38 protein-coding genes (1 of these 38 cut by a window edge) are annotated in these 57,671 nt (G+C 62.1%); 25 read left to right on the top strand and 13 right to left on the bottom strand.

The genetic code is table 11. From position 1 onward, the window contains the following. From ACFRFQ_RS09080 to ACFRFQ_RS09070, 3 genes are all read left to right on the top strand, one after another. On the top strand, positions 1 to 13,081 hold the 3' portion of the coding sequence (locus ACFRFQ_RS09080) for a non-ribosomal peptide synthase/polyketide synthase (protein WP_378655875.1). The gene continues 13,505 nt to the left of window position 1, outside the view; only the last 13,081 of its 26,586 coding nucleotides appear in the window; its start codon lies off the left edge, out of view; its stop codon occupies positions 13,079 to 13,081. Positions 13,082 to 13,198: 117 nt separating this feature from the next. Beyond that, positions 13,199 to 14,389 (top strand): lipase family protein, encoded by a 1,191-nt coding sequence (locus tag ACFRFQ_RS09075; protein ID WP_378655873.1) that lies wholly within the window; start codon positions 13,199 to 13,201, stop codon positions 14,387 to 14,389. Between the two features lie 48 nt (positions 14,390 to 14,437). Next, the gene (locus ACFRFQ_RS09070; RefSeq protein ID WP_378655870.1) at positions 14,438 to 14,881 is read left to right on the top strand and encodes a DUF5709 domain-containing protein; all 444 of its coding nucleotides are present in this window, start codon (positions 14,438 to 14,440) and stop codon (positions 14,879 to 14,881) included. Here ACFRFQ_RS09070 and ACFRFQ_RS09065 read toward each other — a convergent pair. The 3 genes from ACFRFQ_RS09065 to ACFRFQ_RS09055 form a co-directional block, all read right to left on the bottom strand. Continuing rightward, entirely contained in the window at positions 14,878 to 15,849 is a 972-nt protein-coding gene (locus ACFRFQ_RS09065) for a GGDEF domain-containing protein (RefSeq protein WP_378655867.1), read from the bottom strand. The two genes, ACFRFQ_RS09070 and ACFRFQ_RS09065, sit on opposite strands and share 4 nt — an antisense overlap. 607 nt (positions 15,850 to 16,456) lie before the next feature. Further along, on the bottom strand, positions 16,457 to 17,122 hold the full coding sequence (locus tag ACFRFQ_RS09060) for an RES family NAD+ phosphorylase (RefSeq protein ID WP_378655864.1): 666 nt from the start codon (positions 17,120 to 17,122) through the stop codon (positions 16,457 to 16,459). A 26-nt stretch (positions 17,123 to 17,148) separates the two neighbouring features. Then, the gene (locus ACFRFQ_RS09055) at positions 17,149 to 17,892 is read right to left on the bottom strand and encodes a helix-turn-helix domain-containing protein (RefSeq protein ID WP_378655861.1); all 744 of its coding nucleotides are present in this window, start codon (positions 17,890 to 17,892) and stop codon (positions 17,149 to 17,151) included. Positions 17,893 to 17,997: 105 nt separating this feature from the next. Between ACFRFQ_RS09055 and ACFRFQ_RS09050 the strand changes: the two genes are divergently transcribed. Next, a complete protein-coding gene (locus ACFRFQ_RS09050) occupies positions 17,998 to 19,020 on the top strand; it encodes a hypothetical protein (RefSeq protein WP_378655859.1) in 1,023 nt (340 codons plus the stop codon). On the opposite strand, the gene ACFRFQ_RS09045 is transcribed toward ACFRFQ_RS09050, so the two are convergent. Next, entirely contained in the window at positions 19,017 to 19,502 is a 486-nt protein-coding gene (locus ACFRFQ_RS09045) for a MarR family winged helix-turn-helix transcriptional regulator (protein WP_378655856.1), read from the bottom strand. The two genes, ACFRFQ_RS09050 and ACFRFQ_RS09045, sit on opposite strands and share 4 nt — an antisense overlap. 79 nt (positions 19,503 to 19,581) lie before the next feature. Between ACFRFQ_RS09045 and ACFRFQ_RS09040 the strand changes: the two genes are divergently transcribed. Beyond that, positions 19,582 to 20,460, top strand: coding sequence for an alpha/beta fold hydrolase (locus ACFRFQ_RS09040; RefSeq protein WP_378655854.1), 879 nt, complete (start codon positions 19,582 to 19,584; stop codon positions 20,458 to 20,460). Positions 20,461 to 20,511: 51 nt separating this feature from the next. On the opposite strand, the gene ACFRFQ_RS09035 is transcribed toward ACFRFQ_RS09040, so the two are convergent. Then, complete coding sequence (locus tag ACFRFQ_RS09035) at positions 20,512 to 21,006, bottom strand: DUF664 domain-containing protein (protein ID WP_378655851.1); 495 nt, start codon at positions 21,004 to 21,006, stop codon at positions 20,512 to 20,514. 459 nt (positions 21,007 to 21,465) lie between these two features. Continuing rightward, complete coding sequence (locus ACFRFQ_RS09030; protein WP_378656319.1) at positions 21,466 to 22,224, bottom strand: ArsR/SmtB family transcription factor; 759 nt, start codon at positions 22,222 to 22,224, stop codon at positions 21,466 to 21,468. A 167-nt stretch (positions 22,225 to 22,391) separates the two neighbouring features. Here ACFRFQ_RS09030 and ACFRFQ_RS09025 point away from each other — a divergent pair, with 167 nt between their 5' ends. Further along, on the top strand, positions 22,392 to 25,733 hold the full coding sequence (locus ACFRFQ_RS09025; protein WP_378655848.1) for a DUF4132 domain-containing protein: 3,342 nt from the start codon (positions 22,392 to 22,394) through the stop codon (positions 25,731 to 25,733). A gap of 25 nt (positions 25,734 to 25,758) precedes the next feature. Here the strand turns inward: ACFRFQ_RS09025 and ACFRFQ_RS09020 are convergent, their stop codons facing one another. From ACFRFQ_RS09020 to ACFRFQ_RS09005, 4 genes are read right to left on the bottom strand one after another with little or no spacing between them, the layout of a single operon-like run. Beyond that, positions 25,759 to 26,883 carry a nucleotidyltransferase family protein gene (locus ACFRFQ_RS09020; protein ID WP_378655846.1) on the bottom strand — a complete coding sequence of 375 codons (1,125 nt, stop codon included), beginning with the start codon at positions 26,881 to 26,883 and terminating at the stop codon, positions 25,759 to 25,761. After that, positions 26,862 to 27,737 carry a hypothetical protein gene (locus tag ACFRFQ_RS09015; RefSeq protein ID WP_378655844.1) on the bottom strand — a complete coding sequence of 292 codons (876 nt, stop codon included), beginning with the start codon at positions 27,735 to 27,737 and terminating at the stop codon, positions 26,862 to 26,864. Before ACFRFQ_RS09015 ends, ACFRFQ_RS09020 begins: the two co-directional genes overlap by 22 nt. Before the next feature lie 7 nt (positions 27,738 to 27,744). Beyond that, entirely contained in the window at positions 27,745 to 28,017 is a 273-nt protein-coding gene (locus tag ACFRFQ_RS09010) for a PqqD family protein (protein WP_378655841.1), read from the bottom strand. A gap of 27 nt (positions 28,018 to 28,044) precedes the next feature. Then, positions 28,045 to 30,114 carry a glycosyltransferase gene (locus ACFRFQ_RS09005; RefSeq protein WP_378655838.1) on the bottom strand — a complete coding sequence of 690 codons (2,070 nt, stop codon included), beginning with the start codon at positions 30,112 to 30,114 and terminating at the stop codon, positions 28,045 to 28,047. 266 nt (positions 30,115 to 30,380) lie between these two features. Here ACFRFQ_RS09005 and ACFRFQ_RS09000 point away from each other — a divergent pair, with 266 nt between their 5' ends. Next, complete coding sequence (locus ACFRFQ_RS09000) at positions 30,381 to 30,611, top strand: hypothetical protein (protein ID WP_378655835.1); 231 nt, start codon at positions 30,381 to 30,383, stop codon at positions 30,609 to 30,611. Positions 30,612 to 31,377: 766 nt separating this feature from the next. After that, on the top strand, positions 31,378 to 32,769 hold the full coding sequence (locus ACFRFQ_RS08995) for an NAD(P)/FAD-dependent oxidoreductase (protein ID WP_378655833.1): 1,392 nt from the start codon (positions 31,378 to 31,380) through the stop codon (positions 32,767 to 32,769). A 74-nt stretch (positions 32,770 to 32,843) separates the two neighbouring features. Here ACFRFQ_RS08995 and ACFRFQ_RS08990 read toward each other — a convergent pair whose 3' ends face one another. Both ACFRFQ_RS08990 and ACFRFQ_RS08985 read right to left on the bottom strand, forming a co-directional pair. Continuing rightward, on the bottom strand, positions 32,844 to 33,272 hold the full coding sequence (locus ACFRFQ_RS08990; RefSeq protein WP_378655831.1) for a PaaI family thioesterase: 429 nt from the start codon (positions 33,270 to 33,272) through the stop codon (positions 32,844 to 32,846). A 259-nt stretch (positions 33,273 to 33,531) separates the two neighbouring features. Next, the gene (locus ACFRFQ_RS08985) at positions 33,532 to 34,287 is read right to left on the bottom strand and encodes a hypothetical protein (protein ID WP_378656317.1); all 756 of its coding nucleotides are present in this window, start codon (positions 34,285 to 34,287) and stop codon (positions 33,532 to 33,534) included. A gap of 208 nt (positions 34,288 to 34,495) precedes the next feature. Between ACFRFQ_RS08985 and ACFRFQ_RS08980 the strand changes: the two genes are divergently transcribed. From ACFRFQ_RS08980 to ACFRFQ_RS08970, 3 genes are read left to right on the top strand one after another with little or no spacing between them, the layout of a single operon-like run. Then, the gene (locus tag ACFRFQ_RS08980; protein WP_378656315.1) at positions 34,496 to 35,956 is read left to right on the top strand and encodes a FecCD family ABC transporter permease; all 1,461 of its coding nucleotides are present in this window, start codon (positions 34,496 to 34,498) and stop codon (positions 35,954 to 35,956) included. Between the two features lie 2 nt (positions 35,957 to 35,958). Continuing rightward, positions 35,959 to 37,062, top strand: coding sequence for a FecCD family ABC transporter permease (locus ACFRFQ_RS08975; RefSeq protein ID WP_378656312.1), 1,104 nt, complete (start codon positions 35,959 to 35,961; stop codon positions 37,060 to 37,062). After that, positions 37,059 to 37,913 carry an ABC transporter ATP-binding protein gene (locus ACFRFQ_RS08970; protein WP_378655829.1) on the top strand — a complete coding sequence of 285 codons (855 nt, stop codon included), beginning with the start codon at positions 37,059 to 37,061 and terminating at the stop codon, positions 37,911 to 37,913. The genes ACFRFQ_RS08975 and ACFRFQ_RS08970 overlap by 4 nt, the downstream gene beginning before the upstream one ends. A gap of 10 nt (positions 37,914 to 37,923) precedes the next feature. Here the strand turns inward: ACFRFQ_RS08970 and ACFRFQ_RS08965 are convergent, their stop codons facing one another. Then, positions 37,924 to 40,497, bottom strand: a complete 2,574-nt coding sequence (locus ACFRFQ_RS08965; protein WP_378655826.1) for a rhomboid family intramembrane serine protease — start codon at positions 40,495 to 40,497, stop codon at positions 37,924 to 37,926. A gap of 165 nt (positions 40,498 to 40,662) precedes the next feature. Here ACFRFQ_RS08965 and ACFRFQ_RS08960 point away from each other — a divergent pair, with 165 nt between their 5' ends. The 14 genes from ACFRFQ_RS08960 to ACFRFQ_RS08895 all read left to right on the top strand — a co-directional run bounded on the left by ACFRFQ_RS08960 (position 40,663) and on the right by ACFRFQ_RS08895 (position 57,608). After that, positions 40,663 to 41,058 carry a BlaI/MecI/CopY family transcriptional regulator gene (locus tag ACFRFQ_RS08960; protein ID WP_138868580.1) on the top strand — a complete coding sequence of 132 codons (396 nt, stop codon included), beginning with the start codon at positions 40,663 to 40,665 and terminating at the stop codon, positions 41,056 to 41,058. Between the two features lie 44 nt (positions 41,059 to 41,102). After that, entirely contained in the window at positions 41,103 to 42,056 is a 954-nt protein-coding gene (locus tag ACFRFQ_RS08955) for a M56 family metallopeptidase (RefSeq protein ID WP_033232051.1), read from the top strand. Positions 42,057 to 42,318: 262 nt separating this feature from the next. Continuing rightward, the gene (locus tag ACFRFQ_RS08950; protein WP_378655822.1) at positions 42,319 to 44,340 is read left to right on the top strand and encodes a DEAD/DEAH box helicase; all 2,022 of its coding nucleotides are present in this window, start codon (positions 42,319 to 42,321) and stop codon (positions 44,338 to 44,340) included. Between the two features lie 218 nt (positions 44,341 to 44,558). After that, positions 44,559 to 46,016, top strand: a complete 1,458-nt coding sequence (gene gndA, locus ACFRFQ_RS08945; protein ID WP_138868578.1) for an NADP-dependent phosphogluconate dehydrogenase — start codon at positions 44,559 to 44,561, stop codon at positions 46,014 to 46,016. Positions 46,017 to 46,078: 62 nt separating this feature from the next. Further along, positions 46,079 to 47,587 (top strand): DEAD/DEAH box helicase, encoded by a 1,509-nt coding sequence (locus ACFRFQ_RS08940; protein ID WP_378655819.1) that lies wholly within the window; start codon positions 46,079 to 46,081, stop codon positions 47,585 to 47,587. 5 nt (positions 47,588 to 47,592) lie between these two features. Beyond that, positions 47,593 to 48,474, top strand: a complete 882-nt coding sequence (locus tag ACFRFQ_RS08935; RefSeq protein ID WP_138868576.1) for a DMT family transporter — start codon at positions 47,593 to 47,595, stop codon at positions 48,472 to 48,474. Positions 48,475 to 48,477: 3 nt separating this feature from the next. Further along, the gene (locus ACFRFQ_RS08930; protein ID WP_378655816.1) at positions 48,478 to 49,914 is read left to right on the top strand and encodes a GuaB1 family IMP dehydrogenase-related protein; all 1,437 of its coding nucleotides are present in this window, start codon (positions 48,478 to 48,480) and stop codon (positions 49,912 to 49,914) included. A 311-nt stretch (positions 49,915 to 50,225) separates the two neighbouring features. Beyond that, positions 50,226 to 51,605 carry a hemolysin family protein gene (locus ACFRFQ_RS08925; RefSeq protein WP_378655814.1) on the top strand — a complete coding sequence of 460 codons (1,380 nt, stop codon included), beginning with the start codon at positions 50,226 to 50,228 and terminating at the stop codon, positions 51,603 to 51,605. Further along, positions 51,598 to 52,686, top strand: coding sequence for a hemolysin family protein (locus ACFRFQ_RS08920; RefSeq protein ID WP_378655811.1), 1,089 nt, complete (start codon positions 51,598 to 51,600; stop codon positions 52,684 to 52,686). Before ACFRFQ_RS08925 ends, ACFRFQ_RS08920 begins: the two co-directional genes overlap by 8 nt. A gap of 3 nt (positions 52,687 to 52,689) precedes the next feature. Next, a complete protein-coding gene (locus tag ACFRFQ_RS08915; protein WP_378655808.1) occupies positions 52,690 to 53,568 on the top strand; it encodes a 3-methyladenine DNA glycosylase in 879 nt (292 codons plus the stop codon). An 18-nt stretch (positions 53,569 to 53,586) separates the two neighbouring features. Further along, on the top strand, positions 53,587 to 54,891 hold the full coding sequence (locus ACFRFQ_RS08910) for a CoA transferase (protein ID WP_378655805.1): 1,305 nt from the start codon (positions 53,587 to 53,589) through the stop codon (positions 54,889 to 54,891). Between the two features lie 31 nt (positions 54,892 to 54,922). Further along, a complete protein-coding gene (locus tag ACFRFQ_RS08905; RefSeq protein ID WP_378655802.1) occupies positions 54,923 to 55,399 on the top strand; it encodes an OsmC family protein in 477 nt (158 codons plus the stop codon). Next, on the top strand, positions 55,392 to 56,426 hold the full coding sequence (locus ACFRFQ_RS08900; RefSeq protein WP_378655799.1) for a nucleoside hydrolase: 1,035 nt from the start codon (positions 55,392 to 55,394) through the stop codon (positions 56,424 to 56,426). Before ACFRFQ_RS08905 ends, ACFRFQ_RS08900 begins: the two co-directional genes overlap by 8 nt. Positions 56,427 to 56,657: 231 nt before the next feature. Beyond that, positions 56,658 to 57,608 carry a sulfite exporter TauE/SafE family protein gene (locus ACFRFQ_RS08895; protein ID WP_378655796.1) on the top strand — a complete coding sequence of 317 codons (951 nt, stop codon included), beginning with the start codon at positions 56,658 to 56,660 and terminating at the stop codon, positions 57,606 to 57,608. Positions 57,609 to 57,671 lie beyond the last annotated feature (63 nt).

The following is a 57,671-nucleotide window of genomic DNA, read 5'->3' as shown; positions in this document are numbered from 1 at the left end:
GAACTTCGCCGACGAAGAACGTCAGCGCTTCGGGATAGACGAGCAGTCCCGCACCTTGGCATTCTCCTCGCCAAGCTTCGACGCCTCCGTTCTCGAATACCTCCTCGCGTTCCCCAACGGCGCCGCCCTGGTGATGGTGCCGACCACCGTGTACGGCGGCGAGGAACTGACTGCCGTCCTGCGCGATCAGACGGTCACACACGGCTTCTTCACCCCGGCAGTGCTCACCTCCGTCGACCCGAGCGGCATCGACGCGTTGACGTCCGTGATTGTCGGCGGTGAAGCCTGCCCACCGGAATTACTGCACACCTGGGCGCCCGGACGGTCCTTCCACAACCTGTACGGGCCCACCGAAACCACGATCGGCGCCAACATCAGCGACCCGATACCTGCCGACGGCACCGTCGTCCTGGGTGGGCCGATCCGGGGCGTGCGCGAACTGGTCCTCGACCGACGCCTCCAACCCGTGTCCGTGGGAGTACCGGGGGAGTTGTACATCGCCGGGGCCGGACTGGCCCGCGGATATCACCAGCGCACCGGGCTGACCAGCGAACGCTTCGTAGCCGACCCCTATGGGGCGCCGGGCGAGCGGATGTACCGCACCGGCGACGTCGTGCGCTGGCGCGCGGACCGTACCGTCGAATACCTCGGGCGCAGCGACTTCCAGGTCAAGATCCGCGGCTTCCGCATCGAACTCGGCGAGATCGACGCTGCCCTTGCCGCACTGCCCGGCGTCGAATTTGCCGTGACCCTCGCCGTCCACGGACCTGCCGATCAACAGGCACTCGCGTCGTACGTCCTCATCGACCATGACGCTGCCGTGACCGTCGCCGGCGTCCTCACACACGCGCGTGAGCACCTGCCGGCGCACATGGTTCCAGCGAGTGTAGTGATCCTGCACGATATTCCACTGACCGGAACCGGAAAGGTCGACCGGGCTGCACTCCCGGAACCACAGTTCGACACCGCCGGCGGAGAATTCACGGCCCCGAACACCGAGTTCGAAAGACTTGTCGCCGCAGCCTTCGACGAAGTCCTGGAATCGGGACCCATCGGCCTCGACACACACTTCTTCGATGCCGGCGGAAACTCGCTCACCGCGACCCGCGTCGTCGCACGAGTCAACGCCGCGCTGGGCTGCGACATCGGCGTCCGGACCCTCTTCGACGCCCCGACGGTACGGGCCCTGGCACAAGCCACACAGAACGCCGGTCGTGATTTCGCCGTGCGAGTGCCACTGACCCCGGCCACGCGCCCCGACCCCATCCCGGTATCCGTCGCGCAGAAGCGGATGTGGTTCCTCAATCAATTCGACACCAGCTCACCGGCATACAACATTCCGCTTGCCGTCACCTTGACCGGAGAACTCGACCGCGACGCGTTGACCCGCGCATTCGGCGACGTCCTCGATCGCCACGAAAGCCTGCGGACGATGTTCCCCGCCGCCTCCGGCACTCCGACACAGCGCATCGTCCCCACGGGTGACGTTCCGCTGAACCTGGAACCGGAACTCGTCGCCGAACGGGCTCTGATCAATCGCATCCTCGAATTCGGGTCAGAGGGATTCGACGTCTCGCGCGCGGTCCCGATCCGCAGCACACTGCTCGAGATCGCTCCGGATCGCCACGTCCTCGTGGTCGTCGCTCACCACATCATCGCCGACGGCTTCTCCATGAACCCGCTCGCACTCGATGTTGCCGCCGCCTACGCGGCGCGCAGCACCGGCAGCGCGCCGACCTGGGCGGAACTGCCGGTCCAGTACGCCGATTACACGTTGTGGCAGCACGCGAACCTCGGCTCGGAGGAAGAATCGGACTCAGAGATCTCCCGCCAACTCACCTACTGGACACACCAATTGGTGGACCTGCCCGAACCCATCAACCTGCCCACCTCGTACACCCGTCCGGCAAAGCAGTCGATGCACGGCGCCACCGCGGCGTTCGAGATTCCGGCGACCACCCACCGCCTCCTTGCCGACGTAGCCCGCCAGCGCGGCGTCACCATGTTCATGGTCCTGCACAGCGCCCTCGCCGCTCTGGCCGCGCGCCTGTCCGGCCAGAGCGACATCGTGATCGGAACACCTGTCGCCGGCCGCGGCGAAGCGGAACTCGATCACATGATCGGCATGTTCGTGAACACCCTGGTCCTGCGGACCCCGCTTTCACTCGACTCCACGTTCGCGGAACTACTCGATCAGGTGCGCGACATCGATCTCGGCGCGTTCCAGCACGGTGATCTACCGTTCGAGCGACTGGTCGACGCACTGGATCCGGAGCGCTCCACATCGCACACCCCGCTGTTCCAGATCCTCCTCGAATTCCGCAACAACGTGGTGCCGACTCTCGACCTTCCCGGCCTGAGCGTGTCCGGGGTGGACATCGACCTACCCGTCGCCAAATTCGATCTACAACTCTCTGTCACGGAACGATACGGGGAACACGGCACTCCCGACGGAATCGACGCCGAGTTCATCTATGCCACAGATCTTTTCGACTCCGATCTCATGGCGACCTATGCCCGCCGGTTTGCCGAACTGCTCACCGGCGCGGCGCACGAACCGGCAACCAAGCTCGGCGACCTCGACGTACTCGACGACAACGAGAGTCGTACCCTGCTGACCGAATGGAACAACGCCGGCCATGCGTCGCTCACGGTGGATGACACCATCGCGGACCGCTTCTACGCGAGCGTCGCAGCGCATCCCGGCGCAACAGCCGTCGGCGACGGCACCACGTCGCTCACCTACGCCGAACTCGACGGGCGCGCGAATCGCCTGGCCAGGCTACTGATCGCGCAGGGGATCGGACCGGAATCCGTCGTCGCCGTCGCACTGCCCCGCACCACCGAACTGGTGATCGCGCTCCTTGCCGTGATCAAGGCCGGTGGCGCCTACCTGCCGATCGACGTCACCTACCCGGGCGAGCGCATACGATTCCTCGTCGCCGACGCGCAACCAGGCGCCCTGATCACGTCCGACGAGTTCCTGCGGATGCTGCCGGAGGGTCTCACCGAGGGTTCCAGCCTGCCGGTAGTCGAGCTCGGCTCGCCGGAAACCGACCTGCGCCTCGAGCGCCTCGCGCCGTCCCGGATCACCGACGCCGATCGGCTGGTCCCACTGCGCGGCGACTCGACCGCCTACATCATCTACACCTCCGGATCGACCGGTCAGCCCAAGGGCGTGCTCGTCTCGCACCACAACGTCCTCACACTCATGGACAACGCGTCGCCGACATTCGGCTTCGACGACACCGACGTGTGGACGATGTTCCACTCCTACGCCTTCGACTTCTCCGTCTGGGAACTGTGGGGCCCGCTCCTGCACGGTGGGCGACTGGTTGTCGTCGACTACTACACAACCCGCTCGCCGGACATGTTCGACGAACTGCTGCGCCGCGAAGGCGTCACGGTCCTCAACCAAACGCCGACCGCGTTCTACCAACTCGCCGAAGCCGACCGTGGTCATCACCCGGCGCCCGGTGAACCCGACCTGGCCTTGCGCTACGTCATTTTCGGTGGGGAAGCGCTCGATCTCGGTCAACTGCGCAAGTGGTTCGACCGCAGGCCCACCACCCCGGCACTGATCAACATGTACGGCATCACCGAGACCACCGTCCATGTCAGTCGCATCGCATTGAGCCGCGACGACGCAGATCGAGCGTCCGCCAGCATCATCGGCCGCGGACTCCCAGGAATGAACGTCTACGTCCTGGACCAGCGACTACGCCTGGTTCCACCCGGCGTCGTCGGAGAAATGTATGTATCCGGTGACCAGATCACCCGCGGGTATCTCGGAAAGCCCGCCTTGACCTCTACGCGGTTCCTACCCGACCCTTTCGGTGGCTCGGGGGATCGAATGTATCGAAGTGGGGACCTTGCGAAGTGGAACGACGCGGGGCAGCTGGAGTACGTGGGACGCAGCGATTTCCAGGTGAAGGTGCGCGGATTCCGCATCGAACTCGGTGAGATCGAAGCCGCCATGCTCCGCTGCCCCGGCGTCGCGCAATCAGTTGCGATCGTGCGCAGCGACGGTGGCAGCTCGAGAATCGTCGGATACGTTGTGCCCGAAGCAGGAGCGAGCATCGATTCCGGCGCAGTGACCGTATCCGTGTCGGCTGAATTGGCGTCGTACATGGTGCCGACCGTAATCGTCGTCCTGGACGAGCTTCCGCTGACCGTCAACGGAAAACTTGATCGCGGCAAGCTCCCTGCCCCCGACTTCACGTTGCTGACCCTGGGACCGAAGTCGAACCGAAGCCCCTCTACCGCAACAGAATCCGTGCTCGCCGATCTCTTTGCCGACGTACTCGGCCTGCCCGCCGTCGGCATCGACGATTCCTTCTTCGGGCTCGGCGGCGATTCGATCATGTCGATCCAGCTGGTCTCCCGAGCCAAGGACGCCGGGCTCACCTTCACCCCGCGCGACGTGTTCGAAGCAAAAACCGTCGCCGGACTCGCCCAGGTGGTCCGCAGTGAACCACTCGAAACAACCCCCGCTTTGGAAGAACTCCCTGGCGGCGCAGTCGGAAGCATGCCACTCACTCCGATCATGGAATGGCTACTCGAGCGAAGCGGCGGCGATCTCGAACTGATCCGCAGCTACAGTCAAAGCGCGCTGCTCTCCCTGCCTCGTCACACTGTCGACCGCGCGCTGGACGAAGCTCTGCAAACCCTGCTCGACCACCACGACGCATTGCGGAGTCGCCTCGAACCCGCCACTCGCAGCCTGATCGTCGCAGAACCCGGAACGGTCCGCGCATCGGACGTCCTGCACCGCCTGGAGATCACCACAGACCACGGGCCGGAATTCATGCGTGCCGCCGAAGAAGCCATAGCCCAGGCGTCGCGGCGTCTCGATCCCGAAAACGGCCGGATGATCGCGGCGGTGTGGCTCGATCCGGTCGGAGCCAGCGCGCGTGGACGGTTGCTCCTGGTGATCCACCACCTCGCCGTCGACGGTGTGTCGTGGCGACTACTCGTCCCCGATCTTGCGGCCGCATATGCCGCTGCCGAAGCCGGCACCACGGCCACGCTGCCCGCCGGCGGGACGTCGATGCGCCGGTGGGCAACCGGCCTCGCCGAACAGGCACCAGCGCGCCGCTCAGAACTGGCGCGGTGGGAAGCCACCGCCGGCCGTGACGCCTTGCTCGGCAACAGAGCACTCGACCCGGCCGTCGACCTCGGTTCGACCGTGGACAAGATCACCGTCGACGTCGATTCCGCAGTGACCGACAACCTCCTCACCGCAGTGCCACAGCAGTTCGGCGGATCGGTGAACGACGGCCTACTCGCCGCACTGGCGCTGGCCGTGACCGGGTGGCGTCACTCGCACGGCAAGCGCGGCACCGACGTCTTGATCAATCTCGAAGGCCACGGACGCGAGGAAGCCGCAGTACCGGGAGCCGACCTGTCTCGTACCGTCGGCTGGTTCACCACCATCTTCCCGGTTCGACTCGACCTCGCCGGCGTCTCCGTCATCGACGCTCTGTCCGGCGGCGACGCCATCGCGTCGGCAGTGAAATCGGTGAAGGAAACCCTACTCGCGGTGCCGGACAACGGCATCGGGTTCGGAATGGCCAAGTACATCGCCGACGCCCGATCGCTGCAGGCACTTCCGGTGCCGCAGATCTCGTTCAACTACCTCGGACGGCTCGGCAGCGCCGACACCGGCGCCGAGGAAGTCCCGTGGTTGCCGGTTCCTGGGGTGGCCCTCGACGAACCACACAACGGACAACTCCCCGCGGCGTCGGTGCTCGACATCAACACCGTGACCACGGACAGTGGCAACGGCCCGGTTCTGCGCAGCACATGGGCTTTCCCGCGCGGCATCCTCACCGCTGCCGACGCGACGGAACTAGCCGAACTGTGGATCCGTGCCCTAACCGCACTCAGTAACTACGTCCAGGCGAGGGACACCAGGCAACTCACCCCGTCGGACCTCGAACTCGTCACGCTCGATCAACCTGCGATCGAACACCTGACCACACGATTCCCCGATCTGACGGACGTCTGGTCCCTCTCACCACTGCAATCCGGACTCTTGTTCCACGCACAATTCGACGACACCGGTATCGACCCGTACATGGTGCAGTTGACGCTCGAACTCGGTGGACGCATCGATCCGGACCGCATGCGCCTCGCCGCAGCGGCACTGCTCGATCGCCATCCCAGCCTGCGAGCCGGATTCATCGCAGCACCAGGTGGCCGCGCATTGCAGATCATCCGATCCGGCGTGACGAGCACCTGGACCGAGGTGGATCTGTCCCATCTCCGGCCGTCGGAGATCGAATCGGAGTGGACACGCCTCCTCGCGGCCGACCGCTCACAACGTTTCGATATGGAAACAGCACCGTTGATCAGGTTCATGCTCGTCCACATCAGTGACGCCTCGGCTCGACTCGTCATCACCAACCACCACATCCTGCTCGACGGTTGGTCGACGCCTTTGGTGCTGCGCGACCTGCTCACGCTGTACGCCACCAACGGTGACCCCGAAATCCTCCCTCGCGCACCGCACTATCGTGACTACCTCGCCTGGCTGACCACCCGCAACAGCGAAACATCTCTCGAAGCCTGGCGAGACGCGCTGCGGGGGATCGACACACCAACCCTGTTGGCTGCGTCCACCGAGAGCACTGAGCAGACGAGCGAGGTGTGCTCGGTCAGTCTGTCGCCCGAACGGACCGACGTTCTCCGTGCCTTTGCCCGCTCGCACGGACTGACCATGGCAACGGTCGTTCAGGCCGCGTGGGGAATTGTGCTGGGGGAGTTGCTCGGCCGCGACGACATCGTATTCGGTGGAACAGTCTCCGGGCGTCCACCCGAAGTGCCCGGGGTTGAATCGATGGTGGGTCTCTTCATCAACACGGTTCCCATACGTGTCCAGCTGAACGCGCGAGAATCATTGTCCGAGTTGTGCGTCCGAATCCAGGGCGAGCAAGCCGGCATGCTCGACCACCACTACGTCGGGCTCACCGACATCTCCGCAGCAGTCGGCCCCGCGGCTTCCTTCGACACTTTGACGGTCTTCGAGTCCTACCCGGTCGATCGCGCCGGACTGTCCGCCGGTACCGATATCGCCGGCATGCACGTCCTGGGAATCGACGGCCGCGACTCCGCGCACTACCCCCTGGCGGTAGTTGCGTCCGAAGACCGCGCCCTCCACATCAAGATGGAATACCAGCCCGCGCAGTTCACCGAGCGTGACACCGAAATCATCGCCGAACGCCTGCTCATCGTGATCGAGCGCATCGCCGCGGCGCCCGACCAGCCGCTCGCGAAGACGCACATCCTTACCGAATTCGAAAGCCGCGACCTTGTCCCCGTCTTCGGCGCCCCCGGACGATCCACTCGGACGCTCCCCGAAATATTTGCCGACGCCGCCGCGACGTTCCCCAACAACGTCGCACTGTCGGCAGGCGAACGCACACTCACCTACCTGGAACTGGACCGCAAATCCAACCAACTGGCCCGCGAACTCATCAAGCGCGGAGCCGGACCGGAAACCGCCGTCGCAATCGGCATCGCCCGCTCGATCGAATCTGTACTCGCAGTGTGGGCCGTCACCAAAACCGGGGCCGTCTTCGTTCCCGTCGACCCCAACTATCCAGCCGATCGTATCGAACACATGCTCACCGATTCGAACGTACTGTTCGGCCTCACCACCAGCGAATCCGTCGATTCACTCCCACCAGCCGCACCGTGGCTCGTTCTCGACGAGGAACCCTTTGCCCGAGACGTCTCACTGGCGTGCACACTCCCCATCAGTCAGGAGGAACGGCTCGGCGCCTTCAACCTGAACAATGCCGCCTACATCGTCTACACCTCGGGATCCACCGGAAAGCCGAAGGGCGTAGTCGTCACCCATTCGGGTCTCGACAGCTTTGCACTCGATCAACAACGACGCTTCCACGCCGACCACACTTCGCGCACACTGCATTTCGCGACCCCCAGCTTCGACGGCGCAATCTTCGAATACCTGCAGGCCTTCGGTGTGGGAGCCACGATGGTACTGGTACCCACCGATGTCTACGGTGGCAACGAACTCGCCGACCTCATCAGAACCCAACACGTCACACACGCCTTCATCACCACCGCCGCCCTCGCCACCGTCAACGCCGAAGGACTCGACGAATTCCGCCACGTCGCGGTCGGGGGAGAAGCCTGCCCACCACACCTCGTCACACAATGGGCTCCCGGACGCGAACTCACCAACGCCTACGGACCCACCGAAACCACCGTCATGGCCGATATCAGCGCACCCATGACCGTCGGCGCACCGATCACCATCGGCGGCCCCATCCGAGGTGTCAGCGAAATCATCCTCGACAGCAGACTCCAACCGGTACCCGTCGGAGCGCAAGGAGAGCTGTACATCGCCGGCGTCGGACTGGCCCGCGGATACCACCAGCGCACCGCGCTGACCAGCGAACGTTTTGTCGCCAACCCTTACGGCAAGCCAGGCGAGCGGATGTACCGCACCGGCGACCTCGTTCGCTGGCGCTCCGACCACACCATCGAATACGTCGGTCGCAGCGACTTCCAGATCAAGGTGCGCGGGTTCCGCATCGAGCTCGGCGAAATCGACACCCAGATCACCTCCATCGACGGTGTCACCAACTCCGTCACCCTCGGAGTCGAAGGACCCGGCGGCGCCACCGCCCTCGCGTCGTATCTCACCGTTTCGAAGGGATCCGACCTCAGCCCCGCCGCAGTTGTCTCACACCTGTCCGGGCGTCTGCCAACCCACATGGTGCCCACCAGCATCACCATCGTCGACGAACTACCACGCAACGCCGTCGGAAAGATCGACCGAAGCGCACTGCCCGCACCGGACTTCAGCGCGCCGGCCACAGAATTCCAGGCGGCACGGACGCCACTCGAACGGCAGATCGCAGCAGTGTTCGCCGACATCCTCGATCTCGACAAAGTTGGCGTCAACGACAACTTCTTCGATCTCGGCGGCAATTCGTTGATCGCCACCCGCGTAGTGTCCAGGCTCAACACGGCACTCGAACTCGACCTCGGAGTGCGGACGATCTTCGAATCGCCTACGACCGCGCAACTGGCAGCACTGATCGCCTCGCAGCGGGACGACGGACCGTCGACCAGCATTCACGTCCCACTCACGCAGTTCGAACGAACCGGAAACGTCCCGCTGTCGCTGGCCCAGAAGCGGATGTGGTTCCTCAACCAATTCGACACCAGCTCACCCGCCTACAACATCCCGTTTGCCGTGCGATTGACCGGTGACCTGGACACCAATGCCATGAAAGCCGCAATCCTCGACGTCGTCGGACGCCACGAAAGCCTGCGAACCGTTTTCCCGACCGCGGACGGCGAACCGTTCCAGAAGGTGCTCGACGTCGCCGACGCCCTGCCAACCGTCGCTACCGCAACTGTTCGACCCGACGACCTCGTCAGTCGAATCGGCGCGCTCGCTCAGGAGGGATTCGACGTTGCCGACGAACTCCCGTTGCGCGTCACTCTGTTCACCGTCGACACGCCAACCAACGTAACCGAACACGTCCTGTTCGTCGTGGTCCACCACATCTGCGCGGACGGCGCATCCATGGCGCCACTCGCACGCGACGTCATGACCGCCTACCTGTCCCGAACAGCCGGCATCGCACCGGCCTGGGAGCCGCTACCCGTTCAGTACGCCGATTTCACACTGTGGCAACAACATGTCCTCGGCTCCGAATCCGATCCGACATCGATCATCAGCAGCCAAATCGGTTACTGGGACGTACAACTCGCGGGGCTCGACGATGTTATCGCGCTACCGACCGACCACCCCAGGCCGCTCCAGCAGACCTTCCGCGGTGACCGCTTCGACTTCCACATCGACACCGATACGCACCGCGCACTCACCGCACTGACCCATGAACAAGGCGTCACGATGTTCATGGCACTCCACGGTGCGCTTGCCGTGCTCCTGGCCAAACTCTCCGGAGCAGACGAAGTCAGCATCGGCACACCCATCGCCGGACGAGGAAAGGAAGAACTCGAGAGCCTCGTCGGGATGTTCGTCAACACGCTGGTCCTACGCACCTCCGTGGACCCCGATCAGACGTTCACCGAACTCCTCGACGCCGTCCGGGACACCGACCTCGCCGCCTACCATCACTCGGACCTGCCATTCGAACGACTCGTCGACGTAGTCAATCCCACCCGGTCCACGTCGTACTCACCGCTGTTCCAGGTCGCACTCGAATTGCAGAACAACGAGCAGGTGAAGCTGGAACTACCCGGTCTCACCGTCGAAGCACTCGGAACCGAATCCAAGACGGCCAAGGAAGACCTCGAACTGGTCGTCAACGAATCCTTCGACGCGGAGGGACAACCCAACGGTATGTCCGCGGCCTTCATCTTCGCCGTGGACCTCTTCGAGCCCGACACCATTCACACATTGGCGCACAGGCTCCAACTGATCCTCGACGCCGTGATCCGCGGTACAGACATTCGCGTCGCCGACATCAACATCCTCGGCGCCGACGAGACCGAATCACTCGTCCCCGCACTGGGCGCCGACGCCACCCGGCCGCGCACGTGGCCCGAAATCCTCGAGACCGCTGCCGCACTGAACCCCGACGCACCCGCAGTCTCCAGCGAAGAACGCACCCTGACCTACCGAGAACTCGACTCCGAAGCGAATCGACTGGCTCGAGTGCTCCGCGCCCGGGGAATCGGGCCGGAAGACTACGTCGCCCTCGCCCTGCCACGATCGGCCTGGGAAGTCATCGCGATCTGGGCGGTCGCCAAGACCGGCGCCGCCTACCTGCCCGTCGACCCGAACTACCCCCACGAGCGCATCACCCACATGCTCGACGATTCGCAGGCGGTACTCGGATTGACCGTCGCCGCACAGCACGCGAAGCTACCGCCGAACATCGACTGGATCATGGTCGACTCCGAACAGACCAACCGCGAACTCACGTCTACGAGTGCAGCCAGATTCACCGATTCCGAACGCACCAGACCACTGCGCCTCGGGCACCCCGCCTATCTCATCTACACATCCGGATCTACCGGAAAGCCGAAGGGCGTCATCGTCACCCACCTCGGCCTGTCCAACCTCAACGCCGAAGAACACCAACGCTTCAACGTGCAGACCAACTCGCGCATCGCGCACCTCGCATCGCCGAGTTTCGACGCATCGGTCTTCGAACTGATGATGGCGTTCGGCAGCGCCGCGTGCCTCGTCATCATTCCGCCGGCTGTGTTCGGCGGATCCGAACTTGCCGAGATCTTTGCCGGCGAACACGTCTCCCATGCCTTCATCACGCCCACCGCGTTGAGCTCCATCGAAAGCTCGGCACTACCGGAGCTGCAAGTACTCGCAGTCGGCGGCGAAGCATGCCCCACCGAACTCGTCGACACCTGGGGACGCGACCGGCGGATGTTCAACGGATACGGGCCCACCGAATCCACCATCCAAGCCGCCGTCAGCACGCCGATGCGGCCGGGGAAGAACATCAACATCGGTCGACCCGCCATCGGATTTGCCGGACTGGTACTCGACGCCCATCTGCGGCCCGTTCCCGTGGGAGTCATCGGCGAGCTCTACGTCACCGGACCCGGCCTCGCCCGCGGCTATCACCGGCGCCCCGGACTGACCTCCGACCGCTTTGTCGCAGACCCGTACGGTGAACCAGGACAACGGATGTACCGCACCGGCGACCTCGTTCGCTGGAACTCCGACCACACCCTGGAATACATGGGACGCAGCGACTTCCAGGTCAAGGTCCGCGGCTTCCGCATCGAGCTCGGCGAAATCGACTCCGTTCTGATGTCGCACCCGTCCGTATCCTTCGCCGCAACCCTCGGCCAGGACACTCCGTCCGGCGACACCATGCTCGCGGCGTACGTACAGCCGGTCGACGGGCACACCATCGCGGAAGCCGAACTGCGGCATCATCTCTCGTCCAGGCTGCCCGCGCACATGGTCCCCGCGGCAATCATCGTCGTCGACAAGATCCCGATGACGCCCGTCGGCAAGCTCGATCGTCGCGCACTTCCGACCCCCGATTTCGAGAACCGCACTGTGCCGTACGCACCACCGACTACGCACACCGAGGAGGTGGTAACCGAGGTCTTTGCATCCGTACTGGGTGTCGACCGTGTCGGTATCGACGACAACTTCTTCGACCTCGGCGGCAACTCCATCGTCGCAACGAGGATCACCGCCGAACTCGATCAACGAATCGGCCGACGCGTCCGACTGCAAGCACTCTTCCTCGATCCCACACCCGCAGGCGTTGCCCGCGCCGCCGACCAGCTGGAACACGAGAACCAACCCGCCGACATCTCGGCCATCCTCGCCCCAGCGGTCACGCTGCGCGGCGGCGGAACCAAACCGCCGGTGTTCTTCATCCACCCCGGTATCGGGTTGGCGTGGGGATACGCAGGATTCGTCCAGCACGTAGACGTAAATCGCCCTGTCTACGGACTCCAATTACCGGCTCTGAGCGGAGGACCCAACTTCAGTACCCTCACCGAACTTGCGGAGAACTACGCAGACCGCATCCAATCGCTGGCACCCAGCGGCCCCATCCATCTGGTCGGGTGGTCACTCGGCGGCGTCATCGCCCACGCGGTGGCCCACGAACTCGAGAAGCGACAAGCGCAGGTATCGACTGTTGCCATCCTCGACAGTTACCCGTCCACCGACGACGAGCAACCGGGTGACCTCTCCGTCGCCGAACTGATCGCGGGCCTGGGCCTACCGGCGGGGGAGACAAACGTCGCGACCTTCGACGAGGCCGCCAACCTTCTCGAGCGAACACTCGGGCCCGGCACCGGCATCGAAGCAGCTCATCTCGCCCGGATCAGTGACGGATATTCCCACTCCGTCGAACTGGTCAATGCTCACCGTCCGCCGTACTTCGGTGGCGACGTCGCGTTCTTCGCAGCAGGACGATCCAACGGAAACGGTCACAATCTCGGCGAATGGCGAGAATACGTGGGCGGAGAGATCACAGTCGACACGGTCGACTGCGCGCACAACGAGATGATCGATCCGGGCCCCTCCGCCTACGTAGCGGCAGCGTTGCGAGACCGTCTCAATTCCGGCGATGCATGAAACCTGCATCCGCGGGGTACTACTACGCACTAAGGTGCAGAGTGGCACCTACGGGGGAGTTTGTGCCTGATCGACACACCGGTAGAGGGGAATCAATTGAAATTCAGGACTAGGCGGATGCTTGCTGTGCCGATGCTGGCTACGCTTGTTGCAGTGCTAGCACTCTCGACAACCCCGATAACAGCGTCCGCTGCGCCGGCGTCACTGGACCCAGACCCGTTCTACGCACAAACCGAAGCTGCCACCGGACCCGTCGGCACACCCATCTCCGTCCGACGAGCCCCGGACCTCATAACCTTCCCGGGAGCCTCAATCTGGCAGGTGAATTTCAGATCGCTGAACTCGGCAAACAATCCGATCGTCGCCGTCACCACCGTCGTGATCCCTGCCAATCACGCTCCCAACGGCCCACTGTTGTCATACCAACACATCGTCAATGCGCTGGGAACCGAATGCGCACCATCGCGAGCGCTCTACAGCTCTGACCCCAGGAGCACGTACCGTGAAGCCGTAGCATTGAACATTGCACTACAACGCGGCTGGGCAATTGCCCTCCCTGACCATCTGGGTCCCACCAGCGCCTACGGCGCCGCGCGCCTCGGCGGACAGATCACGCTCGACGGAATCCGTGCTGTCCAGAAATTGCCCGAACTCGGGCTCACTTCCAGCCCCGTCGGAATCGCAGGCTATTCGGGCGGCGGTATGGCAACAGCGTGGGCAGCAGCACTCGCCCCGACCTATGCCCCGGAAATCAACATCGTCGGCGTTGCCGAAGGCGGCGTACCCATGAACATCACCAAGATGGCAAACGCCCTCGGACGCGATCCTCACCCGGCATTCGGTCTGGCATTCGCAGCTGCACTGGGCCTCGAACGCGAGTACCCGACCGAACTGCCACTGACCAGCCAGCTCAACGGTGTCGGACATGCTCTGGCTGCAGACTTAGCCAACGCCTGCACGACCCAACTCCTCATCACCGGAGCCGGTCGAAGCGCCACTGACGTGGCGCAGTCGACATCGATGCTGGACGATCCAGGCGCCATCAGCGTCATGAACGACAACAGTGTCGAACTGTATCCCGGGATCCCGACCGCGCCGGTCTACGAATGGCACAGTGCCACAGACAATCTGATTCCGGTCGACTCCGTCGTGGCAACGATGGCCCGATACTGCGCAGCAGGCGCGACGATCCAAAGTGTGTTGGGCCCTAATCTGGATCACCTCACAGTTGGCGCCATCGGACTGCCGGCCGCAGTCGACTACCTGCAGGACCGATTTGCCGGTCGACCGGCGCCGAGCAACTGCTGACATGAGCGTTCCGTGGCCAAATCTTGCGCGCGGTGGCATCGTGAAGACATGAATGATGCGGACGATACCGGCGCAGCAGCCGAAGGTAACTACAGCCTCGATCCCGACGACCAACTGCAACCGGAAGACACCTTGATAGATCGAGGCGTCGACGACATCCTCGACGAGGGGATTTCGCCGCCGGAGCGTCCCTATGCCCGCGGTGACACGGAAACGGGGGAGACCCTCGACCAACGCCTTGCCGAAGAAGAACCTGACCCCGCTGCGAAGCTGGGGGATCCGTTGAACGAACCAGGCGACGCAGAAGATGTTGTGCGCGAAACCGAATTTCCACCCGATCGTGAAGTGGGCAACCGCCGCGCAGGACGCCTTGTTGCCGAGGACGAAGGCCGCTACGAGGATGAGGAAAGCAACCTGGTGGCCGAGGACGTCGGTGTTGACGGTGCTGCAGCATCAGCAGAGGAAGCTGCCATTCACATCATCGAGGACTAGCTGGGCGACGTCATGACGATTGTGTGGACGTGATTTCCACCCAGCCGTTTACTCTCGTACATCGCGGAATCAGCCAGACGATGAAGAGCGTCGATTCCGGCTTCCTCGGCATCCGAATCCGGCCAACTACCATTGTGGACCGCGATTCCGATACTTGTTGTCGATCGTGGTTCGACAATCGGTGTATTCATTGCGGGGTGGATTCGCGAAATAAGAGCACCAACATCAGCGAGCGGCATGATCTGAACCACGATAAATTCGTCACCGCCGACTCTGGCAATTGCTGCGTCAGATCGCGCCCACCCGGTCAATCGATTCGCGGTTCGGATGATGACGCGGTCACCGACATCATGTCCGAAGGTATCGTTGAATTGCTTGAAATTGTCGATGTCGATGACAACAACCAACAATGACTGGCCGATCCCGGATTTAGATCGAATCAACTCTGCTGTACGACGAGCCAAACCACGGCGATTGAGAAGATCGGTCAGAGGATCGAGCTCCGAGCCCTGGGCGTCGTTGCTCAGAAGTACCAACGCAATCTGCGTCAGGAACGGAATGACGCTGATGACACTCACTGCAAAAAGGATTCGCCCAAAGGTTTCGAAGAAAGTTGTCGGTTCTGCTGTGAAGATGCCGCAACATGCTGCGATGACGATTGTGATCGAAAACAGCAGGTGAACGAGGTGAACACGCATATTGTGGAAGAAAGCGATATACGTACCGATCAGCCCGAACACCAGCGATCCGAGAAGTCGCTGATCAAGATCCGCTTCAGCGAGCACGATAATGGCGATCGACACATCGCTGGCGATGACAAACTGGAGCGAACGGTTTTTCGTGGTCGTCCATACCGGGTAGGCCAATCCAGCTATCAACGCGAGTACGCCGACAATCAAGTCGAGCGGAATGCTGCTTACTTGATCGGATACCGTTCCCAGGCGTTTTCCGACAATGGTAATTCCCATGGAAACAACCATGAGCCCGATGAGTATTCGTATGGTTTTCAAGAACCCGTTGCCACGAAGTAATCGGGTAAATCGATCAAATTGGTCAGGCATGGCGAGCCAGCGTTCGACCACTTCAAGTATGGGCTTCACTGAGCGCGTGGGCCTCGCGAACTCGTGTCCGGAAAGATGGGCATATTGATGAGTTTAGTCGTATATCGAATTTCTTAGAGGCTTCTGACGCCCATCGAATGAGCTCAATACGTCACAGTGACGTATTGAGCTGGGGGACGCGGACCCGAGAGGTCGCCAACTGATGACCAAAATCCCGGCCAGGGCCATCATGTGCCTATGCCTGGGCCAGATGGTACTGATTTCCGCAATCCAGGCCTGGAGGTTCGGGTATGGCGGTGTAGAAAGGTCTGGGCGACGACCGATTCACGCGGTTGCGACCGGACGAGCACACGGATGTACAGGATGGGGCGCGTACAGGTAGGCGCGGACACACATCAAGGGACATGGCATAGCGCAGGCCGTCCCTCCCATATCCCCAGGTCGCCAATTTGCCGATAATCTACATTATGTCAAGTAGTGTGGATCTGGACGTCTGGAGAACCTTCCCCAAGGATCAGACGCAGATTGAGCACACAGCTTCAGAGACGGTCTCGACGGCGATCCGTCGTTTCCTCATCTCGACCTGAAGTCGAAGCAACAATGGCGGGTGCTGCAGCGCATGGTCCAGGATCTTGCCGCCGCCATCGCGCCGCATTCGGACGCTCGAACCGCAATCCCACAACGCGAGCGCTTCGCCGTCTCCATACGCTGTCCGGTAATGAATCCCGCTGACGGAATCGCCGGCCGGTTGATCTTCGAATATTGCGCGGGCCCATTCCTGAGTTGATTCTCTGGGCACCGCACCTTGAGCGAGTGCGGGCAAGGCATTGATCGTCATCGCTGAACCCGGTCCGACCAGATCAAGCATGGTCAGCGTTACTGTTGGTTCCAGAATCGACACGCGATAGTTCGGACATACCTGTGCTACGCCTGCCTCGCCGAAGACCTCGCTGGCCGCCGTAGCAAGATTATCCGCGACGTACAGGACAGATCGACCATCTGGATCCAGTGCCGCCGGATTCGGCGTGTGATGATCGAATCTGCTCAACGGTCCGAACGAACGAAACGTCGCACCATCCGGCGCGTGCGCGCCGCGATGATAGATACGACACCACTGCCATGGCTCCCCTGATCCTGATCCGGGTGGAATCCATTGCCACAGAACGCCACCCGGACTCATAGGCCGCTGCGGTGACCCAAGGGATTTCACCATGCAGCGGCAGTGAGACGCTGCGCATGTGCGACGACGCCGTCAGGTCCGTGCGCAAGTATCTCCTGCACCGGCGTACGTCCCTTGAATTCGCTACTGGGTTTACTCATCCAGGCCGACAGGCTTACCGGTCCACCAGGAAATGCGGCTTGCAGTGCATCGAGGCGTGGAATGATGCCGGAAGCGCCATCAGGAATGAATTGCCATGCGGGCAAACGCCATTCACGTCCGCGCTTGAGACCGATCAGTTTGCCCTCGTCAATCTTCGCAGTGATTGCCTGCTCCCGAACACCCAGTAAGTGTGCCGCCTGTTTGCAGGTGAGCCCGGTGTCGATGAGAGCCTGCCTCACAGCAAATTGATCGGACAAGTCCCCCACCACAGCTTCAAGTGCTTCAGCTTGGGTTGGCGCCGGACCCCAGGATGCTTCATCCAGATCGTCACCAGCAGATACTGCGGATGAAACCCGAGAAATGTCATCGGAGTCCGCCTCAGCGAACAATTCGGTCAGTGCTGAAAGCAACTCGTCAGCCCCGTTCGAGGAAGTAGGAACGGGAGTAAAGGTGACTTTGTGGTCTGCAATCAACCGTTGCATAACCAAGTCGGCTTGTTCAGCCGATGCGTCGGCGGCAGCACGAACCGCAATGGCATCAGTCTCGGTGAGATCTGCGACGAGATGCAGGCGTGCTCGCCGCGCTTGTGACGTGGAGTCGCCGGTGCGGTGCTTCCGTGTAGCAACCATCAGATTTCCCCTTGCACAAGCTATGAAAGTAAACCGTGTTTTGATTGTAGCCTCGGCATCCGTTAAATGCAGGGCAGTTCGGTTCCCGACGACTAGCTTGAGCTCATGGACACCACCTCAGCGCTGATGGGCTCGCCACGTGGTCGATTCTTCTGCGCAAATATCGGCTATGCCTGCAGCAGGCACGAGCGAGCGTCGGGGTACAGCCGACCCCGGACGGTTGGCGACGTGATCGATGCCCTCGCGAACGTCGACATTGAAGCAATCGCCGCCTTGTCCGAAATGGACGTTCTCGACGGATTTGCTTATGCCGTGGATTTTGCACGGTACTGGCAGCCACCGGACGAGGACGACATCATGTTCGTTCTGCCCGAAGTTGTTGAGCTCCTCCTCCCCATCGCTCGGGCAGTCTTGGCGTCACCGCATACTCAGTGGTGGGCCGAGCCCGTCGACCTCGTTAATCAGCGAATAGTTCAGAAATACGACCGTACCGATGATCCCGGGGTGACTCCCCTGCACATCCGGCAGTTCGAGGACGGGTTGGAGCGGTGGCGAGCACACACATTGGACTATGAAGCGACGTTTGTCGAGTATCTGAAAGCAGATCCTGACAGGCAGATCGGCGGTGAATGGTGGTCGATCCCAGCCGCGAACGGGGCATACGACACATCTCGTGCCAGGGACGTCCTCGGAGCTATCGAGTTGATGCTCGTTGAAGACAACCCAGGATCAAGTATCGCCCATGTGTGGCCGGTGAGCGTCCACGGAACACCTCGGGTGTACGAGATCACCAGCCCCGCGGACTGGGCTCACCTCGTCGACACCTACCCCCTCGCCGTGCCGGCGTCGCGCCGCCACGTCTGGCACGAGACCACTGGCGAATATCGCGACTGGTTCATTCCGGATTGGAGCAAGGTAGTCAACGACTACGACGCAGTTCACCTCAGCATGATCGGGTATCTCACTACGCCTGGGATCGCGATTCCGCTGGCCCGCAACTCAGGTGCCACTGTGCTTGCCGGCTGGAATCCCGACACAATTTTCTGGCTGAATAGTAGCTTCATCACCGTCGATGGCAACATGACCGAGTGGCAGCCGAATGCCGAGAATCTCTGGGCGCCTGTCTAATCGCCTGGTGCCTGCGAACCTCGAGTCGCCTCGACCGCGGCACTCATTTTCGTCAAGAACTCGCCGATTGTCTCTAGTTGCGTCGGCGAAAAGGATTCCAAGACGTCTGTGGCTTGGCCGATCAGTGGGCCGAAAAATGACCATCCCAGCTTCTTGGCGCGATCGGTGACGCTGATGATCACGCGTCGACGGTCGCTCCCATCGCGTTCTCGAACCACCAGGCCTCGTTGTTCCATACGGTCGATCAAGGCTGTTACCGACGCGGAATTCAAGCTCAGTTGTCGACCCAGCCAACCGGGTGTTGCTGCTTGTTCCGCACGTTCAGCGTCAAGAAGGCTGATCAGCGCGCGTACATCTGTGGAATGGAGTTGATGCTCCGCTGCGAACTCGGCACCGAACAAGTCCAACTGAACGATCAACGCTCGCAGAAGATGCACCGTCTCGTGGCCGCTGGTCGTCGGCGCCCCATCCGTATCGGTCACTTCCACTCCTTCGCTCGACGAAATTATTTCCATTGTCTATTATCTCGACTATCGAGATGAATGAGGATGGAGTTTCTCAATGCCCACATCATCGATCGATCAATTCGCGGCAACCGATATCGGTGCTGCCTTTTACGCTGCCTACGACTCGGTACTGTCGACATGGCCAGTCGACACCACATCCGCCCTGCTTGAATCCGATTACGGCACAACTCATGTCAATGTATTTGGCCCTGAATCCGGTCCTCCGGTCGTTCTTCTGCCGGGAGGTGGTGCAACGTCAGCGGTGTGGTTCGGCAATGTGTCTGCGCTCAGCGCCCGGAGCAGGGTTTACGCCGTAGATTTGATGGGGGACGCAGGACGCAGTACCGCTCACGGCAAACCGATGAAGAGCGTCGACGACCTGCTTGGCTGGCTGACGAGTGTCATGGACGGACTCGACGTCGACTCCCCCAGCATTATCGGTCACTCGTACGGAGCCATGATCGCTTTGGCCTACGCACTACGCAACCCTGACAGATTAAGCCGGCTCATATTGATCGATCCCAATTCCTGCTTCGCCGGCATGCGAATGCAATACCTGATGCATGCGCTACCAATTCTTCTGCGCCCGAACGAAAAACGGGAACGGACGTTTATCGAATGGGAAACCGACGACGCACTCCTGGATGAGGATTGGATGTCCCTCCTCACGATTGGTGCAGCCCACTTTCCAAAATCGAAGACGATCGTGCCGAAGCGGCCCAGCAAGAAGACGCTGGCGGAATTTTCTGTCGATACGACGGTCATTCTGGCGGGGCGAAGCAAAGTTCATGACAGTGGCCGCGTTGCGACGTCGATCGGTGCATCACTCCCCCACGCCAAGACTTTGATTCTCGCTTCGGCGACACACCACAGCCTGCCGATGGTGCCGGCAGAAGACCTGAACGCCGCGCTTTGCTCTGCTCTGCGGTCCTAGTCGGTTGGCCAACCGCAACGCGCGAATTCGCTGCCGCGATACCGATCTGGTTCAGTCAACCGCATGATCGTCGTCGGCCAGTAGGTCGCGGGTGATTTCGAGCTGCCCGAGATGCTGAGCTAGCTCGCGCACGATATGCAGCAGCATCCACGTAGCGCTGGCAGTTCGAACGGTGTCACTGCGTGTAGTGCCGGTGGTCGTTCGGTCACGTACGCCTTCTGCCAGGGCGATGGCAGCTTGCTGGGGAAAGTTTTCGCGGACACGGTCGAGTTCGACGCACAGGTGCTTCGGGTCTCCGTGCGAGCGAAACTCGCTTTCACGGTCGCGAGGGATGCGCAGACCGGCGATCAGTGAGCCTCCCCAATAGTAGACCACGCCGACGCAGTGGATCCCTATTGCGTATGGACTGTTAGCGCCTGGCAAGCGAGGGGCGCGATTGGCTTGCTCGCTGGTCATATCGGCGAGAATCGCCTGTATCGCGACCAAGGACTCGTCCGCGATGGATACGACGGCTTGGTACGTATCGTTGCCAGTGTGGTTTGTCATGGTTGGCAGAGTAAGAGACCTGCCGGCAGAATTCGCGTCGACAACCCCCTATGCAGCGACATTGACATCACGATCGATCCCCCATCCGCCGACGACTCCCCTCTTCTGTGCGATTTGCGGGACATTTTTGAGGTCGTGGTGAGGATAGTTGTCTTCCTGAGGTGTCGTGGTGCTTACGCGACTGTGCCGATATATTCGGAAAAATATGCGGTTCCGTCAGCGGCAGATATTGAACACTTCGAATACGAGAGTGGCGGCAGGACGTCGATTCTTTAGCGAACAATCCCGTCCGAACAGCCAACGTCGACCGAAAACCGCACTATCACATGGGATTTCTCTGAAGTAGGCCGACTTTCACCCCCCTGGGCGCTGCACGACACTACCTCAATCACTCCCCTGCGGTTGCCGGCGGCCGGTTCACGAGGTCCTCCCCTTCCCCGTGAACCGGCCGATTGCCCGTCAATTGGCCGACATCTCCCACGGCGTGTCAGGAAGGACATGTCCGGTCTCCAGCAGCGACTTGAGGTTGGAGAGAATTGCGGGCCATCCGAACGAAATGCTGTTGTGAGCTTCTTCGTCGGCGAGGTTTTCATGCACCACTGTGAGGCGAACGATCGAGCCGTACGGTTCGATCGTGTAAGTGACCTGTGAGGTGGCATCCGCGCTGAGATTGTCGGGAGACGCCCAGGATGTGACCAGCCGGTGCGGCGCTTCACTTTCGATCACCGAGCCCACGACATCAGCGATACCGGAACCATCGGTCCGACGATGTTCCCACTGGGATCCGACGTTCCAGTCCGAGACGTTCTGATGGCCCCAGTACGCCGCTGTGATGTCGGAGTCGGTGAGTGCTCGCCACACTGCTTCCGGCGTGCTCTCGATGTAGGTGACGTACTTGTAGGTGGGTTTGACGGTCATTTCTGCCTCCGCATGTCGTTTGATTGCACTCAGCGTCTGAAGTCGTGAGTGTTCGAAAGTGCCGATCCATCGTTCGCGAATCTCCTCGAGCGGAACGGGATTGAGATAATGGCGCTTTTCTCGACCATGGCGTACGTGGCTCACCAGATTTGCCGCCTCGAGCACGGCCAGGTGTTGGGTCGCCGACTGGCGGGTCATGGTCACACGCTCGCATAACTCCCCCAGCGTCTGACCATTGTCTTCGCGGAGGCAGTCGAGAAGGAACCTGCGCGTTGGATCCGCCAGTGCTTTGAAAACCAGGTCGGTAGATGACGCCATGGACACATAATATGCAGTCATTTACCTGCATGTCTATAGCCCATTAGAGACCGATCAGTTCGAACTCTCGCAAACCTGTCGGTCTGTATCGCTACCATCGTCCAATCCCCCAGCTCGCAAGGCGGGTCGAGACAAACTCGAGGAGTTGCGTGAACACGATCGAGACGGCAGCTGACGTCACTGCATTCGACGCACCGGCAGGGTGGTTTCCGATGAAATACCCACGCCGAGCAGGTTTTCCGTCGTCGGTTCGCGAACTGGATCCGTACCCCCAATCGGCCGTCGACGAGCATCTGCGCGCACAAGGTACGTGGGTCACGTGGGAACTTGAACAGGCGTCTGACGTCAACGAGTACGTTCTGGCCGCACGTCGTCAGCGGCAGGGGGACGTTTCTCCACTCGGCGCGGCTGCGCTGTTCACGCTTCTGACCAGACACTGGTACGGCCCCGACTCCGAAACCACGCAGTTCGCGGACCTCTGGGTTTCCGAGCTCGGCCTTGCCGGCGCTGTCGAAGCGATGCTGGAGTCGTCCGATCTGCGGTATCAGCACAGGGAACGAACCCCAGGCCCACACGCCGGCTTTACGATAACTGCCGACGTCTACGTCATGTACTACGACGATGGGTCTCCCGCTGAAGCAAAAGAGCCCGAAGGATATGTCAGTCCAGGTGAAATAATCCGTGACAAACGACTGGAAACTCAGTTCTTCGACGGGCCACGCGTGCATGTCTCCACCAGACTGCGCGAGCTGCTGGTGATCGCTGATGAAGCCGAATACGAGGCAGCCCGGTCAGCGGCACAACAACTACGCACCAACGCGGTCCGAGCCATGACGGCCACCTTCCTGTTCCCCACGGAGCGTGACTGGGCTGACGACGTGTTCCTCGGCGAGACGGCGCCGACGTGGCACTGGCGGATGCAGGCACTCGCTTCCGTCTCGTCTTCGAAGCACTTGGATGCAATTCTCACAGCGCAGACCTCGTCGCATTGGGTGTCCGATTCCGATCTACTCGCGGCAATAGTCGACGGAATCGGAGTAGAAGTGGCGGGGGCGTTGGCCAATGCCTTCGACTCCCCTGGCGGCTATGGCATCGCCGAACAGTCCGCGACTCGCTCGAAGATCCTGGATGTTCTTGTCGGCATTCCGACCGACAACGCATTCTGCGCGATACTCGACCGCGTCGACGTCAAGGGGGTCCGTCCGGTCTTGCTCGACGCGATGGGCCGTTATCCGAGGCGTGCATTTCGTCTTCTCGCGCAGAATAATTGGTCGTTGTTCGATCGCCACGCTCGGGCCTATCCGGACGTGGCGATCGAGATAGCACCCGAACTGTCGCCCAGTGCGATTGCTCGCCTCGATTCACTCGGAGCAGAAATTCCGCTGGCCCAGGATCTGCCGCCGGTGATGGTAACTCCGCCCTGGGTCGGCGCCAAGAAGCGCCTTGCACCGGTAGTGATCACGGGGGTGGTAGCACCGACGACATCGAAGGTCGTGTGGCTCCCGGGCGAACTCGAGGAGCTGAAGGCGCGACCGCACGAGTATTCGTACACGACGTGGGATCACCAGAAACAGTACGTCAAAGATCCCTCTCCCCACATCGTCAACGAGTGGCAGGCGATGACGATCTTCCTATTGGCGCCGGACGAGATAGCGCGGCCCCTGCTGACCGAGTGGCGAGGCACCGAACTGAACGATCCGCAGCGAGTGGTTCAGCGCTTCGAACGCGAGGCCCTTCCCTTGATGTTGCAGCTGTCGCGGGCGCACCCCGGCGCGGCGGCACCGTATCTGTTGCCTTTCGTGGATATCGCAGTGGCGCGATTGCAGGCCACTGCCCTGGCAACTCGGAAAACCCTGCGTAAGTCCGCTTCGGAGTGGCTGATTCGTAATGCCGACGATGCAATCGCGTTGTTGGTCCCGGACGCCGTGGGATCGCCTGGTCTGCTCAGGGATCACGCGGTTGTGGCACTGCGCGCTGTGGGTCGTCGATGCGGGAATGATCACGTGTGCTCGATCGCCGAGCAGTACGGCTCCGATGTCGTGGCTGCATTGCGAGCGATGTTGGAGCAGGATCCACTGGAGATACTTCCGGCGAAGGTTCCCCGCGTCGGCGCGTGGGCAGATTTGGACTCGCTTCCCCCAGTCCTGACTGCTGATCGGTCGGCGCGACTGCCAAGTTCGGCAATCAGTCATCTGTTGACGATGTGCGCGATCAGCAACCCGGATAATCCGTATCCAGGATTGGCTTTTGCTACCACGGTCTGTGACCGGGCGTCGTTGGCAGCTGTGGCGTGGGAGTTGTTCGAGCGGTGGTGGGGTGAAGGGGCGCCGGCGAAGGACAACTGGATAGTCCTGGCTCAGGGATTCCTCGGCGACGATTCGACAGTCGCTGCACTGGTTCCATTGATCCGGCGTTGGCCCGGCGAAAGTGGCACAGCGCGAGCACAATCCGGGCTCGACGCGCTGGCAGCAATCGGTTCGAGTCGGTCACTGACCGAGTTGCACGACATGTCTCGGCGGATGAAGTTCAAATCTCTGAAAAACGGTGCGGCTCAGCGCGTCACCGAGGTGGCTGAAAGTTTGGGGCTTGGTCAGGATCAACTTGGGGATCGAATTATCCCGAATCTGGAGCTGCCGGTGCTCGACTACGGTTGCCGCACTTTCACCATCGAATTCACGGAGACGTTGGTGCCGTACGTGATCGACGAGAAGGGCAAGAAGGCTAAGAGTTTGCCGAAGCCAAGCGCAGGCGATGATCCTGCGATGGCGGAGGCCGCCCGCGCGCAGTTCACTGCCTTCAAACGCGAGGTCAAGGCGGTGGCTACCGAGCAGATCAAGCGACTCAATCGGGCCATGGTGACCGGGCGTCGCTGGAGCGCCGACGAATTCTCGCAGTATCTGCTGGGGCATCCGCTGATGGTTCACGTGGTCCGACGGTTGTTGTGGGCGTCGTGGGACCAGGACGGCTCGCCGGCAGTGGTCTTCCGGGTCACCGAAGACGGTACGTGTGCCGATGTCGACGATCGCAAGATCGCGCGGCCCGACGAAATGATCGGCTTGGTACACCCCGCACATATCCCGGAATCAATCAGTGCTTGGTCGGAGGTCTTCGCCGATCACGAGATTCTGCAGCCGTTCACGCAGTTGGGGCGGCCGGTGCATGATCCGCGACCCGACGATGTGAACGGGAGCGGCCTGGACCGGTTCACCGGGGTGACCGCAACGCCGAGTCAGGCTCTGCGGCTGACATATCGAGGTTGGGAGCCCGTCTGGGAGAACCCGGCATCGTGGGGTCAGGGTTTGCTGTACCGGCTCGGTGACTCGGTGTCCGTGCTGCTGGGTCTCGAACCTGGAATGGGAACGGGAAGCCCATACGACGGCTACCCCGATCAGACGCTGGTCTCGGTCGAGGTTCGTGGTGGCACGCTGGCCGATGTCGATCGCGCAACGGTGTCGGAACTGCTTGCAGACCTCGAGGGCTTTGCGTCGTGACTTCGAACGGACTCGAACCTGCCGTCTAGGTGCGCTGCGCGTCGCCGAGTGCAGTCCGCGCTCGGCGGGCGAAATACGTCAGCCGGGCACGTGCCAACGCCATTCCACGCAACTGCCGGCCTGCTCTGATCGAGAGCCGATCACGATCGAGGAACAACGGAATCATGACGAGATCCCGGTACAGCGAATGCACGCGCGGATGCTCCGCCAACCACAGCGTCCATTGCCACCACAGACGTGCCGACGCCGTGACGCCGACAACGCTTGTCCCGAAGACTGATTCCACGGCCGCCAACTGGACGTTCACGGCACGGCGAACGTCGCGCTGCATCGGGCGGCGCGCCAATGCTGCGTCAAGCGACCGGTCGTATGCGAGCAGGTATCCCACGTCGAACACACTGTTCAATGCAAGATCAGCACGTAACAGTGCACGGTCGGCAAGGCGCGCATGGGCGATCACGTGCAGTGCCACATCTTCAAGTGCAAGTTTGTCGCTTGCCGCAGGCGCAATATTCTCTACTGCTTGTTCCCGGGTGAGCGCGTGGCGCGCAAAGCGAGGCAGAAGGTGTGAGTGGATTTCGACGGAACCATGTCGATCGTCTCGAAGCAGAGCCGGTTCTTGATGGTCGTCGTGATCGATGGAATCCGTGGACACCTCGTCGGACCGCACCATGCGGTACCCGAAGCCGATGATCGCGTCGTTGGCGGGGACGGCGTGGGCTTGGTCCAGGACAAGGAGATCTATGTCGGTCATTCGCCGTGCCGCAGGATTTGGCCAGATGTTGCGTTCGAGCAGCGCCGCACCTTTGAGCGCAACAGTGGGAAACCCCTTATCGCGCAGCATCTCCTGAATTTCGGCCCGCTGGGATTCCAAATCGGCGATCCGCTCCGCATTCCGATGATGAACGAGACTCAGCGTCAATTGCGGACTGGAAGCGGCGGCAGTCGATGCTGCCAGCATCGTTGCAAAACTCGGCGACAGAATCGAAGCGAACCCGGCGTCGACGGCTGCAGCAGCGAGTAACGGCAGCGCCTTGTGGCGGGCGGCAACGTCGATGAGGCGAGGCCAATCGTCATCACTACAGGAACAGATGAGCTCAGCTCCACCGGTGGGATCGAGCATCGCGATCAGATACTGCGTGTCACGCACGACGCCACCAAATCCTCGACTGCGGCGATCCCGGAATCCAGGTCCTGTCGAGTGAGCGTGAAACAAGCCGTATTCGACAACAGCGCAGCGATATTGCGAAGCGTCAGCCGGTGATTGTCTGACCACAGTGCTGATTGTTCGACCAACGACTGCAAAGCTAGGGCGGTTGGCATTGGCGCAATACGCGTCGTGTCATTCCACCCGTCGAGGATCACCAATACATCAATCCCCCGCACCGCGGTAGCTCTGTCAGGTGGAGTGGGCAAAGATGTCGGATCAAGTGCCCATACTGCGGGTTCGTACGGCAGACGCAGAAGCTCACGGATGCCGATCTCCGGCAACACGTCGAACGTGCCCGCTTTGACGTGGATGCGACGCGGTAGACCGACAGCGTCTTCGCCTCGGATGAAGATGCCCTCGTCCGAGTGAAGCTGCGCACCCCGCAGGGCCAGCGCCAGGGCCAACGTGGTCTTACCTGCCCCCGACTGCCCGGCAATCGCCACGCGTGCACCGCCACAATCAATCAGAGCAGCATGCAACCGTGTCCACTCCTCGATGTGGGCTGCGGTCATCACATCGCGGTGCACAGTGCGATAGATACTTTCGGCGGCATGCAGACCGTCGAGTTCGACCAAGGCTTCGGTCGCCTCGTCCAGTGTGGAACTGATCGCCACATCCCAGCGCCCTGATACCAATTCACTGGGCACGATGTGCGCGTGCACCTCGTGGCTGGCGGACCATGGGCCGGCGATCTTGTGTTCGAGAACACCGACTTCCGGTACCACTGCTCCTGTGACACGTGCGTCGACCCACAGGTACTGCGAACTGATGTACTCCGCACCGCTTGCCGTCACGAACGACTCACACCAACAACCGCGACACGTTCAGCTGTCCGTACGTTTCATTGACTACGGATTGCGCTTCAGCAGTGGAGATTTCGAGGACTTCGGCGACACCGTCAACAATGTCGGCGACAGTCCGTCCGTCACACAATTCCCAGACCAAGGTCGCGATGGGATTGAGATGGTGCGCTATCTCGCTGGAGCTGTCGTACAGCACAACTCCGTCAGCGAGATCGTTACTTTCCACGCTGTGTGCGCGCTGCGGTCGGGTATCTACGAGCAATTCAGTCATGGGGGCTCCCGTGGATGTGTCGTTGAATCAGAGAGTGAAGCGTCGCGAATATTCGGATTCGAGTGCGCCTGACCGAAGTAGAGTCCGGTTGGTGGCGATGCCTGGCGACAACGACAGACAGGTCAACGTGCCAGATGCGCCGGCATCCACCACAAACTCCGCGAGGGAGCGATACCGACCAGCCCACTGCGCAAACTCCGCGGACTGCGCTTCAGGATCGGGGATGGCCGCAAGAATCGTCTCGTATGCACAAGAGTTCACCAAGACCGCGTGCACTCCACGGTTTTCCGCGCTGACGCGAATCAACGACGATGCGCCGAACAGTGCGCCATCGCGGGATTTCGGATCATGGCCCAGGTGCACGACATCCCACTCGAGGTGTGCGAGTTCAGCGCGTGCCGCATCGAGGATCGACGACGACACATCGAGCAGATCAAGATTGTCGGCCGCGACGAGAACCGAACCCCATCCTTTCTCTGCTGCCCGTGCGATGGCGCGACGCCAGGAGACCGCATATCCGATGGCCGGGTTCGTACGGTCTTCGTAGGCCGCAATTCTCTCTACTCCGGCAATGTTCGCGAGTTTGTTGAACTTTTTCCAGGAGCGCGACCACACTTCACGGTCTGTATCGAGGTTGACGACGGCGACGCCCATGGTCGCGGCAATTTCCGCGTTGTTGCTCGCCCGTGCAGGTGTCAATCGCGTCGTCAATGTGACGATCCGAGCCCCGTCCGCGACGAGCCACGCTGGCAAGGAGAACTCGTCTTCGCTTGCAGCGGTGACGAATTCGTCCAGGCAGTCGTGCAATCTCCGGTAGGCATTGCTGCGCACGATCACTGCCGCACCAGAGAACCCGGTTTCGGGCCCGTGGACAACTGCACAGTCGACATCCCCGGGGAGATCAACCATGACATTACGAAGTTTGTACGGCAGCGCACCGTCGATGACATGGTCTTCGGCAAGGAACACCACGGACTTCCAGCCCAACAGAATGGCCTTGTCGATTCCCGCGACAAACGCAGTCGCCAATCGCCACGGATCCTCGGTGTCCTCCGCTGGCACGACTCGGTGCACTGCCAAATCCACCGATTCAGCCTCGGCCAGACACGACCGCCATGGCGCAACACGGCGATCGTCACTCAGGACAAGCACTCCACCGAAGACCAGTTCAGGCTTCTGCACGCTCCGTTCGGCGCGCTCCCGAATGCTCGGATACGAGTTGCCCAAGTGTATCGAGAACTCGCGGTGTACCGACTCGACATCCCAGCCGATCTCTTGCCATCCGAGGAGATAGTTGTGAATCCGATCGTCCCAGTTGATCCGGTACGGCACACCGGCCGGGCGCTCGAACCGGTGGAGCCAACCGAAGGTCGGAAGGCACACCACTTTTCCGCCGTTGATCCGGAACTTCTCGTGGATGTAGCCCTCTTCACCACCAAAACCGGTGAAGTGCGAGTTCAATCCAGGCCAGGCCTCACGCCGACACGCAAACGACCCCAACCCCTGCATCGTGATCTCGAACGGAACTTCCGGGTTCTCCTTCGCCCGTGGATCTACGCCCCAGGCACCGAACATCCCTCGCCGCCAGACCGGCTCCATGTGCGTGGCGGCGATGTGCGAGGAGTCCTGCGACAGCATCGGGCCCTGGATCAGATCATCAGTTTCCGGATGCGCGTCGAAATAAGCCAGCAACGACGCCAACGACCCGGGCGCCAAGATCACATGGGAATCGAGCACCAACACGTACTTCCCAGAGGCCTTGCGGAACAGCACATCCCGGACGGCAGTCGAGCGCACCTCTGTGAACGGTATATAGCGGAACCGATCCACGTACTTCGCGAAGGACTCGAGAATCGGCGCCGGCAGACCTTCGGGAAAATTGTCCAACAACACGAACTCGACCCGATCGAGGACTTCTCGATGGTGAGTCAATATCGAGTGGATCGTGAAATACGCACCGTCGAAATCGTCGTACGTCGCAATGGCAATCGTCAGATCCACCGATTGGCCATGCGGTGGTGTCTCCTTCACCGACACGGTTCCCGTGCTCTGAAGTTTCTTCAGAGCACGGTGCAGCGCGGCATCGAACTCACTCATCGTGTGCCCACTCATCGTGTGCGTAGCCCCTCGTTATCGACAAGGATCAGTTCGGCTCAGTTGGATTTGTGGGTTCTGTCGGGAACGTAGGTTCTGTCGGATCCGTGGGCTGTGTCGGCTCGGTTGGTTCTGTCGGGTTAGTAGGCCCCGCCGGGATGGTGGGTTCCGTCGGTTCGGTCGGATTTGTGGGTTGCGTCGGATCAGTTGGATTCGAGGGATTCGAGGGATTAGTCGGGTTCCCAGGGTCCGTGGGATTCGAAGGATCGGTGGGGGTCGTTGTTGTCGTCGTTGCACCCGGTTCCGCGGGATTTCCTGATGTCCCGGTGCTTCCCTGGCCCTGCCCGCGACTTGGCAAACCCGACAGGTTCGGAGTGTCACCTGACGCAAAGGCCGGTGCGGCACCACCCAAGCTGATGGACGTCACCACCGGAACCGTGACTGCAGATGCAGCAAGCACGGTCTTCACGAATTTCCGTCGATCTACCGGAACAGTCTGAAAAGCATCGCCACCCACGGGTGTCCTCCCGAATCCACTCATTCACGTTCAATCGACCTGTTTGCGACAAAGCTAGCATTCATTCAGCGAACAAACCGACCCGAAACGCTGATTTCGGTCGATTTCAGCAACCATTCGAAATCTTCCTGCAGGTTTTCGGATGGGAACAAAACCAGCACGCAGATGGTCAGGCGCAGATCATTTCATCCGCAACGAGAAAACATCGCACTGACAACCTCTGCTATGCGGCACATTTTCGGCAACTTTGAAGGGTAATTTCGTCGATAACTGAAATGTTGATGCGATAGCTGGCCCGTCACGATCTGCGATTCCAGTCAGATGGTGGCCCAAACCCGCACATGACAGTCCACTCCGGCGCGCCGCGGCGGGGGTTATGCCGACAGTTCCACACGGCATCAGTACCGTGATGTGATCGAGCCAACTTTTCGGCAGTGAAAGAGAGGGTCAACACATGGACTTGGCAGCAATTGGTGTGGGCGTCGGGTACGCGTCTGTCGCGTTGTCGATCTTGGTTTTCGTAGGCGGCTGTATCGCGCTGTTCATCCTGTCGATTCGGCAGTAAACAGCCGCTCGCGCGCGCCGCGCGATCATCCAGGTGTGCCTACTTGTCCGTTGCGGCAGGTAGGACTCCGGGGACTCTTCACTGGATCGATTCCGGAAGAGTCGGACATCTTGCGAACTCGCAGAGAACCTCAGCGTAGGTGGGACTACCGTAGAACCGTCGTCTACAACTCGAGGAGCACGGAATGAGCATCCAGTCGGTTGAATCGCACCGCCACCGCGTCGTGGTGATCGGTTCCGGCTTCGGTGGATTGTTCGGCACTCAGGCTCTCAAAAAAGCCGATGCCGAAATTACGATGATCGCGCGTACCACCCATCACCTTTTTCAACCCCTTCTCTACCAGGTAGCCACGGGAATTCTGTCCGTCGGCGATATCGCACCGGCAACCCGATTGGTGCTCCGCAAGCAGAAAAATGCGCAGGTACTGCTCGGTGAAGTCGAGACGATCGACTTGGAGACGAAGACCGTGACGTCACGGCTGTTGGAACGTGTAACGGTGACGCCGTTCGACAGTTTGATCGTCGCGGCAGGCGCAGGACAGTCGTACTTCGGAAACGATCACTTCGCCGAATTCGCTCCGGGAATGAAAACAATCGATGACGCGCTCGAGCTTCGCGGTCGTATTCTCGGTGCGTTCGAGCAAGCCGAACTGTCGGACGATCCCGCTGAGCGCGCACGCCTGCTGACGTTTGTTGTTGTCGGCGCAGGTCCGACGGGTGTTGAGCTCGCTGGTCAGATCGCGGAGTTGTCGCGTCGGACCCTCGATGGCGCATTCCGGAAAATCGATCCACGTGAGGCGCGAGTTGTTCTGCTCGACGGTGCGCCTGCGGTGCTTCCGGTCTACGGCGGCAAGCTGAGCCGCAAGGCCGCAGAAACGCTCGAGGGTCTTGGCGTCGAGATTCAGTTGGACGCCATGGTTACCGATGTCGACAACGACGGACTCATCATCAAGGAGAAGGACGGCACACTGCGCCGTATCGAGTCGCAGTGCAAAGTGTGGTCGGCCGGTGTTCAGGCGAGCCCGCTCGGCAAGCAATTGGCCGAGCAGAGTGGCGGCGAGACGGATCGTGCGGGTCGGGTCATGGTCAACCCGGACTTGTCACTGCCTGGCCATCCCAATGTGTTTGTTGTCGGCGACATGATGTCGCTGGACAAGCTGCCGGGCTTGGCGCAGGTTGCGATGCAGGGTGGCAAGTACGCAGCCAAGCAGATCAAAGCCGAGATCGACGGCCAGACCCCCACAACTCGGGTTCCGTTCAAGTACTTCGACAAGGGAAGTATGGCCACCATTTCGCGTTTCAGCGCGGTGGCCAAAGTAGGCAAGCTCGAGATCAGCGGTTTCATCGGCTGGGTGGCGTGGTTGGCCATCCACCTCTTGTATCTGGTCGGCTTCCGCTCACGTGTATCCACAATCCTGTCGTGGACCGTGACCTTCTTCGGTCGTGGCCGCGCTCAGATGGCATCGACGGAGCAGCAGGTGTTCGCTCGAAATGCCATGGGCGAGTTGGAGAAACACAACAAATCCAAGGCAGCAGTCGAGAGCGGAAAAGGCAAGCCGGAACAGGCTGCCGGCTAAACCTCTCGCTTGACACGCAAACGGCGGTGGAATGTGATTCCACCGCCGTTTTGTCGTACGCAGGTCGGGCGTCGTCAGTTGCCGATCGCTGAGACGTCCGTGATGTTCGCAAGGCGCACCTGCCCCTTGGAAACCAGTCTGCCTTGCTCATCGGTGATGCGTACCTCCCACAATTGGGATGTACGACCGCGATGAATCGGGTTGGCCTCAGCGGTCAGCGTCCCTTCGCGGGTAGCGCGCAGGAAATCCGTGTTGTTGTTGACGCCGACAACGTGTCCGCGCTCCCCCAGCCACACCGTGCCGCCGATGCTGGCCAGTGATTCCACTACGGAGCAGTACACGCCGCCGTGCTGGATGCCTGCCGGCTGGTGCAGCGTCGGCTTGACCGTCCACTGAGCGCGAACACGATCGGGTGTCACATCCGTGTATTCCAAACCGATGGTCGCGTCGAATCCGGTTCCGAGCAAGTTCTTCAAGTCTGCGATGTCAGCTGTGTCGGACATGCGTTCTCCATCTGTGTTTCTGGTGGCGCCGGTGCGGCTACCGCTGACTACCTGCCTACACCAGCGGCAACTCGAGCAACGATTCAGGTCCAGGAAGACGAACAGGCGGGTTCCGCATCGTGACGATACGGAACCCGCCATGGGAAGGACCGGGAGTCTCTGCAGCCCTCAGGACTCCGGCGCGGTCCGGCAGTTTCTTGCACTCAGCGGTTCGTTCTCTCCGCTTCGCACTCTTCGATCATAGGCAAGGTTTACCTAATTAAGCAAGCGTTTCGGCAAACTGATTCCACCGCGGACGCGCAGCGATCTTCCGACGAGACCGCACCGGAACTCCGACGCCGACAAATGCGTCGAGCAATCCCTGTCCGCGGCGCTGCGCCGCAGTTTCGCCGCCACCGGCGAGAATCGGGACGTACGCAGTTGCTCCCAGGATGGCCTCGCCCACCAAGCCCCAGAAACGATAGGGATCTATCGGCGCGCAACGAGACACCGCGGCAAGCACCGCATGCAGGGCGCCGAGGCACCGGTGCGCAGTCCACACGAAGAGCGCAGCTTCACAGGGCATGTCGACAACGCCGTCCCGGCCGTACTCCGTACCGCCTGGAGCAACGCGCAGCGTTTCGTCGACCACGCCCGCCCAGTCGATGCCACTGTCGCTGTCCATGTGTATCCAGAGGTTCTCGAGTCCGGGATCCCACGCCGAGCCCTCCGCCACAATCGATGCGGTCACCCGGCCGACGACGGCGTGGATCAGTGATGTCGCAACCTGAATTGCCGCAGCTTCGGGATTGTCGAGATCCTGGAGGGATCGCGAATACAGCTGCTCGACTCGTTCGCTCTGCAGCCCGGTGCTCAGTTTCCACCAGCGGCGTTTGCCCTCACCAGCCATGGCAGCAACTGCATACACGCGCGGGTAATCGGGATTGAGCGCCCGTAAGCGTGTGCAGGTGCGGCTGAATGCGTCAGTCCGGAAATCCAAGTCACGAATCTGCACATGCTCGGTGGTCAGGGTCATGGTCACCATGCGCTCCAATCGGCCGTAGGGGTCTTACACACTCAACATAGGTTAGCCTCACCATAATTCAAGAGTAAAGATTTGTGAGCCTCGGCACGCACAAACAGTTCGGAAACTAACCCGCGCGATGTCCTCGGGGATAGGGTTCCGTAACCTAATCTCTGAAATCCCTGCGAGCCAAGACCAGGAGTTCGATCCACCAGTGACCATGACCGACACGCCCGGGAGCGAACATCCGCGCGGGCCCAGCGAGAATTACGGCCGTCGCGTCGTACCCCGGGGACCAGCACCCGTTCGAATGCGCGTTCTTGCCGGACTGTTCGATGTCGCAATTGTCGCGCTCCCGCTCGTGATCGGCTGGTACATCGTCCAGTCGTTGCAGGACGACAACGGCGGCGGTGAAGCGGATCGCGCAGTCTTCGGCGGCACTGCGCTTGCCATCGCAGTAGGACTTCTGGTCTGGAACCTCGGATTCCGTGACGGAACGGTGGGCCGAACGTCCGGAAAAGGGTGGGTTGGCCTGATCACCCGGGATGCCGAGACCAAGCAGCCGATCGGTGTAAGACGCGCACTCCTACGCCCGATCAATCGGTCCGGAATCGAAGTTGTCCGGGAAAGCACCGCTCGCGACGAGGGATTCGCCGAACTCGAGCGAGACAACTCGGTATCCGCCACGCGCAGACGTCGTCTCATCGGTCTTGCCGTACTGACCGTCTTGCTGTCGTTGGTCATGCTTGCCAGCATCGCGGTTGGCGCGCGCCCATTGACCTTTGCCGAGATTTTTCACGCAATTTTCAGCTCCGACGGCTCGCAGACGGACATCATCGTTCGAACCCTGCGCGCGCCGAGAACAATCCTGGGATTGGTTGTCGGCATCGCGCTGGGAATAGTCGGCGCACTCATTCAGGGCCACACCCGGAATCCTCTTGCCGACGCCGGCCTGCTCGGCCTCAACGCCGGCGCTGCCTTCTTGGTTGTCATGTCGATCTACCTGTTCGGATTCACCGCACCGAGCCAGTACATGTGGTTTGCCTTTGCCGGTTCGTTTATCGCGAGCGTTGTCGTCTTCGGCTTGTCATCCATCGGTAACGGCGGTTCGAGTCCGCTCAGCCTGGCCCTCGCCGGAGCGGCTGTTGCATTCTTCCTCCAGGCAATGACCAATGCCGTGATCATTCTCGACCAGGCAAGCCTCGACGCCTACCGCTTCTGGGTGGTCGGGTCGGTCTCCGGACGCGGATTCGACGTGTTGTGGCAGGTGCTTCCCTTCCTGATCGTCGGTCTCGTCATCGCTCTCGCGAGTACTCCCGGACTCAACGTCCTCAGCCTCGGGGACGACGTGGCCAAAGCGCTCGGAACCAACATCGTGTTCAGCCGCACTCTCGGGATTGTCGCAATCACGCTGTTGACGGGTGCCGCCACTGCTGCCTGCGGACCTATCGCCTTCATCGGCCTGGTCGTGCCACACGTTGCCCGGGCCATCACCGGTCCCGACTACCGTTGGCTCGTCCCGTATGCGGGTCTACTCGGCGCGATCATGTTGATCACCGCCGACATCATCGGACGCGTTGTCGTCCGTCCCGGTGAACTACAGGTCGGAATCATTCTGGCGATCTTCGGCGCGCCGTTCTTCATCGCTCTCGTACGGCGCAGGAAGTTGGCAAGTCTGTGACCATCACACAAGGCAAAATTCTCCGGGGCGAACCTTCAGCACTCCCCCGAACTGTTCCATCCCGTAAGGCAATTCGCATCGGTTCGTTCTCGCTGGTGTACCGCCCCCTTGCTGTATCGGTGTGCATTGCGCTGACGGTCGCCCTCTTCGTCCTGATCTGCCTAAGTGTCGGACGCGGCGACTACCCGATCTCGATCCCGGACGTGATCTCGGTGCTGTTCGGTGGAGGGACGAAGACGCAAAACCTCATCGTCTTCGATCTGCGTCTGCCCCGGTCGCTGACGGCACTGTTCATCGGGATGGCGCTCGGCATCGCTGGCGCAATCACACAGACCATTGCCCGCAACTCACTTGCCAGCCCGGACATCCTGGGCATCACCGCCGGTTCCAGCGCCGCCGCCGTCGCGCTGATCGTTCTCGGTGGTGGCGGATCATTTGTGGGACTACTTGCGACGCTGGGTATTCCGCTGGCGGCACTCGCGGGCGGACTGTTGACGGCTGTAGTCATCTACTCTCTGGCGTGGCGCAAAGGCGTCGAAGGATTCCGTCTGATCCTGATCGGCATCGGCGTCAACGCGATGTTGGTGGCAACGACGGGATGGCTCTTGATTTCCGCGGACATCAACGACGCGTCCCGCGCGCAGGTATGGCTGAACGGGTCACTGAACGGAGCGACCTGGAACCAGATGTGGCCGGTTGCCGTCGCCGTGGTTCTGGTGGGCGGGTACGCCGTGATCGCGTCGTTCACCATGGGCGCACTGCGATTGGGCGAGGACAACGCGACGTCGCTGGGCGTACGTCTGCAGTCGTCACAGGCCAAGCTCCTGCTCTCGTCCGTCGCGTTGGCTGCTATCGCCACCGCTGCTGCCGGGCCGGTGGGTTTTGTCGCCCTGGCGGCGCCGCAGGTCGCGATGCGCTTGGTGCGATCGGCCGGCCCCCCGATCGTCGCGTCTGCACTCACCGGCGCTGTGCTTGTAGTCGGCAGTGACGTGATCGCCCGCACGGTTCTTCCCGTTGAATTGCCCGTCGGCATCGTGACATCTGCGCTCGGCGGACCGTTCCTGCTCTACCTCTTGGTTCGTAACAATCGGAAGGTCACAGCATGACCACGTTGTCCCAGTCCGTCGACGCGCCAGCCCGGCTCGTCGCAAAGGATCTCACCCTGGGTTACGGGGATCGCATCATCGTCGACGGCCTTGATCTCGAAATCCCGACCGGTGTGATCACGACGGTCATCGGACCGAACGGCTGCGGCAAGTCGACGCTCCTACGCGCTCTGGGACGACTACTCAAGCCCAAGAGTGGGTCGGTTGTGTTGGACGGCAAGGCAATCAGCTCGATGAAGACCAAGGACGTCGCACGAGTCCTCGGCATGCTGCCACAGACTCCTGTCGCTCCCGAGGGTTTGACCGTCGGCGATCTGGTTGCGCGTGGCCGCCATCCCCATCAGTCGTGGATCCGGCAATGGTCGGCCGACGACGAAGGTGAAGTGGCTCAGGCCCTCGAGCTGACCGGGGTGTCGGACCTTGCTGATCGCCCGGTCGATCAGCTGTCCGGCGGTCAGCGGCAGCGGGCGTGGATCTCGATGGCGCTCGCCCAGGGCACCGACATCCTTCTGCTCGACGAGCCCACGACGTACCTGGATCTTGCGCACTCCATGGAGGTTCTCGACCTCGTGGATCAATTGCACGAGGAAATGGGCCGCACGGTGGTCATGATCCTGCACGATCTCAATCTCGCGGTGCGCTACAGCGATCATCTGATCGTGATGCGGGACGGCGCTGTCGTCGCTTCGGGCGTTCCGAAGGACATCATCTCCGCAGAACTGCTCCTCGAGGTGTTCGGCCTCGAAGCCGCGGTCATCGACGACCCGGTCTCGGATCGCCCGTTGATCGTGCCCATCGGCACTCGACACGTTTTCGGCACTGTCGGCGGACCGGCAGCAAAGCCTTCCTGACGACGCTCGCTCAGCGGCCGATGATCGTCCGCACCAACTTCACTCCCTGGCCGAGTGACACCGTCGGCAAGTACGCCCGCCCGACTGCGTTGCCGATGCTCGGCAACGCAGCGGGGTCGGCGAACACCATGTGCAGCGGCACATACCGCGGCTGAAACTTCGATTTGAAAGCCAGCAGTGAGCGGAAGCCGTAGACCGGCTCGAGGGTGCGCCCCAGGAATTCGAGTACGTTGTCCATCACGCCGGACAACGTCATGACCTCGGGCTCGATCGAATTCGAGCTGTCATCCGTTGCGACCTTCGCGAGCGGCGCGCCCGAGAGGCTCAGGAACTCGACCCCCTCGGATTCCAAGCTCAGGGCCGCCGACGCGATCAAGAACTCCATGGTCGGCCGGAAACCCTCGGAGCGTCGCCGCATGAAGTCGAGAGTCCAGCCGACAATTCGACCGTCACGGTAGACCGGCAGCCACGACGTAACTCCGTGGACTGTGCGTTCCTCGTCGACGGCGATCAGGCAACGCACGTTGTCGTCGTCGATCTCGTTGAGCCCGCCGAGCGTGAAACCCATTTCGGGCATTCCCTTGTCCGCGACCCATTCCTCGGAAATCGCCACGATCTGATCCTTGACCGCGATCGAGGCGTGAGGATAGTTGATCCATTCGGCCGAAATGCCGGACTTCTTCGCCCGGTTGAGTGCCGTTCGAATGTCCTGGAATCGTTTACCGGTGAACGCGATCTCACCCAGGTCGAGCATGGTCTCCTCGGCAACCTGCAGGCCACTCCAGCCCATCGAATCCGTAATCGCTCGGACGTCGTCGGTAACCGAGTAGAAGCACGGAATCCAGCCGTTTGCCGTGGCAAACTCCGCAAACTCTTCGATGGCGCGTCGCATCCGATCCGGTGGGCCCACGGGATCGCCGGTAGTCAGTGCCACCCCGGAAATAACGCGGTAGGCGACGTAGCTGGAACCGTCGGAGGAGAACCAGAAGGTGTTTCCCTTCCACGTCGTCATCCACGACAGCGGGCTTCCCGTTCCCGCGATCAACATCTCGCGGGCCCGCCCGGCATCTCGCGGGTCAAGCGCGTCGACAGGTTTGCGGAACGTCACGAACACGAGGATCGACGCGGCCACCCAGAACACAACTCCGGTCCATTCGAACAGCAGGGTCGCTTCGATGTCGACGGGCAGAAGCCGCGGATCAACCAGTTGCAGATATACCGGTGGCACCAACCGCTGCGGGAAATCCGCCAGCAGCACCGCGACGGTAGGCTCACGGTCGAATCCGTGCCGGGCAACCATCCCGCCGCCCACGTACACCACAATCAGACCTGCGAGCAGCACCAACAGCGACACTGCGAGTTTTCGATAGGTCCCTGGCGGAGCGGACACGTCGAAGTATCGCCGCGTGAGAATCAGCATGATCAGCACGAACAACGGCGTGAGAAACGGAACCAGCGTCCGATACACGTTGGGGTCACCGATGCCGTAGAACAAGCTGTCGCTGTCGGCCGCATCGATGAACCGGATGACGAAGTTCCCGATCGACAGAATCAACAGGACCACCTGTGCGCACACGGTGGCGATCCACGCGAAGCGTCGGCCACGCCGTAACCCGTCGCTGAGAACGAGCACGAAGATCGAGGGCATCAGCGAGAGCAACGTCGGCCCGATCCCCGACAAGCGCAGCTCCAACAAGCCGCGTCGGCAATCAGGATCGGTCGACGACTCGGCACACAGGTCACGGACCTCGGCCACCGTCCAGGGAACACCGCGGAACAGATCGCGGAGAACGGCCAGCGGTCCCACTGCCTCCGGGGAGAGCGCCGCGATCATCGGCCCGATCGCGCTTGCCGCGACAACTATCGCCACCAGCACCCGGCCCTCCCGCGCAGTGCCGACGATCCGATCACCGCGGGCGGACCGACCGACGATCCACGCACCGATCACCAAGCCGACGACACCCGCGAACAGGCGAATGACGTCCTGAAGCTGCCCACTGAACAACGCGAGTGTGATCGTGAGAGCCAGAACGCCTACCCGGATGCGTCGACGCCACAGCGTGCCCATATTCGCGGTTGCGACCATGAGTGCACCCACAACCCAGGCGCTGGCGCCCACCGCAGCTCCCGAGTGGAGGCGAAATCCCCAGCTGGCGTCGACAACCTTGGCCAGCGACGCCCACCCCAGCCCGAGGATCACGCCCAGTACCTGCGTTGTCACCGCGGCAATCGCGAGTTTTGCCGTACCCATCCGCCGCTCGAGGGGTGCGGCGACAACAAGCAACAGCACGGTGGCGCCGATGTACCGCAGAAGGTTGCCCTCCCACAGGGCAGATGACAGCGGTGTCCACAATCGCCCGTGTTGCAACGAACCCATCCCGACGGCAATCTGGTGGGCCAATGACCTCGGCGGCCCGTGCATCAGGCTTCCCGTTGCCGCACCCAGCACCCACGTGATGACAACGAGCGACGTCGTCAGCGGTGCATCTCGGATTCCGAAACGAATAAGCTCGCGTGCTTTACCCCCGAACACCGATAGCCGGGTCGAGAGATTCGTGGACTCCGAGGAACTGTCGATCTTCATCTACGCGCGACTACTTTCTACTGATCGACTCTGCTCTGACGTGGCCACGGTCTCCATCCACGTTATCTGCCCTACAGCTCACTATGTCCAATACCACACCTATTGATTCGCCCGTACTACTACCAGTAGTACGTATTTCGTCGTGGAAGTCCGTAGAATCGAAGAATGGCAGGTCTAGGTGAACTCGAACGCGCGGTTATGGATCATCTGTGGTCCACAACCGAACCCCAAACTGTGCGACAGGTACATGAAGCACTCGCAACACATCGCGAACTGGCGTACACGACGGTCATGACCGTTCTGCAACGCCTTGCGAAGAAGCATCTGGTGATTCAGCAACGTGACGATCGCGCACATCGCTATCTCCCGGTGAACAAGCGTGAAGAGTTGGTGGCGAGTCTGATGGTCGATGCGCTGGCTCAGGCGCCGGAGTCCGGCGGTCGGGCTGCAGCTCTGGTTCACTTCGTGGGACAGGTCAACGCCGACGAGGCTGACGCGCTGCGCGAAGCACTTGCCGCTCTCGAGGTGCGCGAATCCGCGAAAAAAGATGTGCGGCCGTAGATTTTCTAGGCCTAACTGATTTCTTCGTGCATGATGACTAGGTCATGAACGCCACCACTGCACTGGTTTTCGGAATCCTCGCGCTGTTGCTCGCGGGCCCGGTACCAGCACTCCTGAGCCGCTCTACGTGGCCGTACCGAGCGCCCCGCGCGGCACTCGTCCTGTGGCAAGCAATCGCGCTTGCCGCGGTGCTGTCAGCTTTCAGCTCCGGCTTGGCCATTGCCAGTCAGCTTCTTGTTCCCGGACCGGACGGGCGGCCGACCACTGCGCCGACCGCTGAAATCGACGCTCTTGGTTTGCCACTCTGGATTCTGTATGTCGTGGTGTTTGCGCTCACCTTGCTCATCGGCGCCAAACTGATTTTCTCGATCCTCCAAGTGGGGGTTCGAACGCGTCGTCGACGCGCACGCCACCGCATCCTGGTGGATCTACTCGACGACTGCGCCATGCCCGCTGCCGTGGAGCGCACCCCGGACTTACGCGTTCTCGATGTCGAAGAGCCCATTGCGTACTGCCTGCCCGGCATACGTCAGCGAGTGGTCTTGAGCCAAGGAACCTTGCAGAACCTCGATCATGCCGAGGTCAAGGCAATTCTCACGCACGAGCGTTCACACCTGCGTGCGCGTCACGATCTGGTTCTCGAAGCGTTCACGGCCGTCAATCATGCGTTCCCCCGGTTCGTTCGTAGCAAGTCAGCCCTGGGATCCGTCCAATTGCTTGTCGAATTGCTGGCCGACGATTCCGCGGTCCGGGTGACCGGCCCAACTCCCCTCGCCCGCGCACTCGTCGCGTGTGCAGGTTCGACCGCACCGCGGGGCGCAATGGCAGCCGGTGGTCCCTCGACGCTGATTCGCGTCCAGCGGCTCTCGACGGACGCCGCCGACCCCCGCGTTGCGGTGTGCGCCTATCTTGCCGCCATCACGATTCTGGTGGTCCCCACAGTCGCTGTCGCCGTTCCGTGGCTCACCGAACTTCGCTTGCTTCTCAATGCGTACTAAGGTCTTGACCAGCAGAACGCGCTGTAGTAGTACATGTCACAGCCGGGGTTACCTGACTTCCCGGCAGCGCGTGGCGTACAGTAGACCCCGGCCACCATCGTGGTTCATCAACATTTAACGGCACACAGCCCAATTCCCCGCAGTATGCGTTCGGATTGCCAGGTGACATGTGCCCTGGCTCGTCCCTTTGCGAACTGTGTCGTGTGTTCAAGCATGGCTTCTTCCGCTCCGCGACGTGCCCGTAGTCCGGAGAGGTTTCCGCGTGACCAACGCTGTCCAAATGTCGTCTTCTGAGAACATCGCCGAAGATGTAGTAACACCCGCCGCTGACGCAGTTTCAGCTGAACCCATCATCACTTTTGCCGAGATCGGCCTGCCCGAGCAGCTTGTTGCCGCTCTGGCGCGCAACTCCATCACCAGCCCGTCCCCCATCCAGGCGCAGTCCATCCCGGACGCGCTTGCCGGCACCAACGTTCTGGGCCGCGCCCAGACCGGATCGGGCAAGACCCTCGCCTTCGGCCTGCCGATGCTGACCCGCCTGTCGCGCCACGAAGATCGCCCGGCCGCCAAGCGCCCCCGCGCACTCGTGCTGGTTCCCACCCGTGAACTTGCATTCCAGGTGGTCGACTCGCTGAGCTCCTACGCCGGAGCCCTCGGACTCACGGTCCGTCCCGCTGTCGGCGGTACGCCGTTCGCCAAGCAGGTCGACCAGCTCCGTCGTGGTGTCGACATCCTGGTGGCAACGCCGGGTCGCCTAGGCGACCACCTGCGCCAGGGCACCTGCATCCTCGACTCGGTGGAAATCACCGCACTCGACGAAGCCGATCAGATGGCAGACATGGGATTCCTGCCCGAGGTTCGCTCGATCCTCGGCGAGACCCCGGCAGACGGACAGCGTCTGCTGTTCTCCGCAACCCTCGACCGTGAGGTCCAGTCGCTGGTCCGCCAGTTCCTGGCCAACCACGTCACCCACTCCACCGAAGACGGCCGCGCAAGCGTCGACACGATGGAGCACTACGTCCTTCTCGTCGATCGTGGACAGAAGGACGCGGTTCTCGCAGAAATCGGCGCCCGCGACGGACGCACGATCATGTTCGCCCGCACCAAGCTAGGTTGCGAGGGCATCACCGATCGCCTCCGCGCAGTCGGCATCGCCGCAGAGTCGCTGCACGGCGGCAAGGCACAGAACCAGCGCACCCGTGTCCTCGAGCGTTTCAAGAACGGCCGCACTCCCGTGCTTGTCGCCACCGACGTCGCAGCCCGCGGCATTCACGTCGACGGCATCGACCTCGTTGTGCATGTCGATCCCCCGGCTGATCACAAGGACTACCTTCACCGCGCAGGCCGTACGGCTCGCGCCGGCGAGAAGGGCACCGTCGTTGCGATTGTTCTGCCGAACCAGAAGCGTCAGTTCAAGCGTCTGACCGGAATGGCCGGCGTCAATGCCGCCGCTGTCCCCGTCACCCCGGGTTCCGCAGAGCTCGCTCGCATCACCGGAGCGAAGAAGCCCACCGGAGAACCGTTGCGCGAGAGCTCTTCTCGTGGCGAGCGTTCCTTCGGCGACCGCGGTGGTTCACGTGGCTACCAGGGCAACCGTGAAGGCGGTTACCAGGGCAACCGCTCGTCGGGTGGATACCAGGGCAACCGCTCGTCGGGTGGATACCAAGGAAACCGCGACGGCGAAAGCCGCGGCGGCTACCAGGGCAACCGCTCCTCCGGTGGGTACCAGGGAAACCGTGACAGCAGCGAACGTGGCGGATACCAAGGAAACCGCTCCTCCGGCGGATACCAGGGTGATCGTTCCTCGGGTGGGTACCAGGGCAACCGCGACGGCGAAAGCCGCGGCGGCTACCAGGGCAACCGCTCCACGGGTGGGTACCAGGGAAACCGTGACAGCAGCGAACGTGGCGGATACCAGGGCAACCGCGACAGCCGCCCCTCCGCCGGATACCAAGGCAACCGCTCCACAGGTGGCTACCAAGGAAACCGCGACGGCGAAAGCCGCGGCGGCTACCAGGGCAACCGCTCGACCGGTGGGTACCAGGGAAACCGCGACAGCAGCGAACGTGGCGGATACCAAGGAAACCGCGACAGCCGTCCGTCCTACGGAGACCGCGACAGCCGCCCCTCCACCGGATACCAAGGCAACCGCTCCACGGGTGGCTACCAAGGAAACCGCGACAGCAGCGAACGCGCAGGCTCGACGAGTGGCGGCGGATTCCGCAGTCGCACCGACCGTCGTAGCTACGACGGCTTCGACGGCCCGAAGCGCGACCAGCGGTAATACGCGCGCTGAGCTGCGGCTCACCAACTGAATATTGATCACACTCCGGCCACGCCGGAAGCTGTATCGAGACGGATGCAGGTCACTGCAATAAAGTGATCTGCATCCGTGTTTTGTATGCACGGTCTGATGTTCACGCGCGTCGCGGCCGCACAGTTTTTTCGGCTGCGCCAGGCGCAGGATTTCACAGCCGCGGACCGAGAGGGAAAGCTGTAAGCATGTCAACCACTAGCACCGAATCACCCCGAGCTCAGATCGGCGTCACCGGCCTGGCCGTCATGGGTTCGAATATTGCCCGCAATTTCGCCCGCCACGGTCACACCGTTGCCTTGCACAACCGCAGCATCGCGAAGACCGATGCACTGATCGCCGAGCATGGTTCCGAGGGCGATTTCGTGCGCACCGAGACCGTCGAGGAGTTTGTTGCCGCGCTGCAGAAGCCGCGTCGCGTACTGATCATGGTCAAGGCCGGCGCGCCGACCGACGCCGTGATCGAAGAGCTCGCCAATGCGATGGAGCCGGGCGACATCATCATCGACGGCGGTAACTCGCTGTACACGGACACGATCCGCCGTGAGGCCGCGATCCGTGCCCGTGGACTGCACTTCGTCGGCGCTGGCATCTCCGGTGGCGAAGAAGGCGCGCTCAATGGTCCCTCGATCATGCCGGGCGGCCCGAAGGAGTCCTACGAGGCTCTCGGCCCCCTTCTCGAGTCCATCTCCGCTCATGTCGACGGCACCCCGTGCTGCACGCACATCGGTCCCGACGGCAGCGGTCACTTCGTCAAGATGGTGCACAACGGCATCGAGTACGCCGACATGCAGCTCATCGGCGAGGCGTACAACCTCTTCCGTGACGCTCTGGGTTACGACGCCGGCCAGGTCGCCGATGTCTTCACGGAGTGGAACAAGGGCACGCTCGAGTCGTACCTGATCGAGATCACCGCAGAAGTTCTGCGGCAGGTGGATGCCGAGACGGGTAAGCCGTTGGTCGACGTCATCGTCGATGCTGCCGAGCAGAAGGGCACGGGCCGCTGGACGGTCAAGTCCGCTCTGGATCTGGGCGTGCCGGTCACCGGTATCGCCGAGGCCGTGTTCGCTCGCGCGCTGTCGGGTAGCCGCACGCAGCGCGCAGCAGCTCAGGCACAGGGTCTGGCCGCCGGCTCTCTCGGCGACAAGCCGGCTGACGCCGAGCAGTTCGCAGCGGACATCCAGGCTGCGCTGTACGCGTCGAAGATCGTGGCGTACGCGCAAGGTTTCGATCAGATCGCTGCCGGCAGCGCCGAGTACAACTGGGACGTCAAGCCTGCCGACCTGGCAACCATCTGGCGCGGCGGCTGCATCATCCGGGCGCAGTTCCTCAACCGCATCAAGGACGCGTTCGACGCTGATCCGTCGCTGCCGAGCTTGATTCTGGCTCCGTACTTCCGTGAGGCCATCGAAGCCGGCATCGACAGCTGGCGTCGTGTTGTCGCCACCGCGACGATGCTCGGCATCCCGGTGCCGGCGTTTGCGTCGTCGCTGTCCTACTACGACGGTCTGCGCGCGGAGCGCCTCCCGGCAGCCTTGACTCAGGGTCAGCGCGACTTCTTCGGCGCTCACACCTACGAGCGCATCGACAAGCCCGGCAAGTTCCACACGCTGTGGAGCGGTGACCGTAGCGAAATCGAGGCCTGATTCACACCCGGTATCGGCAGACGCGGTCACCTGCGTCTGCCGATACCCGGTAGCCTGGACAAATGCCGAAATCGACGATCGACTCGCCCACATCTACCGAAGGGCGCTCGTTCATCGACCTCGGAATCCCTGCTGTGATGGTGCACGCACTGCGCCGGCACGGGATTGATGCTCCGTTCCCCATCCAGGCAGCCACCATCCCCGATGTGCTGGCAGGCCGCGACGTTCTCGGCCGCGGCGCGACGGGTTCCGGCAAGACCCTGGCCTTCGGGCTTCCGATGCTGGTGCGTCTCAAGGGCGGCGCAAGCACCCGGAATCGCCCGCGCGGATTGGTGCTCGCGCCCACCCGCGAACTGGCAATTCAGATTCACAAAGCGCTCGACGACGCGGCCACCGAGGTGGGCTTGCGCGTTGCGAGCGCGGTCGGCGGTGTCCCGATCAAGCGTCAGGCCGACATTCTGGCTCGCGGCGTCGATCTGCTGATCGCCACGCCGGGCCGGTTGCTCGATCTGCTCGATCAGAAATCGGTGATTCTCGACGACGTCATGATCACCACGATCGACGAAGCCGACCACATGGCGGACATGGGCTTCATCGACGAGGTTGCCAAGATTCTCGACACGACCCCGAAAGATGGTCAGCGCCTTCTCTTTTCGGCGACACTGGATGGAAAAGTCGACGATTTGGTCGCGGGTTACCTGCGCAACCCGGCGTCACATGCCACCGCTCCCCCGGTTGCGACGGTCTCCACGATGGAACATCACCTGCTCTTCGTGGACCAGGTGGACAAGAGATCCGTTGTCGCACATATCGCTTCGCGGGCGGGGCGCACCATCATGTTCGTCAAGACCAAGCACGGAGTGGATCGTCTTGCGCAGCAACTGCATTTGATCGGTGTCTCCGCCGGCGCTCTGCACGGCGGGAAGACGCAGAACAACCGGACCAAGACCCTCGCCTCGTTCTCCGACGGCACGACGCCGGTCCTGGTCGCCACAGACGTCGCGGCCCGCGGTATCCATGTCGACGACGTGACGCTGGTCGTCCATGTCGATCCGCCTGCGGAGGCCAAGGATTACCTGCACCGCGCCGGCCGTACCGCCCGCGCCGGTGAATCAGGTGTTGTTGTCACCATCGTCACCGATGAAGAACGCGCGGTTGTCGAGAAGCTGACCAAGGCAGCCGGCGTGAAAGTCCACAGTGTTCGGGTCCGTCCCGACGATCTGGAGCTCACCCGCATCACAGGTGCCATGGAACCGACAGGGATCCCCGTCGCAGCGCCCGACACGAGCGTCGAGGTCACGCATACGGCCAAGCGTGGGCGGCAGGAACACGACACCGCGGGCCGCACGGCAGCAGGTGGCCGGATGAAGAAAGACGGAGACAAGCGCGCTGTTGCTTCGCGCCGGGTCACCGATCCCAAGACGGTGAAGAAGATCCGCGCCGACGGTACTCCCGTCCCGACGCGTTCGGAGCGCCTCGCATCCAAGGGACTCACGCCGCGCCGCGGAACAGGTAAACCCAATTCCGGTCGCCCGTCTGCCGGAAAAGCCGGAGGCAAACGCGCACACTGAGATCTATGGGCGATCTTCCACTGATCTCGATCATCTGCGCACTCGCTGCCGCATTGCTCTTCGCGTGCGCGTCGGTTGCTCAACAGCGGGCCGCGTCGTCGGTACCCGAGGGCGGAGCGCTGGTCGCGTCGTTGATCCGCAGTCCGCGGTGGTGGGCCGGTCTGATCGGCGACGGCGGTGGTTACGTCATGCAGGCGCTCGCGCTGGCACTCGGTTCGGTGCTGGTGGTGCAGCCGTTGATCGTGTCGTCGTTGTTGTTCGCGCTGCCGCTGTCGGCAAAGTTCTCGGGCATCCGGATCACACGGACCGCCTGGACGTTTGCGGTCATGCTTGCCATTGCCTTGGCTGTATTTCTCGTTGTCGGTGATCCCACCGAGGGCGACAGCAATGCACCGTGGTCGGACTGGGCCGTGCCTTTGACGATCACGGTCGGCGTCGCCGTCGTTGCGACCATCGGCGGCTTGTCCAAACTCGACGCAGGCTGGCGTGCACTGCTTCTCGGCGCCGCGGCGGGCGTCTTCTACGGTATCGCCGTGGCGTTCACGAAGTACGTCACCGATCTACTCGGGGACGGGTTCGTCAGCGTCGTGAGTGCCTGGCAGACCTGGGCGCTCATCGCGTCGGGGGCCATCGGCGTCTACGTCCAGCAACGCGCGTTCCAGGTGGGTCCGTTGTCTGCGTCGTTGCCGGCGTTGACCATCGGCGAACCCATCGCGGCGGTCTTCCTCGGCATGACGGTTCTCGACGAGCGACTACGCGTCGAGGGCCTCGGGATTGTTGTCATCGGTTGCGCCGTCGCCGTCATGATCGTCACGACAATCGCGCTCTCGCGGTCGCAAGGACGCGAAACGATCGGCGTAACTGCGCCTTCGCCGGTAAGCTCGTGAAACGTGCAGTTCCTCGAAGGGCAACGCCCCCCATACGACCTGACCTACGACGATGTCTTCCTCGTCCCCAACCGGACTGACGTGACGTCCCGGTTCGACGTCGATCTTGCCTCCGCCGACGGCTCGGGTACCACCATTCCCGTCGTGGTCGCCAACATGACCGCAGTGGCCGGTCGCAGAATGGCCGAAACTGTCGCACGGCGCGGCGGGCTGGTGATCATTCCGCAGGACGTCCCCACCGAAGCTGTGGCCGAGACCGTGGCATTCGTGAAGAGCCGTCATCTCGTGGCCGACACTCCGGTGACCTTGAGCCCGGAGGACGCTGTCTCCGACGCGTTGGCCCTGCTGCCCAAACGCGCGCACGGCGCAGTGGTGGTCGTCGAGGACGGCAAGCCCCTCGGTGTTGTCACCGAAGCGGCCTGCGCGGACGTCGACAGGTTCACTCGCCTCCGTACTGTGGCGATCACCGACTTCGTCACCGCCCCGGTCACCGCAACACCGCGTGAGGTGTTCGAACTGCTCGAAACCAAGCATGATCCGCTTGCCGTCATCGTCAACGAGGACGGCACCCTAGCCGGGGTTCTGACTCGCACCGGCGCGATTCGTGCCGGAATCTACGACCCAGCGGTAGATGCCAACGGCGCTCTGCGCGTTGCTGCGGCGGTCGGCGTCAACGGCGATGTGGGTGCCAAGGCCAAAGCGCTGGTCGATGCCGGCGCGGACGTCATTGTGGTCGATACCGCCCACGGGCATCAGCAGCGCATGATCGACGCCCTGACCACACTCAAAGCTCTGGATCTCGGTGTGCCGTTGGTGGCAGGCAACGTGGTCTCCGCGCAGGGCACCCGCGATCTCATCGCCGCAGGCGCCGACATCGTCAAGGTCGGCGTCGGACCCGGCGCTATGTGCACGACACGCATGATGACGGGTGTCGGCCGACCGCAATTCTCGGCCGTTGCCGAATGTGCCGCGGCAGCACGCGAATTGGGTAAGCACGTGTGGGCCGACGGCGGAGTGCGGCATCCGCGCGACGTTGCACTTGCTCTGGCTGCGGGTGCGTCGAACGTGATGATCGGCTCGTGGTTTGCCGGCACGTACGAGTCGCCGGGCGACCTCAAGGTCGATCAGGCCGGCAACGCGTACAAAGAGAGCTTCGGGATGGCGTCGAAGCGTGCGGTGGCCGCGCGCACTGCCACCGAAACGGCTTTTGATCGCGCCCGGAAGGGATTGTTCGAGGAGGGCATCTCGAGTTCACGAATGCGACTCGATCCCGAGCGTCCCGGCGTCGAGGATCTGATCGACCAGATCTGTTCCGGTGTGCGCAGTACCTGCACGTATGCCGGTGCACGTTCACTGGAGGAACTGCACGACAAGGCAGTTCTCGGTGTGCAGTCTGCTGCCGGTTTTGCCGAGGGACGGCCCCTCCCCATCGGTTGGTGAATCGGCAATTGTGACGAACGGCGGGTGCTCGGCTCCCAATACGCGGGCACTCGCCGGTATCATCGAACCTGGAAACAACAAATGAAAACTCGGTCGGGTGCCAATCGGCAACCCGACCGAGTCCGCTAGAGCCGAGAAGTCTTCGGCCCGACGAGAGGAACCCGGTGCCCGAGGCACCCACACACTTATCCGGCGCAACACCCGTCGTTTTATCCGAGGAATCGTCCGATTCCGCTGGTTCGGAGGGCTCCTCTAGCGAGCCGGGAGACAAACCCGGCGCACTCAGCTCTCCACTTGGGTGGCGATGATCGATGGATATCGCATTCACCATTCTCAGTCTGCTCGGCTTCATCGCACTGACCGCAGGTACCGCCCTCTTCGTGGCGGCAGAATTCTCACTCACTGCGCTCGAGCGCAGCACCGTCGACGAAGCTGCCCGTGACGGTGACCTCCGTTCCCGTCAGGTCCAGCACGCGCACAAGACGCTCTCGTTTCAGCTGTCCGGCGCGCAGCTCGGCATCACGATCACGACACTCATCACCGGTTACCTCGCCGAGCCTGTTCTCGCCCGGTTCATCACCCCGGTCATGAAAGCCGTCGGCCTGAGCGAATCGGCAGCGTCCACAACGTCTTTGATCCTCGCCCTGGTTATCGCGACGTCGTTCTCGATGATCTTCGGTGAGCTGGTCCCCAAGAACCTGGCAATTTCCAAGCCGATGCCGACAGCCCGCGCCACCGCCGGAATGCAGGCCGGTTTCTCACTCATCTTCAAGTGGGCGATCAACGGGCTCAACGGAACCGCCAACTGGATCGTGCGGCGCCTCGGCATCGAACCTGCCGAGGAACTGCGTTCGGCGCGGTCCCCCCAGGAACTCGGCTCGCTGGTCCGCACGTCGGCGCAGCGCGGTTCCATCGACGAGGGCACTGCGCTTCTGGTCAACCGGTCGTTGCAGTTCGGCGACCGCACAGCGGAAGAACTCATGACGCCGCGAGTGAAGATCGAATCACTCGAGTTGTCCGATACCGTCGCAGACCTGATCGTGACGGCGTCCCGCACCGGCTACTCACGGTTCCCCGTTGTCCGCGGCGACCTCGACGACACCGTCGGAGTTGTTCACATCAAACACGCGTTCACGGTTCCGGCCGACCGCAGGCGTACGACGCGAGTCGACAGCCTCGCCCAGCGCGTACCGGTAGTCCCGTCGAGCCTCGACGGTGACGCTGTCATGGAACGCATCCGCTCCGACGGCATGCAGGTCGCACTCGTGGTCGACGAATACGGCGGAACCGCAGGCCTCGTCACCATGGAAGACCTCATCGAGGAAATCGTGGGCGACGTGCGCGACGAGCACGACGAACCCGAACTCGACGTCCAGCGCGCCGGCGACGGGTGGTCCTGCTCCGGACTCCTGCGCATCGACGAAGTCACCTCCGCTACGGGGTACACCGCACCCGAAGGCGACTACGACACCCTCGGCGGGTTGGTGCTCACCGAATTGGGGCGCATCCCCGATGAGGGAGACGAGGTGGAATTGCCCGACGTCGACGCGTCCGGCGATCACCGCGGCAAGTGGATTGCGCGAGTCACGTCGATGGACGGCCGTCGTATCGACCGAGTAACCATCACCCCGGTACCGGCAGATGTCGAACCCGAATCAGCAGAACGCACGAAGGAGTCCGACGATGAATAACCTTCTCGGCGTTCTCCTCACCGTTGTACTGCTAGCAGGCAACGCATTTTTTGTCGGCGCGGAATTCGCGCTGATTTCTGCTCGCCGCGACCGACTCGAAGCGTTGGTCGCCCAGGGCAAGAAGCGGGCACTCACCGTCATCAAAGCCGGCGAGAACCTGTCGCTGATGCTCGCTGCCGCGCAGCTCGGCATCACGATCTGTTCGATCCTCCTCGGTAAGGTCGCCGAGCCCGCCATCGCGCATCTTCTCGAGGTGCCGATGGAAGCCGTCGGCCTGCCCGACGGATTACTGCACCCGATTTCGTTTGCGATCGCGCTGTCGCTCGTGGTTGTGCTGCACATCCTGCTCGGTGAGATGGTGCCCAAGAACATCGCGCTGGCCGGGCCGGAGAAGACGGCGATGCTGCTCGTGCCGATCCATCTCGGGTTCATCAAGATCGCGCGCCCGATCATCGCGTTCTACAACGTGTGCGCGAACGGGATTCTGCGTCTGCTGCGAGTCGAACCGAAGGACGAGCTCGACGTCACGGTCTCGGCGGTGGAATTGTCCGCGATGATCGGTGAATCCCGATCCGAAGGACTCATCGACGCCGAAGAGCACCGACGGTTGAAGCAGGCCCTCGAATCGACCGACCGCACGGTGTCTGAAGTTCTGATCACGCTCGACAAAGTGCGGACCATCCCGCTCACTCCGACCGGCACCACGCTGGGCGACATCGAGCGGGCCGTCATCGAAACCGGCTACTCGCGCTACCCCGTCCGGGCTGCCGACGGCACTCTGGCCGGATACGTGCACCTCAAGGACGTGCTCGACGAGGTTCTCGACGAAGCTGCGGGGCCGGATACCGTCGTGCCCACGTCGGATATTCGTCCGTTGCCGGTTGTTCCGCTCAGCACGCCACTCGCCGAGGCATTGGCAGGCCTGCGACGCGCCAGCTCGCATCTCGGTGCCGTCACCGACGCCGACGGCGTTGTCATCGGCATCGTCGCACTGGAGGATCTCCTCGAGGAGTACGTCGGCACCGTCCGCGACGGCACGCACCGCGGAACCGACGCAGTTCCGGGACAGCGGAACAACTGATCCATGACACGTTCGGTGGAAACACTCGCGCTCAGCCGCAGCGAGTGGACGGCTCGGCAAGCACTTCACTTCGAGAAAGTGGAGCAGCTTGTCGGGCCGCACCGGGCGCGTCGTAGCGCCGGTATCACTCACCCGGTACACGACTTCCTGTTCACTTACTACAACTTCAAACCGGCGCAGCTCCGACGCTGGCACCCCGGGTACAGCGTCGCATTGGAAGGCGCATCCGAGTACGCCGAGTTCTCGGGGTACCGCGTCGACGAATCCGGTTACGCGAGCGTCGATCCTTCCGTGCTCGACCGTCGACGGCACACTGTCGAGTTCGTAGGAAAGCTGCTGGACCAGACGTCCTCTCGCCCCGCTGTGCTCGGTTGCTTCGGTTTGCACGAGTGGGCGATGGTGTACCGCGGCGACGAGGAAGCGATCCGTCATCAGTCGGTTCCGCTACGGCTGGGATCCGCGGGCACCGACGCTGTAGTGGAATCCTTGCCCCTCAAATGCACTCACTACGACGCGTTCCGTTTCTTCACACCGGACGCGGCTCCGAAGAATGCCCTGAATCTGATCCGCGACACGCAGATCGATTACGAGCAGCCTGGATGCCTGCATGCCGGGATGGATCTCTACAAATGGAGCTTCAAACTACTGCCGCTCGTCGATTCCGATCTGGTGATGGCGTGCTTCGAGCACGCACTCTTGGCGCGTGAACTCGACATGCGTGCCAGTCCCTACGACCTGCGCGAATACGGGTACTCCCCCATTGCCATCGAAACTCCCGCCGGCCGTGCCGAATACGTTCGGCAGCAACAGCAGTTGGCGGAGAGGGCTGCCCCGCTCCGCGCTACGCTGGCCGAACGGTGCCGGGATCTACTCGGGCACTGACCGCCCGAAAGGCATCGCATGGAGCACGGCTACGGGTTCTATCTGGACGAGTACCAGCGCGACGTCGGAGCGCACGTTCACGCTTCGATCACGTGTCCCGAGTCCGGAGGTTACCTCTCCGCTCATCTGCCGGTCTTCGACCTCGCTGCCGGTTCGGTGGCTGCCTTCGCGTCGGCGATAGAGCGCTCGCAACTGCTTGATCGCACGCAGTGGCCTCTCGATCCCGAACGCATCGCCGCATCCTTCTCCAGCGACCGACTCCTGCGGATAGGCGGGCAACCCGTCGACGCGTTCTCGGCGTACTCGGGCTTCTTTGCCGCCCGCGACGGCTGGGTGCGCACCCACGGCAACTACCCGCACCATCGCGACCGACTGCTGTCTTTCCTCGACCTGGATTCCAGTGCAACCAAAGACAATGTAGTGCAACGGATATCCGAGTTCGATGCCATCGAGATCGAACAGCGTGCCGCCGATGTCGGCGCCATTGCCGTTCGCGTCCGTACCGAGAACGAATGGCGCCTGAGCGAGCAGTACGCCACGGCGCGGTCGGCTCCGCTCGTATCCGTCCGAGTGCGCGAGAGCGAAGGAACACCCACGCGTTCGACTCGATTGCGCGTTCTGGACCTCACCCGCGTTATTGCCGGACCGGTCGCAACACGTGCTTTGGCGCTACTCGGCGCTGATGTACTGCGTATTGATCCGCCGAGCATGCCGGAAATCGAATGGCAGCACCTCGATACCGGGCAAGGAAAGCGATCGGCACTTCTCAACCTCGGGAGCTCCGAAGGTGCCGTACGTTTCCGCGAACTTCTCGACAGCGCGGATGTCCTGGTGACCGGGTACCGCCCGGGCGCCCTCGAAGCACTCATCGGGCGAGAACTCCCTGCCCACCTGATTCACGGACGGGTCAGCGCGTGGGGCTGGGACGGCCCCTGGGCAGATCGACGCGGATTCGACTCGATCGTGCAGGCCGCGTCGGGGATCTCGTTCCTCGAAGGTGGTAACAAGCCCGGCGCGCTCCCCGCCCAGGCACTCGACCACGCCACGGGATACTTCCTGGCTGCCGGCATCGTGGACGCTCTGACCTTGCAGAGGCAGGACGGAAACGGTCGCGACGTCGACGTGGCACTGGCTCGAACCGGGGTACGACTGCTCGATGCTCCGGGCCGAACCGTGCAGCCTGAACCTGCCAAGGCACCAGGGCCAGATGTTGTTGTCACACATGGCGAAGTCACCACTGCGCGACCTGCGCTGGCCCAGTTCGACGACTACCCGGCGCCGGCGCAGAAGTGGGGCAAGGACGTTGCCGCGTGGGTGCGCTGAGATAGTGACGCATACAAGGCAAGATGGACATGTGAAGTCGCATACCTACACCCTGGATCTGCAGTGGACTGGCGATCTGGGAACCGGAACCTCCAGCTCACAAGCGTATTCGCGGGACCATTCCGTTTCGGCTGCAGGCAAACCCGAACTTCTGGGGAGTTCCGACCCCGCTTTTCGCGGCGACCCGGAGCGGTGGAATCCCGAAGAAATGCTGGTCGCGTCGCTCGCACAGTGCCACATGCTCTGGTACCTCGGGCTGGCCGCCGCTGCCGGCGTCGTCGTGCTCGATTACACGGATCAGCCGGTCGGGACGATGATCGAGGAGGCCGACGGTGATGGCCAGTTCATCGAAGTAACCTTGCACCCAACGGTTTTGGTGGCCGACGCGTCGATGGTCGACAAGGCGGAGGCTCTGCACGGTCCCGCTCATGCCAAATGCTTCATTGCGCGATCCGTGAACTTTCCCGTCCTGAACTCGCCCACGACCGTGGCGGCAACGGATGAGTAACCGTCACAAGCTGATTGTCGACGTCGACACCGGCATCGACGACTCGTTGGCTCTGCTGTACTTGCTGGCCAGCCCCGAAGCCGAGATCCTCGGGATCGCGAGCACCGCGGGAAATGTTCCCGTGGAACAGGTCGCGGCCAACAATCTCAACTGGCTGGCACTGTGCGGAGCCCCGGATATCGAGGTTGCCTTAGGCGCCACCGTGCCGTTGGTGATCCCGTTGCGGACCACCGAGGAAACCCACGGACCGCAAGGCATAGGTCACGCGGTACTCCCCGATTCCGGGCGAGAGTTGTCGGTACGCACTGCCACCGAACTGTGGGTGGACCTGGTTCGCGAATATCCCGGTCAGATCACAGGGCTGGTGACCGGTCCCCTGACGAATCTGGCGCTCGCGATCCGGATCGAACCAGACCTTCCACGTCTGCTGAATCGACTGGTCGTCATGGGCGGTTCGTTCAACTACCCCGGAAACACGACGCCCACCGCCGAATGGAACGTCTCCGTCGACCCTCACGCCGCCAAGGAAGTGTTCGACGCGTTTTCTGTTGTCCCCGCGCACCGGCGCCCGATCATTTGTGGCCTCAACGTCACCGAGTCGATCGAGATGTTCCCCGAACACGTCCGCCGGCTTGCCGAAGCGGCAGGGAGCACCCCGGACGAGATCATTTCTCCCGACGACGGACCCGACGTTCGTAGTGCGGCGTCGAACAGCGTCATCCGGCATCTGTCCGACGCGATCCGGTTCTACATGGAATTCCACCGGGAGTACGACCAGGGCTTCCTCGCCCACATGCACGACCCGTTTGCTGCCGCGATCGCACTGAACCCAGCGCTGGGCGTCCTGAGGCCGGCAACCGTGGACGTCGAAACCGAGAGCCCACTTCTGATCGGAACTACCGTTGCCGATTGGGTCGGACACTGGAAACGTGATCCCAATGCAGACATCGTGGTGAGCACTGATCCGGTGAAGTTCTTCGACGAGCTTGTCCAACGAGTGGGACGGTTCGCGCGCGCGGTGGGTTGAATCTCGCTGTCAATGGTTATGCTCGCAAGGAACAGAACCCACAAACGAGATAAAAGGACCCCAACGTGCAGAATTCCAGCTCCGATGCCTCACCGGCATTCGCGCTCGGATTGATGGCGTTCTGGCCCACTCGTCGTAGCGCATGCTTCGATCAGGCGTGTTGCTGAGCGGCGATTTCTCGCTGCCTGCACCCCTGACTTTGTCGCTTCTTCGCTCGGAGTCTGTCTTCTCATGTTCAACCTGCTGTTGTTCACACTTGTCGGTGTCGGCGCTCAACTTGTCGACGGCGCGCTCGGAATGGCGTTCGGTGTCACCGCAACCACGCTGCTGATGATCGGCGGGCTCGGGCCCGCGCAGGCCAGTGCCGCCGTGCACCTCGCCGAGGTCGGAACCACCTTGGCGTCGGGTCTGTCGCACTGGAAGTTCCAGAACATCGACTGGAAGTTGGTCGCAAAACTCGGCGTTCCCGGTGCGGTCGGTGCATTCGTCGGCGCTACAGTGCTGTCCGGCCTGTCCACCGAGGCAGCGGTCCCGATCACAGCGACCATCCTTGTCGCGATCGGTGTGTATGTAGCACTACGCTTCTCAGTCCGACCCCCGGCCACCGCGCATGCCCGCAGCACACCGCACACCGCACGGTTCCTCTCACCCCTTGGCCTGTTCGGAGGATTCATCGACGCCTCCGGCGGCGGCGGTTGGGGTCCTATCACGACCAGTACGCTGCTCTCGCGCGGCAAAACTGCTCCGCGCACGGTGATCGGGTCGGTCAGTGCGTCTGAGTTCTTGGTCGCATCAGCAGCGTCGTTGGGCTTCCTCGTCGGGCTGGGCCGCGAATCAGCCGGAAATCTACTGGTTGTCGCTGGTCTGGCCCTGGGCGGAATCATCGCGGCTCCAGCCGCTGCCTGGCTGGTCAGCCGCGTACCCGCCACCTTGCTCGGCACCGCTGTCGGCGGTGTGATCGTGCTGACCAACACCCAGAAACTGTTCAAGTCATTCGACATCACCGGCGCTGTCACCGTGCTCGGATATGTGGCAATCGTGGGAGCCTGGGCCGCGCTGCTGGTTTATGCGTGGCAGCGATCCAGGCTCACCGCCGCCGAAGCGCAAGGCGAATTCGCCGGTATCGAACTGGCCGTCGAGAAAGAAATCACCGAGCCGACCGTCGCACCCGAGAAGCGATAAGTCAGGAATTGGGCTCGGCGAGTGAAGTCGAGGGCGAAAATTCCAGGACCGGTTAAGATCCTT

It is taken from the genome of Rhodococcus sp. NPDC056743 (assembly GCF_042790355.1).
Taxonomy (GTDB): domain Bacteria; phylum Actinomycetota; class Actinomycetes; order Mycobacteriales; family Mycobacteriaceae; genus Rhodococcus_F.
Note: the sequence above shows the minus strand (reverse complement) of the source record. Positions and strands in the feature narration are given on the sequence as shown.

What these genes read in the sequence shown, in the direction of transcription:
- ACFRFQ_RS09075 (WP_378655873.1), top strand. Translation starts at nt 13,199, where the DNA reads ATGCTTGCTGTGCCGATGCTGGCTACGCTTGTTGCAGTGCTAGCACTC.
- ACFRFQ_RS09070 (WP_378655870.1), top strand. Translation starts at nt 14,438, where the DNA reads ATGAATGATGCGGACGATACCGGCGCAGCAGCCGAAGGTAACTACAGC.
- ACFRFQ_RS09065 (WP_378655867.1), bottom strand. Translation starts at nt 15,849, where the DNA reads ATGGGAATTACCATTGTCGGAAAACGCCTGGGAACGGTATCCGATCAA.
- ACFRFQ_RS09060 (WP_378655864.1), bottom strand. Translation starts at nt 17,122, where the DNA reads ATGAGTCCGGGTGGCGTTCTGTGGCAATGGATTCCACCCGGATCAGGA.
- ACFRFQ_RS09055 (WP_378655861.1), bottom strand. Translation starts at nt 17,892, where the DNA reads ATGGTTGCTACACGGAAGCACCGCACCGGCGACTCCACGTCACAAGCG.
- ACFRFQ_RS09050 (WP_378655859.1), top strand. Translation starts at nt 17,998, where the DNA reads ATGGACACCACCTCAGCGCTGATGGGCTCGCCACGTGGTCGATTCTTC.
- ACFRFQ_RS09040 (WP_378655854.1), top strand. Translation starts at nt 19,582, where the DNA reads ATGCCCACATCATCGATCGATCAATTCGCGGCAACCGATATCGGTGCT.
- ACFRFQ_RS09035 (WP_378655851.1), bottom strand. Translation starts at nt 21,006, where the DNA reads ATGACAAACCACACTGGCAACGATACGTACCAAGCCGTCGTATCCATC.
- ACFRFQ_RS09010 (WP_378655841.1), bottom strand. Translation starts at nt 28,017, where the DNA reads ATGACTGAATTGCTCGTAGATACCCGACCGCAGCGCGCACACAGCGTG.
- ACFRFQ_RS09005 (WP_378655838.1), bottom strand. Translation starts at nt 30,114, where the DNA reads ATGAGTGAGTTCGATGCCGCGCTGCACCGTGCTCTGAAGAAACTTCAG.
- ACFRFQ_RS08995 (WP_378655833.1), top strand. Translation starts at nt 31,378, where the DNA reads ATGAGCATCCAGTCGGTTGAATCGCACCGCCACCGCGTCGTGGTGATC.
- ACFRFQ_RS08990 (WP_378655831.1), bottom strand. Translation starts at nt 33,272, where the DNA reads ATGTCCGACACAGCTGACATCGCAGACTTGAAGAACTTGCTCGGAACC.
- ACFRFQ_RS08985 (WP_378656317.1), bottom strand. Translation starts at nt 34,287, where the DNA reads ATGACCCTGACCACCGAGCATGTGCAGATTCGTGACTTGGATTTCCGG.
- ACFRFQ_RS08980 (WP_378656315.1), top strand. Translation starts at nt 34,496, where the DNA reads ATGACCGACACGCCCGGGAGCGAACATCCGCGCGGGCCCAGCGAGAAT.
- ACFRFQ_RS08970 (WP_378655829.1), top strand. Translation starts at nt 37,059, where the DNA reads ATGACCACGTTGTCCCAGTCCGTCGACGCGCCAGCCCGGCTCGTCGCA.
- ACFRFQ_RS08965 (WP_378655826.1), bottom strand. Translation starts at nt 40,497, where the DNA reads ATGAAGATCGACAGTTCCTCGGAGTCCACGAATCTCTCGACCCGGCTA.
- ACFRFQ_RS08960 (WP_138868580.1), top strand. Translation starts at nt 40,663, where the DNA reads ATGGCAGGTCTAGGTGAACTCGAACGCGCGGTTATGGATCATCTGTGG.
- ACFRFQ_RS08955 (WP_033232051.1), top strand. Translation starts at nt 41,103, where the DNA reads ATGAACGCCACCACTGCACTGGTTTTCGGAATCCTCGCGCTGTTGCTC.
- gndA (WP_138868578.1), top strand. Translation starts at nt 44,559, where the DNA reads ATGTCAACCACTAGCACCGAATCACCCCGAGCTCAGATCGGCGTCACC.
- ACFRFQ_RS08940 (WP_378655819.1), top strand. Translation starts at nt 46,079, where the DNA reads ATGCCGAAATCGACGATCGACTCGCCCACATCTACCGAAGGGCGCTCG.
- ACFRFQ_RS08935 (WP_138868576.1), top strand. Translation starts at nt 47,593, where the DNA reads ATGGGCGATCTTCCACTGATCTCGATCATCTGCGCACTCGCTGCCGCA.
- ACFRFQ_RS08925 (WP_378655814.1), top strand. Translation starts at nt 50,226, where the DNA reads ATGGATATCGCATTCACCATTCTCAGTCTGCTCGGCTTCATCGCACTG.
- ACFRFQ_RS08920 (WP_378655811.1), top strand. Translation starts at nt 51,598, where the DNA reads ATGAATAACCTTCTCGGCGTTCTCCTCACCGTTGTACTGCTAGCAGGC.
- ACFRFQ_RS08915 (WP_378655808.1), top strand. Translation starts at nt 52,690, where the DNA reads ATGACACGTTCGGTGGAAACACTCGCGCTCAGCCGCAGCGAGTGGACG.
- ACFRFQ_RS08910 (WP_378655805.1), top strand. Translation starts at nt 53,587, where the DNA reads ATGGAGCACGGCTACGGGTTCTATCTGGACGAGTACCAGCGCGACGTC.
- ACFRFQ_RS08900 (WP_378655799.1), top strand. Translation starts at nt 55,392, where the DNA reads ATGAGTAACCGTCACAAGCTGATTGTCGACGTCGACACCGGCATCGAC.
- ACFRFQ_RS08895 (WP_378655796.1), top strand. Translation starts at nt 56,658, where the DNA reads ATGTTCAACCTGCTGTTGTTCACACTTGTCGGTGTCGGCGCTCAACTT.